Raw genomic sequence first — 55,225 nt, forward strand, 5'->3', positions numbered from 1 at the left:
AAAGATCTCATAGGCGCGCTGCCTGATCTTCTCGGTCCGATCGTCGTCCATCGCCGTTCCTCCTTGCGTGTCGTAAGAACGCAGGACAGGGCGGAACGATCCGCGTGGTTCCCGAAGTGATCGCCGGTACTACCGGGCACCGCGCGGGTTCGCCCGTCGGGTCAGGGCCCGTATATTGCCACCGGCTTCCCGAACATGCCGGGCTCCGGCTTTACACCCAGCCCCGGTCGCTGCGGCACGGCGATGTGACCTTGCTTGATGACCACTGGGTGCCTCTGGTCGAAATGGCCCTTGATGTATTCCTGGGCGATCCAGGCGCCTTCCATGCGGCGCGGCTCGGCGGTTGCCGCCAGATGCACGCAGGCCGCGGCGATAATGTCGCCGCCCCAGGCGTCGTCGCAACTGTGCGGCAGCGAGCGGATCGCGCAAAGGTCGCGCACCGTGGTCATTTTGGTGAGGCCGCCGAGCCGCGTCACCTTGAAGCCGAAGCCGTCGGCGATGCCCATGGCAATCGCCCTCAGCACCGCGTTCTGGTCCTCGGTGCTCTCGTCGAGATAGACCGGATGCGTCACGCGGCCTTTCAGCGTCGCGATCTCGTCGATCGTGTTGCAGGGCTGTTCGAAGACGAAGGGGATCGCCTGGCAGAGCCGGTCGAGATGGATCGCGGCGGCGACCGTCAGGCCGCGATTGCCGTCGACCGCGATGCGCGCCCTGTAGCCGACCGCTTCCCAGACCTTGTGGACGACGGCGACGTCTTCTTCGAGGTTGCGCCCGCCGATCTTCACCTGCAGGCGCGGATAGCCGGCCTTCACCTTGTCGGCGGCGATCCTGGCCGTCTCGTCCGGCGCCCCGACAATCAGCGAATAATAGGCCGGCACGCGATCGGTCAGCGCGCCGCCCAAAAGCGTCGAGACCGGCACACCGAGCTTTTGACCGAGCAGGTCGAGAAAGGCCATGTCGAAGGCGGCCTTGGCGTAGCCGTGGCCGTTCAGGCGTTCGTCCATGCGTTTGGCCAGCAGCCTGATCGAGGCGATCTCCTGCCCGATCAGCCCGGGGGCGATCTCGGCGATCGCGGCGCGGGCGCCCAGCGCGTGATGCGGCTGGTAGACCGGGCCGATCGGGCAAGTCTCGCCCCATCCGGCAAAGCCGTCACCGGTCACGATCTCGACAAGTGTCGAGTCCAGCGCCTCCACATCGGCGCTGGCCATACGGTAGACGCCGCCTTTGACCGGCAATTGCGCCGAATAGACGTTGATCCGGTCGATGCGCATACCCGGCTCCCCTCGAGAATGCATGGACAACAGGGCCTCAAGCGGCCCGTCTTACATCCGCGCTCTGGCGGAGGTCGGATCGTAAGGCGAATCCGGAACCACCTCCGCGGCCTTCCATTCGCCCAGGATCGCCACGTCGAGCTTCGTGCCGGACCTGGCAAAGCGTTCGGGCAGCAGCGCAAGCGCCACGTCATGGCCGAGCGCGTAGCCGTAGCCTCCCGAGGTGATGCGCCCGACCAGCTTGCCGTCGCTATAGAGCCCTTCATTGGCAAGCGTGCTTGCACCGTCTGTGTCGATCCTCAGCGTCACCGAGCGGCGCCGGTCATTGCGCTCCTTGTATTTCAGAACCGCGTCGCGCCCGATGAAGTCGCCCTTGTCGAGGCGAATGAAGCGCTCCAGCCCGCTCTCCAGCGCATTGAGCTCCGGGTTCATGTCGCGATACATGGCGCGATAGGATTTCTCGAGCCGGAGCGATTCCAGCGCATGCAGCCCGACCAGCCGCATGCCATGCTTCTCGCCTTCTCTCAGGATCGCGTCGAGCAATTGCCGCTGGTAGGGCAGGGGATGGTAGAGTTCCCAGCCCAGCTCGCCTTCATAGTTGACGCGCAGCAGCCGCACGTCGCTGGCCAGAGCCACGTTGCCGGTCTTCACGCCGAACCATGGGAAGCTTTCGTTGGAAAGATCGATCTCCGTGAGGGGCTGCAACACGGCCCGCGCCTTCGGCCCCACCACCGTGAAGCAGCCGCGATCGTTGGTGACGTTCTTTAGGGACACGCTGCCGTCGGCGGGCAGCAGCCTGGACAGATCGTCGAAGTTCCAGCGCTCGGCGCGCGGCGTCGAGATCAGATAGAACAGCTCCTCGCCAAGCCGCGCCACCATGTATTCGGCCTGCACGCCGCCATTGGCCGTCAGATGATGCGCCAGCGCCATCTTGCCGACTGAAGGCAATCGGTTGGCGATGATCCGGTCCAGCCAAGCAGCGGTGCCCGGGCCCGACACCTCGAACTTGGTCATCGGCGTCATTTCGACCAGGCCGACGGCGTTGCGCACCGCCAGCACCTCCTCGCCGACGAGGTTGCCCTTGGGCGTCCAGCGCCAGCTATACTGGTCCTTAGCCTCGACGCCGTTGCGCGCGAACCAATTGGGCATCTCCCAGCCATTGAGCACGCCCCAGACGGCGCCCAGCTCGGTCAGCCTGTCATAGGAGGGCGCGGTCTTTTGCGGCCGCGCGGCGGGCATATCCTGCCCGGGATATTTCTGCTCCGCATGCGTGCCCCAGGCCTCGCGCACCTTCTCGCGCGTCCAGGCCTTGTTGGCGTAATCGCCGAAGCGGCGCGGATCGAGATCGGAGGTGTCGAGGCTGTTGCCGCCCTCGACGATGCGCTCGGACAGGTAATAGCCGATCGTGCCGCCCCACAGGATGCCGCCCGGGACGCCTTCGGCGAGCCAGACATTGGGCAGGCCCCAGGCCGGTCCCATCAGCGGCAGCTCGTCCGCCGTCATCTGGAAAGGGCCGCGCACATTGGCCTTGATGCCCACGCGGCCCAAGGCCGGCACCAGTTGCAGCGCCTGTTCCCAGTTCCACGACACCGCTTCGAAATCCTCTTCCAGCAGGTCGGCGCCGAACCAGGATGGGACGCCGTCCTCGGCAAACAGCTTCAGGTTCGCCGTGCGCTCATAAGGTCCGAACATCAGCCCGTCGCCTTCCTCGCGCAGGTATCCTTCGAACCCTTCGTCGCGCAGGATCGGCATTTCGGGTCGGCCGGCGCGCTTGCGCTCCACCACTTCCGGCACCGCTTCGGTGATCCAGTACTGGTGCAGGATCGGGATCGCCGGGATGTCGAGCCCGAGCAGCGCGCCGGTCTGGCGCGCGTAATTGCCGGTGGCGCATATCACATGCTCGCAGGTGATGTTGCCCTTGTTGGTCTCAACCAGCCACTCGCCGCCCGGTGTTCGCTTGAAGCCGGTGACCTCGGTGTTGAGGTAGACCTTGGCGCCGAGATCCCGCGCGCCCTTGGCCATGGCATGCGTCACATCGGCCGGCGCGATATGGCCGTCGTCGGGATGGTAGAGCGCGCCGAGCATGCCCTTGTTGTCGAGCAGCGGCCAGAGTTTTCGCGCCTCATCCGGGGTCAGCAATTGCGCCCGCATGCCCTGCACCTCGGCCACACTCATATAGCTCTTGAACTCGTCGAGCCGGTTCCTGGAATTGGCGATGCGCAGCTGCCCGCATTTGTGCCAGCCCACGGGCTGCCCCGTCTCGGCCTCGAGCCCCTCGTAGATCTCGATGGTCTTGTTGATCATCCGCCCGACATTGATGTTGCGGGCATAGGAAGGGATCAGCCCCGCCGCATGCCAGGTCGAGCCGGCGGTGAGCTGCGTACGTTCCAACAGCGCCACGTCGGTCCAGCCGCGCTTGGCGAGCCCATAGAGGATACCCGCGCCGACACATCCTCCGCCAACGATCACCACCCGCGCATGTGTCTGCATCAAATCACCAGTCCGGCTGTTCAGAGCAAAAGTGCCGCTGAAAGCTACAGGCGGTGATTGGCGCTGTAACGTCTTCAAAAATTGGGGGTGGTGATAAACTGGACTTATGCATTCTGTCCGCGGCCCGGCGCGGGCCCGCGGTACTCACCTGGCTTGTCCCTCTTGCGCGGCCTCGTCCTTGAAGTCGACCTTCGTGCCCGGCTTGACCATGGCGGCGAGGTCCTCGGCGTCCCAGTTCGTCATCCGGATGCAGCCATGCGAGAAGGTGGTGCCGATCTTGCCGGGATCCGGCGTGCCGTGAATGCCGTAGCTCTCGATCGAGAGGTCGATCCACACTGATCCGACGGGATTGTTGGGCCCCTTAGCGATGGTGAACGGGCGCTTGGCCTTCACCCCCTTGAAAGCGAATTTCGGATCGTAGTGATAGGTCGGATCGTGCACCACGCGCTTGACCTCGGCCTGGCCGCTCGGCGCCGGCTTTTCCTCGCTGCCGATCGAAGCCGGATAGACCGCAATCGCCTTGCCCGACGCATCGAGGGCGCGCACCTGGCGGGACGCCTTGTCGACCTCGACGCTGCCAATCTGTGAAGGAGGATCGCCTCGGCCGACATGGGGCACCACCAGGGTCGTGCCGGCCTTGCTGAATCCCGCGCGGAGGTTGAGCATCCTCAGCACTTGTTCGCTGACATGGAACCGCTCCGCCAGCTTCTCCCGCGCGTTGCGGTAGCCGAGGCGCTTGAGACGCGCCATGCTCTCCATGCGAGCCGGAATGCGGCTGGTGAACGGGCCGCGCACATCCTTGGCCGTCACCTCGTATGTCGTCAGCACAGGGCCGGCGAAAGTTGCCGCGAGCTTATCCCAGGTCTCTCGCGTGAGATTGCCGTCAGAAGGCAGTCCGTTCGCCGCCTGGAAGGCCGCGACGGCCTTGGTGAAGTTCTGCGAAACGCGGCCGTCGATCAGGCCGGGCGAGAAGCGGGCGCGATCCAGCAACACCTGCGCCTTGAGCAGCATCGGGCTGATGCCGTTCGGTTGGCCCTCGCTGAATTGCGCCTGATTGACGGCGTCGGGCTCCAGCCTCGCTGCCAGCGCGCCGCCGCATACAAGCGCGAGCGCCACCGAGACGACGACAAGGAACCTGACCATCGACATCACTCCGCAACCACGATAAGGGCCTGCCTCTATGACGCGGCACGTCCGATCTGGTTCCTGTCGCGGGGGGGCACGAAGGTCATCATGAATATGCGCTTTCCCCCATATATATTTGAATTTTAAGCCGGAAAGCAGTTCCCAAGAACGCGCAGAAGTGGCATTATCGCATAAGGGCCTATGCATTGCCCGATTATATGGCCCCCCGTCCTGGTAACCGGCGGCTCCCCAACGCCCCCCGCCCATGCCGTCGGTTGCCTCCATTTGGGAACTAACTATCCAAGCTGCTTCTTGTCCGGAAGAAGGAGGCGGCGTTGTCCGCCGCCTCGGCCACATCAGACATGCTTCGGCTGGACACTTCCCAGGATGGGGGGAATGGCGCCATCCTCGATAAGGATGTCCTTCTTGCGCGCAAAGGCGACGAAAACGCCCCTCGCTGTTTCCGCATCCACATCCCCGGCCAGGGCGGCCCGGCAGGCACGGATGGCCGCCTTCTGCTCGGGGCTGTTGCCGCACCAGTCGACAACGAATCGATAGGCGTCCACGACGGTGTTCAAATGACGCGGAAACCCCAGTCCTACCCAGACGCGGATTGGCTTTTCGAATGATTTGGCGAGCATCGCGAACGTCCTCTATCCGCGATGACGTTAGACGGTCAGGCCGCCGCCCTTGCCGCCCTTATTGATCATCCAAGGCAAGGTGGTGCTTACGTCTTCCTGGATTCTGGCGGACTTCGCAAAACCGCAAAATGCCTCTCTGGCGGCGGCCAGCGGAAAGCCGCTGTCGAATGCGCGCTGGCAGGCGCGCAGCGCCGTTTCATAGATCGGCCCACGCCGGTTCTTGGGCCATTCATAGAGAAATTCCAGGGCGTCTTCGAGGCAGGCGATTTCCTGGATGAGGCTGTTTCCGCTCTTGACGAAAACAGGGCTGTCGAACATCCGATCGTTCATAAGATCCTCCAAGTCGAACGAACAGTGTGAGTTTTGAAAGGGGGCGGGGATCGCAGCGGCCCGCGCCTGCATGCGATATGGGTTTATGAGTTCGAGCCGTCAAGGACTTGGCGGGCGCGGTCATGTCCCATTTCGCAAGCCCAATGTCCCGCGCGCTGTTTGGTCGATCAGACCGCATCCAAGCCGCCGGCGGCGGCCTCGTCAGCGACTGGAATTGAGCTTCTGGATACGCCCCTTATCCAGCCGGAACACGCCGTCCGTACCGCCTTGCTGCTCGAAGTCGGTTTGAAGCTCATCCCACGTGCCGAGATATGCGCCGCACTCGGCGCAATGGATCGGCGTTGTGGGTAGGGCATCGGCCGGAATCTGCAGACGGATGGTGCCGCAAAACGGGCATTCCAGCTTGTGGTCCAGATATTCGCCAGCCATTTTGCGGAGCATCGCGCAATCGGCACGTCTTCGCAAGCAGGGATTTCCGACGAGCTTTGCTTCAGTGGGCTCGATCTGCGAAACCGCCAGTCGCGAAACGCCTTCATTGCCGCGGAGTCCGGCAGAGCATCCGCCGCATTCAGCCGGTCAAACGCGGCTTGAGGTGGACGTCTGAACACGCGCCTTTATGATCCGTGCTTCTCGAAGAAGCGACGGTCGGTCGCGCCCGACGGCCTTTATCAGCCTCCTGGCCTGAGCGTCCGAGATGCCGGTTTTCTCTTTAAGCAGAATGACCAGCTGCTTGTCGTCAATACGACCATGGGAACTGCCTTCACCGGGTTCAGTCATGACAAGAATCCTCCTTCCAACCGAACTGGAAAGACCGTCGAAAGTTTCATCGTCGGCCCAGCATTGCCTCACTGCTCCGCAGTGGAGCCTATCTGCCCAGTGGCCGCCGCGAGAGCTCCGTCAGCTCGCGCCTCCCCGCCATGTAGTTCGCGATGATGCGCAAGGGCCGCCGCTCGCGCTGCTCCTCGGTCTCATTGGCGCTCGCGCTGAGTTCGAGGACGCGGCCCAGAAAGCTCACCTCATCGGGGCGTGAACGCGCCTTTCGACAGTCTCGTGATCGGCATTGCCGCCTCCGGTGGCCCAAAGGAAGCCCGGCCAGCGGACATGTTGGTGACGCAACGACCGGTGGCCGGGCTCAGCCAACCCCAACGTTTGGCACGACCATCCTGCATGTTTGTAGACGGCCTGCTCTAACCCATGGGGATCCTTACCCCGCAACGATGCGCTACAGCTGCGTGTGAAGCCTGCTGGCCAGCCAGTCGGTAACCTTCTCGCTCATGGGGCGCGCCTGCCACTCCGCCAGGCTGATCTGCCTCGATCGCTTGAGGTCCTCGTTGAACAAATCGATTTGCGTCTGCGCAAAATCCCTGCCGTAGACATTGAGGGTGGCTTCGTCGTTCAGCCGCAACGAGCGCTCGTCCAGGTTGGCGGAACCGAAGCTCGCCCAGACGTCGTCGACGATCAGCAGCTTGGGATGATACATCGTCGGCTGAAACTCGTAGATGCGAACGCCCGCTTCGAGCAGCTGGCCCCAGAAGTATCGCGAGCCTTTCCGCACGATGGGCACATCGGTCAGCGAATTGGGCACGATGACGTCGACGATCACGCCTCTCTTCCTGGCGTCGAGTATCTGCTGGAGCGCGATTTCGTCGGGCACGAAATAGGCCATGCCGATGCGCAGGTGGTCCTTGGCCGCGGCGATCGCGGCCAGCATCATCAGTTCCATGTCCTCGGAGCCGTTCGGCTGCGATGAAAGGACCAACTGAGCGCCGAGCGCGCCTGCGGGTTCAGGCGGCGGGTAGAACATCTCTCCCTGCAACGTTTCGCCCACGGTCTCCAGCCAGTTCTCGGCGAAGGCCGCCTGGAACGCGGCCACCGAAGGTCCCTGGATTTGATAGTGCGTGTCGCGCCACTCGTTCGGATTGCGCGCATTGCCCAGCCAGTTGTCAGCGATACCGACCCCGCCGGTGAACGCGACCCGCCCGTCCACGATGAGCAGCTTGCGGTGCGTCCGGTTGTTCACGCGGTCAAGCGTGTACCAGTAGATGGGGCGGTAGCGCTGGAACCGCACCCCGGCGCCCGTCATGATGTGGATCAGCTTCTCGTCGAAAGGCAGGCTGCCGAGCCAGTCGACCAGCACTCGAACCTCGACGCCCTCCCGGGCTTTCGCGGCCAAGGCCGTGGCGAATGCGTAGCCGACCGACCCCGACCAATAGATGTAGGTTTCCATGTCGACGCTGGCCTGAGCCGCGCCGATCGCTTGCAGCATCGCCGGAAAGATCTCGTCGCCATTGACCAGGGTTCGCACTGCGTTCCGCTTGAACATCTGCCCTTGCGAATAGCTGCTCATGCTTCGCACGAATTGCGGGTCGGCCGCGTCGAAACGATGCGGAACGATCGTGCGGATGACACGAGGCTCGGGGGTCAGGTTTACCGCAGCCAGAGTGACCACGCCGGCCGCGATCGCAACGGCAAGATATTTGAGGATGTCGAGCCAATAGCCAGCCTTGCGTCCGGCCGCGATCGCTTTTTTGACGGCCAGTGACGCTCCAAAGCCCTGAGATCCCACCTATTTCGTTCCCCGTCTGGTTGGTGATTTCCAACAGCAAGAATGTACGACCCTGGTTCAGGTTCCCGGCCGGGTATGGGCAAGCCACGGACCGGCGCCGTGCAGTCGAGCCTTGGACGAGGTGCACTATCGACCGAGCGCTGCATCCTTTGTGAGCAATCGGCGTTGAAAAGGATCATTCAGGGTGCTTTGCATGGATACCAAGTTGGAACTTCCTGTAGCCGAAGCCTCGCAGGAGGCCGACATCCTCGTGAACAAGACGGCGCATTTCGTCGGCGAATGGATCGAGGAACACAAGGCTGAAGCTCCGCCCGCGCTGCCGGCGGAAATCGTCGCCGCTGAATTGGCGGATCAATGCATCGCTGACGCTGAAAGCGAGGGCATAGGGCCTGACCAGATCAGCGAGGAAGTCGGCGACCTCAAGGAGTATATCGCCGAGACCGTGCTGGAGGAGCGACGCGATGGCGACAGTGGCGCTCGGGACACGATTGCGCCTGTGCCGTCCGCGGTTGCAAACGGAGAGCCGAATGCCGAAATTCCGCTTTGAATTCATCGAATCCGCGGCGCAGCCGCCGATCCAGGTCGAGATGGACGACCTCGAAACCGCGAAAGCCGAGGCCAAACGGGCTGCCAAGGAAGCTATGCTCGACGGGATTGCCGCAGGTTCGGATCCGACCTCCTGGGTGACCAAGATCTATGACGAGGCCGGCTATTTGGTGACCACTATCGAATTCCGGGATCTGGTGTCCGAACCCCGGCGTCTCGCTCAGGCGAACGAGACCGGCGAGCCTGGTGTGATGCGCTCAGGTTGAGTGCTGAGCCAGCCTGCGGCACTGCTTGCATCCTATGATGACGGTTTGCTTCTGGCCGCCACGCTGGCCTAGTCGTCGCCCTTATAGGACTTGGCGGCGTCGTCGATCTTGCGCCAATCGTTTCCGTAGCGTCGCACAAGCTCCCGCGCCTGCGCCGGCGACAGATCCTGCGTTTCGACGATATGCTTCACTTCCGTCTCTTCGCCTTTCAGCGGACGCGAACGCGGACGCTTTGTGTGTTTGGCCGTCGCTGCATCTCGTCTCGCCATGAATGGTCCTCTCTCGGATTGGAATCAACCGCCGAGCCGAAGGAAGGTTTCCTGAAGCCATTCGCTAAAGCGGCTCGATCTCCGAAAACAGCCAGTCGCGAAACGCCTTCACCTTGCGCTGGCGGATCGCTTCCGGCGGGTAGACCAGATAGAAGCTCGACACCGCCTTCAACGCATGATTGAACGGCCGCACCAGCCTGCCGGTGGCGAGGTCGGCTGAAACCAGCATGGTGCGGCCGAGCACCACGCCTTCGCCCTGCACGGCAGATTCCACCGCGAACGTGGCGGAATCGAAAGTGAGGCCGCTGTTCGGGTCGATGCCTTCGACGCCGGCGCTGGCGAGCCACGCCGCCCAGTCGATGCGGTAGCCGTCGCGGATCAGCGTGTGGTGCTTGAGGTCCTGCGGGTGCTTGAGCGGATGCGGGCCTTCCAGCAGCTTCGGGCTGCAGACCGGAAACACCTCCTCGCCGGTGAGGAATTCCGAGGTCAGCCCGTGATAGTGGCCGGCGCCGTAGCGGATCGCGACATCGATGCCGTCGCCGCGGAAATTGGTCAGCCTGCCGGTGGTCGAGACGCGCACGTCGATGTCGCTATGCGCGCGGTGAAAGCGATAGAGCCTTGGCACCAGCCATTTTCCGGCAAACCCATCCGACGTGCTGACGTTGAGCGTCGAGCCCGAGTGGCGCGAGGTCGCGGTTTGCGTCGCCAGCGCGAGCTGGTCGAGCGCCTCGCGCACGGCAAGCGCATAAGGCTCGCCGACCGGGGTGAGCCGCACCGAACGCGTCGCGCGCTCGAAGAGCTGCACACCGAGCTGATCCTCCAGATGCTTCACCGCCCGGCTGATAGCGCCATGGGTGAGATTGAGCTCGTCCCCGGCCCTGGAAAAATTCAAATGCCGTGCGGCGGCCTCAAAGGCCGGCAAGGCGTTGAGCGGCGGCAGTCTGCGGGCCATGGAGAAAGCAATCTGTGAGTTATGGTAACAAATACTTGCCAAACTTTGGTTTGTCCGTCGAGCTTTTTCCAGCCAAAAATCCTCACAGAATTTGTGATCAATGCTCACTCAAGCTGCGAGGACACCATGGCTACCGTTCATCCTTTCCTCTGGTTCAATCTCGATGCCGAAGCCGCGCGGGATTTCTATCTCTCGGTTTTCAAGAACAGCCGCGCGCTCGGCGCGATCGAGTTCACCGACTTCGTCGGCGGCACCAGCAAAACCGTTCCGCACGCGATTTTCGACTTCGAGCTGGAAGGCCAGCGTTTTACAGCGCTCAACGCTGGCGGCGTGCCGCCCTTCAACGAGCGGATCTCGCTTTACATCGAGACGAAGGATCAGGCGGAGACCGATTATTTTTGGAACGCGCTCACCGCCGGCGGCGGCTCGGAACAGCCCTGCGGCTGGCTGAAGGACAAGTTCGGCGTCTATTGGCAGGTCATCCCGAGCGAGGCCCTGCGCCTGATGAACGATCCGGACCGCGAAAAAGCCGACCGGGCGCGCCAGGCGATGTATTCGATGAGGAAGATCATCCTCGCCGACCTTGAAGCGGCCCACGCCGACCGCGCCTGAATTTGAACCCATCACGAAAGTCGGAGAAGACCCATGGCTAATCTCGCGGGAAAGAAGATCATCGTCGTCGGCGGCAGCTCTGGCATCGGTTTCGGCGTCGCGGCGGCCGCGCTCGAAAACGGCGCTGAGGTGGTGATCGCCGGCCGTTCGGCCGACAAGGTGAAGGTCGCCGAAAAGCGGCTCGACGGGGCAGGGCGCGTGACGGGCATCGTGGCCGACATGGCCAACGAGGCGGACGTCTCCCGCCTGTTCGAGGAAGCTGGAGCTTTCGATCATCTGGTGGCGACGGCCGGCACGCCGCCGCCCAATGATCCGGTCGGCGAGACCGACATGGATTTCGTGCGCCAGTTCGTCGACGGCAAGCTGATCGGCGCGGTGATGCTCGCCAAGCATGCCGTGCGCACGCTGAACAAGGGTGGCTCGATGATCTTCACCTCGGGCATCAACAAGGACCGTCCGCCGGTCCCCGGCGGCTCGGTGGTTTCGGCGGTCGCCGGTTCCTTCACCTATTTCGCCCGGGCGCTCGCGCTGGAGCTCGCGCCGGTCCGCGTCAACATCGTCTCGCCCGGTTGGGTCGACACCGAAATGTGGGATGAGATCGTCGGCGCGGCCAAGACCGGCTATTTCGAGCAGATGGGCACGCGTATTCCGGCGGGCCGGATCGCCACGCCCGCCGAAATCGCACCGGCCTATCTCTACCTCATGCAGAACGCGTTCATGACCGGCGAAACCATCCACATCGACGGCGGGCAACGGCTGGTGTGATGGGAAAGGGCCGGACCTCGGTCTGAGGATCCCGCTCCGCCCATCGCTGCCACAAGCTTTCCGGGCCTTCCCCGGCAATGGCGTTTCCGGCGGAACGCTAATATACATGACGCTCGAATGAGCAGTGCCTCCGCCTCGTCGAGGAATGCCATGCGAAAGGTCATCGTCACCGCCATCTGCCTTGTCGCCGCGACAGGCGCCGACGCCCATGACTGGTACCAAAACAAGGTCGATCCGGTTACGAACTTCAAATGTTGCGGTGGCACGGATTGCCGTCCCATACCGGACGCCGAGGTGCAATCCAGGGCCGATGGCGGCTACGTTTACCTGCCCGATGGTTTCAACATCCCGCGAGAGCGCGTGCAGGAATCCCCGGATGGCCGATACCACATCTGCGAGAACAACTACGTCATAACCAACCAGCCTTATCTGCGCTGCTTTTTCGCGCCGCGGCTCAAGGTCTCGCGGCTGCTTTCGCATTAGCCTCTCAACGATCCGTGTCCGCGCAAACGGTCGCTTCTCGACTACGCGTAGGCCGATGCTCGGCCTATGCGTATCCGAAATAGTCCATGATTTCCCGCGCTTCGCCTGCGTCGAAACGGCGGGCCACGTTGGCTGGCAGCCTGGATCGCCAGCCGCCCCTATAGTCGGTGATCGGCTGGTTCACCTGGGCGAGCCGGCGAGCCGAATGCGGCGTGCGCACTGCCTTTTCCCGCCCCCACACGATGGGCTGCTGGTGATAGTTGAGAATGCCCGGGTCGAAGGTCACGCCGATGAAGCGGCATAGTCGCTCGATGGAAGGCGCAGGCGATTCGATGAAGTCCTCGTAACGCCACAGGATGCTTTCGCCCTTTTCGATACGCGCCATCGAGGCTTTGCTGTCCGCAATCCATCTCTGGAAAGCCTTGTCGAAATCGCCTTCGTAACGCTGCCCGAGCGAGGCCACGACGTCCCTGCCGTCGCGCGTGACGACGATAAAGCGCGCGCCCGGAATCGTCTCGGCGATCTGCCTCGTATAGTGGATATGGTTCGGTGTCTTTTCGACCCAGACGCTGCGGCGTGAAATGGCTGCCTGCAACAAAACCACACTCAGTTTGGTCCAACGCGCCCCATTGTCTGAGACAAACGCGCTTGTCTCGCGGCGGATGGAGAAAATTTCCGGATGCGCGGCCAGTATCCGTGCGAGCAATGTGGACCCCGTATGCCCGCATCCACAAATGAATATTGAAACCTTGGGCTTCGGAAGAAGCCGCACAACACTCCTATTCACGGTCTCGATCTCCCCCGAGGTATTTTTAACCAATCCTTTTCTTCCGGGGATTGCAATAGGAAATGCTTATATGCCGTCGATGACGAACAGATAATTGCTGCTGCCGGTGCCTTGGAGCGCGAGCCGCTCCGGATTCCAACGCCGGTCGCCGGGCCGCTTAAGTCGGCGGAATGGCCACACGTTTTGCCGCTAAGTAAGGCGGTGTCGGAGCGCCTCGACGGTCACCGTCATCGCCACCGGTCGAGCCGTCACTTTCGTGCGAAGCTGAAGGCGAAATGGCTGCCGCGATGATAGACGGCGGCATGGACGACCGGGGTTCCGGTCCCGTCGAAACAGGTTTCCGTAATGAGCAGGGCTGGCCCGAAGTCGCGCAGGTCGTTGCGCCGCACGATTTCGTCCGGCAGCGTCACCGCTGCAACCGAGGCGGCCGACATACGCGGCTGATGGCGGTGTGTTTCCAGCAGCGCGAGCAGCGAGCCGCTCCATTCGATGTCGAAAAGGCGGCCCGGCAAAAGGCTGCGCGGCACGTAGTCCAGCGAATAGATGAGGGGCAGATCGTTGTGCAACCGCAACCGTTCAAGCCGGATGACGCGCTCTCCGTCGGCCAGGCGCAATTGCTGCTGGATCAGCGGTTCGGGCGCTTCCTCCGCGATGGAAAGGACCTTGTTGACGGTGCAGTAGCCATAGTGGCGCGACATGTCGGTCACGCTTTCAAACACGGTGATTGGACGGTCGACCTGGACGGCGGAGTTCGCGGTGACGAATCGGCCGAGTCCATGGGTGACGGAGATGATGCCGTCCTGTTCGAGCAGCTTCAGCGCTTCGCGCAGGGCAGGGCGCGAGATGCGGAAGCGCTGTGTCAGCTGTGATTCCGTTGGCAGCCGGTCGCCGGGCTTGAGCCCTTCGGTCCTGATGAGGTCGGCCAGCCGGTCGCGGAGTTGGACCGCCAATGTGCGCGCATCCCGAAGCGGCTCGTCCAAGTCCATCTTCCCCATTGTGCCAACTCTCCCTTTGTTGTCGGACAATCGCGCCAAGGTCAAGCGGAGGCCTGCCGTGGCGATCGCGCGGGCACATGGGAAAGGCTTGCAAGTTGATCGGCAAAATTTCTCTTGAAATGCGCTTCTGCAGATGTCAGTTGTCTTACAACTTAACTGATCGAGGGAACGATGCTCAATTTCGACGAAGCCCGGTTTGTGCGCATCCAATCGGGGGCGGTGGCCTTGCGCGAGCGCATTGACGCCGTCGTGGCGCAATGCCTCGCCGCCGGGGCGCAGAACATCTTCTTTCTCGGCACCGGCGGTGCGGCGATCCTGATGCATCCGGCCGCGCAATTGCTGCAGCGCCGGTCCAGCTTTCCGACTTTCGTCGACATCACCGCCGAGCTGCAACTCGCCCAATCCGTTCACCTGACCGACAAGTCGATCGTCGTGTTGCCTTCGCTCTCCGGCACCACCAAGGAAAGCGTGGCGCTTCTGTCCAGGATCAAAGAAATCGGGGCGACGGTGATCACCTTGGTCGGACATGAGGAGACGCCGCTCGGCAAGGGCGGGGATCATGTCTTCGTCAACTTCGCTGAGGACGACACGTCCTGCGAGTCCTTCTATCTCCAGTCGCTCTTCATCGCGCTTGCGGTGCTGAAGCATCGCGGTGAGCTCGCCGAATCCGAACGGATACTCGCTGAATTAGCGCAGTTGCCGCGACTGCTGCTGGAAGTGAAGCGGGGCTATGAAAAGGAGGCCGCCGGTTTCGCGCGGAAACTGGCTGCTTCCGACTATCACATCATAGCCGGCGCCGGGAATGTCTGGCCGCAGGCCTGGTATTACGGCATGTGCATCCTGGAAGAGATGCAGTGGATCCGGACCCGCCCCGTGCATGCTTCCGACTTTTTCCACGGCACGCTGGAGCTGGTGGAAAAAGACGTCAGCGTGGTGCTCTTCAAGGGCGAGGACAGCGCCCGGCCGCTGGCCGATCGCGTCGAGAAATTCGCGCCTACCTATACGGACAAGTTGACGGTGCTCGACACGGCCGATTTTGAACTGCCCGGTATTTCGCCCGACGTACGCGCGCTGGTTTCGCCGATCGTGCTCGCAACCGCTCTCGAACGGGTCAGCGCTCATCTCGAGGTGATCCGCAACCACCCGCTGACCACGCGCCGCTACTACAAGCGCGTTGCCTATTGAGCTTGGCCCTCGGCATCAGCGCTTGATCGCGTAACGCAGGATATGAGCAGTTTTCGATTTGCCGCCGTCGGCGACAACTGCATCGATCGCCTCGGAGCGCCGATCGGCCGCTCCCTGGTCGGCGGCAACGCGCTCAATGTAGCCGTCCAGCTCGCGCGGCTTGGCCACGACAGCTTCTATTTCGGCGCCGTGGGCCGCGATGCCGAGGGCGAACGCACCCGCGCCGAGCTCAAAGCCAATCGGGTGGCGGTCAAGCACCTGCGCATAGGCCAGCGCAACACCGCTTGGACCGACATCAAAGTCTTGCCGTCCGGCGAGCGTTTGATTGCCGCCGAGGATTTCGGTGCCTGTGCCGGATATGCGCCGGACGAGGCGGAACTGGCGGTCCTGGAGGCAATCGATCATGTCCATATCGGCTGGCTGGATGATGGCGGCGCCTTGCGCAGGCGCCTGTCGCGGGCAGGCGTCAGCGTCTCGCAGGATATCTCGGTCAACGCCGATCCCGCCGATCTCGGTGTGGAGGGTTTGAGCATAGTTTTCTGCTCGACCGACCAACCTCGCGATGCGGCGGAAGCGATGGCCGCGGATCTCCTGTCGCGCGGCGCAGGCTGTGCCGTCATCATGCGCGGCGCCGAGGGGTCGATCGCGCTGACGGCCCGCGAGCGCGCCGAGACCGGCATCCGCCCGGTCGACGTCGTCGATACGACTGGCGCTGGCGACAGTTTCATCGCCGGCTTCCTGCATGCCTGGCTGGCCAGGAAGCCGCTGTTGCAATGTCTCGAAAGCGGCCGCGACCATGCTGCTTTGGCCTGCTGTCATCTCGGCGGCTTCCCCCAGGAGGGGGATGCCGTATTGAAGCTCAGCGCTTGAGCGAGCGCCCGAAACGTTCCTCGATGCGGGACTGCAGAAATTCGAGGCCGATCGACAGCAACCAGTAGATCATCGAGGCGGTGATCAGCATCTCGATGTGCCGGAACTCGGTCTGGCCCTGCGTGCGCGCCAGATACATGATCTCCCAGACCCCGACCACCGAGACCAGGGAGGAATCCTTCAGCATCGCGATGAACTGATTGCCCGTCGGCGGCACGATGACGCGCATCGCCTGCGGCAGGATAACCAGGAACATCGTCTGGTTGGGGCTGAGTCCAAGTGCGGTGGCGCCTTCCGTCTGGCCGCGCGGGATGCTTTCTATGCCGGCACGGAAAATTTCGGTCATATAGGCGCCGTAGCAAAGCGACAGCGCCATGATCCCGGCAGGCACGGCGCCGATCACATACCCGACCTGCGGCAGACCGAGATAGATGATGTAGATCTGCATCAGCAATGGCAGCCCGCGAAACAGTGAGGTGTAAAAGGTGGCCAGGCCGTAGATCGCGCCATTCTTGGAGAGCTTGGCTATGGCGCCGATGAAGGCGATGACTGTCGCGATGGCGATCGAAATGGCGGAAATGTAGAGCGTGGTCACCACGCCCTGCGAAATGAGGAACCCGATCTTCCTGGCGATGAAAGAGAAGGACAGGTCGAAGGAGTAGAAGAACAGCATCAGCAGGACGAACAGCTCGATCCAAACGGCCACGATCTGCTGCTTGCGCCCGAGTTGCTGCAGCGCTTTCCAGTTCGCGGCCACGATTAGGGCGATCAGCACCGCCGAGACGCTTCGCGCCGCCACGGGATTGGCCGCAAGCCATTCTATCCAGCCTGGGACAAGCTTGCCGATCCAGTCTGCCTTGATGCCGAGACCGTAGAGACCCGCGGCGAAAGCGGCGAGCGCCAGGCATGCGCCGATGCGGCGCGCAGCGTCCGGATAGTTGAGCAGCAGTCTGCCGATCACCTGTCGATCTCCCTCTGGTCAGCGGCGGCGTTCACGCCACCAATCTTGCGCCTGCAGCTTCCAATAGGTGAGTTGGGCCGCGGCAAGTCCCGCCGGTCCGCCCGCCCAGGCCAGTCCGAACGGCGCGAACAGAAGGTAGCGGTCCGACTGGCGGAGTATCGCCTCGGCGATCACCTTGCCGGCCACGGCTGTCGTGTTGATGCCGTGGCCGCCAAACGCCGTCAGATACCAGACGCCTGGCTGCAGCTCCCCGATCTGGGGCATCAGGTGGCGGGCGTAGGCCATCAGTCCCGACCATGCGAGTTCGGTCTTGAGCGTGGCGAGCTGAGGGTAGGTTCCAACCATCTCCCGGCGCAATTCCCTCGCCAGCGCCGCGGGCGAAGCGGCCCGCGTGGTGATGCGCCCACCCCAGAGCAGCCGCTTTCCATCCTCCACGACGCGGTAGTAGTCGCCGGCCCGGCGGTTGTCGCCGACGGCGTCCGTCGTCGCGATGGCGCTGGCGATGAGATCGGGAGCCTCTTCGCTCAGCATCACATAGGTGGCGATCGGCAGGATGGCCCGCTTCAGCCGGCCGATCAGCGGTCCCGTGTAGCCGCCGGTGGCAAACACCGCCTGCCGCGCGCGCACTTCGCCCCTTGCGGTGCGTATGGTCTTACGCGGGCCATCGAGTCTGGCCTCGATCGCGCTGGAGCTCTCGTGAATCCTGCCGCCCAGCCGCTCTATCTCCACCGCGACGGCGCGCAGATAGTTGAGCGGATGCATATGGAAGGCCTTGGCGTCGCGCAAGCCCTGGTAGTAGCGCTCGGAATGCAGCACAGCGCGCACCTGGTCACGCTCGAGATATTCGAGCGGATAATCGAAATCCCGTGCCAGCCTCTCCGCATGACCCTTCAGTTCGGCGCCGCCGTCGTGACGCAGCACGCCCATGATCCCGGGCCGAGGCGTCGCTGCCGTGTTGTCGAGGTCCTTGATCGTCTGCCGCACGAAATCGACGCCTTCGATCGACAGCCTATGCAGCTCTCGTGCCCCTGCCGCTCCGGCCATCGCGGCGATCTTGTCGCTGCCGGTCGCGAAGCCGGGGCTGACGAAGCCTCCGTTGCGGCCCGAGGCGCCGAAGCCGATGCTCTCGGCTTCGAGCAGCACGACCTGTTGCCCGGCGCGCGCCAACTGCAGCGCCGTCGTCAGACCGGCCAGTCCGCCGCCGACGATGACCGTGTCGCATTCGGCCGGACCCGCGAGCGGTGGTCTGACCTTTTCGTCGGCAAGCGTGCGGCGATAATAAGTGTCGGGATAGGTCATGGTGGGTTCTGATCGAAGCAGGCGGCCTTGAGGGGCCGCCCGCGACGAGCATCAATCGGCGCTATAGTTCTTGCCGTACCACTTGGTGGTCAGCGTGGCGAGCGTGCCGTCTTTTTTCATCTGGTCGATGATGCCGCCGATCTTGGTGGTCCACTCGGCGTCGCCCTTGTCCGCGATCACCACCAGCGGCTCGCGAAAGGCGTAGTCGCCCTCGATGATGCGCAGCGGATAACCGTTCTTGATGGCGTTTTGAGCTGTCTGCTCGGGCGCGATGACTGCGTCGAGCCGCACGCCGTCTCCCAGTCTCAGATCGTCGAAGGGCAGCATGGAATCGGCGAAAGTCCGGATCTCGCCAGGCTGAAGCTTGTATTCGATCGGCGGAAGGCCGGGAGCGTCGATCTCCAACTGGCGGCGGATGAAATCTTCCGACGTGGTGGCGGTCTCGACGCCGATCACCTTGCCGTTGAGATCGTCCACGGATTTCGCCTTGCTGTCCTTGTGGACCACATAGACGTAAGGGCTGTAATAATAAATGCCGGCGAAATCGATCACCTTGGCCCGGGCCTTGGTCGGCGTAACCGAGCCGACGCCGAGATCATAACGGCCTTGCCAGTGGCCGCCGGTCATGGTGGCCCAATCGGGCGTCTCGAAGCTGACTTCGACGCCCAGGCGCTTGGCGATCTCTTTCGAAACGTCGATGTCGAAGCCGACCAACTGGTTGCTCTCGTCGAGAAAGCTTTGCGGCGGCCAGCCGCTGTTGGTCGCGACCACCATGGCCTTCTTTGATGTGACGCGATCCAGGGTTTCCCCCGCCCACGCTGCCGACGCAAATGCGAGCGCGCCGGCAGCCAGCGCGAAACAAGCGATAAATCTCCTCACGAAACCTCCCTTTCGTATGTAAGATGTCTGACAACGCAACTTGTCCGCAAGGGAGAGGGTGAGTCAAGCGTCTTTATCCGCGTCTCGTCGGGTTTCGGCCCGGATATATGTTCCCGGCGTTGGCGGATCGGCCTCGCCACCGTGCTGGGCTCAATTTTGATGCCGCAGCGCCTCGACGATCACGGCAATCGCCGGCGAGAGCTGCCGCCGACTTGGGTAGTAGAGGTGGTAGCCCGGGAAGGGCAGGCTCCAGTCGTCGAGCACGAGTCTCAGCCGGCCCTCGGCCACGTGTTGGCTGACGAGGTCTTCCGGGACGTAGGCGATGCCGTAGCCGTTCAGCGCTGCGTCGACCATGGGAATGGTGGTGTTGAAGGTCAGCTGACCATCCACCCGGACCCTGAGCTCGCGGCCCTTCTTCTCGAACTCCCACGCATAGAGCCCGCCGAATGTGGTCTGCCGCAGGCTGATGCAATCATGTCCGACGAGGTCCTGCGGAACTTTCGGAACCGGGCGGCGCGAAAAATAGTGCGGCGAAGCGACGGCCACCAGCCGCCAATCCGGGCCGATGCGCACCGCGATCATGTCCTTGTCGACGCTCTCGCCGAGGCGCACGCCGGCGTCGAAGCGTTCCTCGACGATATTGCGCATGCCGTTGTCGCTGTAGAGCTCGACGCGCAGGTCCGGATAGTCGCGCAGCACCGGCTCGAGCTTCGGCCAGACGATCATGCGCAGCGCATGGTCGGACAGCGTGATGCGCACCGTGCCTGCTGGCCTGTCGCGGAAGGCCACAAGGCTCGAAAGGTCGGACTCTATGCCTTCGAAGCGCGGGACAAGCGACTGGTAGAGCCGCTCGCCCGCTTCCGTCGGCGCCACGCTTCGTGTCGTTCGCGTGAGCAGCCGCACGCCCAGCCGCGCCTCCAATTGCTTGATCGTATGGCTGAGCGTCGATTGCGACGTGCCGAGCTCGGCCGCCGCCCTGGTGAAGCTGCGCTCCCTGGCCACCATCAGGAACCACAGCAAATCCTTCAGATCCTCGCGCTGCATGGAGCACCACCCTGGCTCCGGCCGCTCGCTCAAGCTGTCGCGGTTCGTAGCCTCATCGTCAATTCATATCAAGGATGGATAAGTCCATGCAGATTGCAACGGCTAATCTGGATAGTGGAGGTGATTTATATAGCCGCCAGCGAAATGACTGGAGGGCTCGGCGGCGGGCCGCGGCACATGGACACGACCTACGACAGCCAATTGGCGAAAGCCCAAATGGTGAAAGAACCAAGCGCCTGGGGAGCAGTGGCATGCCTGTCGCTGCTTACCTTCGTGCTGGTGGCCTCGGAGTTCATGCCGGTCAGCCTGCTGACCCCCATCGCCAATGAGCTCGCCATTTCGGAGGGGCAGGCCGGCCAGGCGATTTCCGTCTCGGGTTTCTTCGCGGTCCTCACCAGCCTGTTCGGCAACGCGTTTATGTCGCAGCTGGACCGGCGCATCGTCGTGCTTTTCTACACCGCCGTCCTCGTCATCTCCGGCCTGGCGATCACCCTCGCGCCGAACTACCTGGTCTTCATGCTCGGCCGGGCCCTGATCGGGGTTTCAATCGGCGGCTTCTGGTCTTTGTCAACCGCCATCCTGGCTCGCATCGTGCCTGGCGCCGACCTGCCCAAGGCGATCGCTATGCTGCAGGGCGGGACGGCCTTCGCCTCGGTCATCGCGGCGCCGCTCGGCAGCTTCCTCGGCGGCCTGATCGGCTGGCGCGGCGCCTTCTTCATCGTCGTTCCGATCGGCCTTCTTGCGATCGTCTGGCAGCTCGCCGTCCTGCCGAAAATGCCTGCCGGCGAACAGACCTCGGTCGGCAACATGTTTGGCTTGCTCGGCAATCGCATCTTCGCCATCGGCATGGCGGCCATCACCCTCGCCTTCATGGGTCAGTTCGCGCTCTCCACCTATCTGCGCCCTTTCCTCGAAAACGTCACCGGCCTCGACGTCAACACGCTGTCGATGGTGCTTCTTGGCCTCGGCCTCGCCGGCCTGCTCGGCACGTCGGTGATCGGGTTCCTGCTCAGGTCGCATCTCGCGGCCGTGCTGATCGGCCTGCCGGCGGTTCTGGCGCTCATCGCCTTGTTGCTGGTCGCGCTCGGTCCGTTCGCCGTTGGGACCGCTGTCCTGCTGATCGCCTGGGGCTTGTTCACGACGCCGATCCCGGTCGCCTGGAACACCTGGATGACCAAAGTAATCCCCAACGATCTCGAGGCGGGCGGCGGGCTGCAGGTCGCGCTGATCCAGTTCGCCATTACCTTTGGCGCCTTCGCGGGCGGGCTGCTGTTCGATGCCGCCGGCTGGTGGAGCCCGTTCGCCCTCGGCGCGGTGCTGCTTCTGGGGTCGGCGCTGTTTGCCATCGCGGCGACTGCACGCGGAAGCAGCCATCGATGAGACGACAACCGATCGGCCGGCGAGCGCTGCTCTGCGCCGCGCTTGCAACCGTGGCCTCGCCGCGGCCGGCCAACAGCCAACAGGGCAGGCCAACCAGGACTATCGCCATCGCGGACCGATCAGGCTCGGCTGCTTCGACGAGGGCGAATAGGCGCTGCAAATGCGCGGCGAGTTCCCCTTCCCATGGAACGCATCTGAGGACGCACAGGAGATCATCATGGACATTCTTCGCGCAGGCTCGACGCCTTCCGGCAAAGGTCCGGCAAGTTGGTTCACCGGGACGGTGCGGATCGATCCGCTCTTCAATCCCTTCGACGCGGAGCGCGTGCAGGGCGCACAGGTCACCTTCGAGCCCGGCGCCCGCACCGCCTGGCACACGCATCCGCTGGGGCAGACGCTGATCGTCGTCTCCGGCCGCGGGCGCGTGCAGCGCGCGGGCGGCCCGGTCGAGGAGATCCGGCCCGGCGACGTCGTCTGGTTCGCGCCCGGCGAAAAACACTGGCACGGCGCGTCTCCCGAAACCGCCATGACCCACATTGCCCTCCAGGAGGTCAAGGACGGCAAGGTCGTGGACTGGCTGGAACATGTCAGCGACGCCGATTACGGCGCCTGACCCGATCGACAAAAGGAAGCAAGAAATGCTCGCAACCATTCTTCATAAGCCCGGCGACATCCGCTGCGAGGAAGTCGCCGATCCGAAGATCCTGCGGCCGACGGACGCCATCATCAAGCTCTCGGCAAGCTGCATCTGCGGCTCGGACTTGTGGCCTTATCGCGGACTGCAGCCAGTGAACGGCCCGCAGCATATGGGTCATGAATATTGCGGCATCGTCGTCGAGGTGGGCGCTGAGGTGCGCAATGTCCGCCCCGGACAGTTCGTCGTCGGCTCCTTCTGCCTCTCCGACAACACCTGCCCCGCATTGCCGCTTCGGCTTCCAGTCGTCCTGCGAGCAGCGCGAGTTCATGAGCGGCGCCCAGGCGCCTTACGCCCGCGTGCCGCTGGCCGACGGGACGCTGGTGACGACCTCCGAGGTTCCGCCGGCCGAGCTTGTCCCTGACCTGCTGGCCGTGTCGGACGTGCTCGGCACCGGATGGTACGCCGCCGATGCCGCCGAGGTTCGCGAGGGATCGACGGTGGTCGTCGTCGGCGATGGCGCGGTCGGCCTGATGGGCGTGCTCGCGGCCAAGGAGATGGGCGCCGAACGCATCATAGCCATGAGCCGCCACGCGAGCCGCCAGAAGCTCGCCCGTGAGTTCGGCGCGACCGACATCGTCGCCGAACGCGGCGAGGAAGGCATTGCGCGCATCAAGGAATTGACCAAGGGCGTCGGCGCGGATTCGGTGCTGGAACGCGTCGGCACGGGAGAATCCTTCGACCAGGCGCTGGCCTGCTCGCGGCCCGGCGGCACCATCGGCTATGTCGGCGTGCCGCATGGGGTGAGCTTCGACGGTCAAAAATTGTTCTTTGACCAGAGGCGCATGCTGGGCGGCCCGGCGCCGGTGCGCCGCTTCCTGCCCGACCTGATGGAGCGCGTGCTGCAAGGCCGCATCAAGCCCGGCAAGGTGTTCGACCTCAAGCTGCCGCTGGCGGAGGTCGCCGAGGGCTACCGCGCCATGGACGAGCGCCGCGCCATCAAGGTCATGCTCGAGGTTTAGGCGCCGGCGATGGTCGCGATGGACACGGCACCCGAAGGAAGCGGCACCATGGCGAGGCTGTTGCCGATCATGGCTTCTGTCTTTGCCGGCTTCCTGCTGATCGGCCTGGCGCTGCGGGTCCTGCCGCTGCATCTTCACAAGGGGTTGGGCTTCGGGCCGTTCGCCGTCGGGCTGGTGACGGGCAGCCAGTTCGTCGCCTCGCTTTTGTCGCGGATCGGCGCGGGGAAACTATGCCGATGCGCGCGGCGGCAAGCGGGCCGTCGTCATCGGCCTGGTCGCCGCCGCCTTGGCGGGGTTCATCTATCTCGGATCGCTCGCATTGCTCGACCGGCCGACGGCGTCCGCGTCCATGCTGTTCGTCGGCCGGGCCGTGTTGGGGGCGGCGGAAAGCTTCATCATCACGGGCGGCGTGGCCTGGGGTCTGGCTCTTGCCGGCGGGCAGCACTCCGGCAAGGTCATCGCCTGGGTCGGCACCGCTGCAATTGGCTTTCCTTGCCGTCGCCGCGGCGGCGCTTCCGGCCTTGGCCATCGCGCTCCTGCTTGCCTGCAGGCGATCCCCGGCAAGAAGGATTTAATGGCAAGTGCGCTACGCGCGACGGTTCTTGGGACTCGGCGGGTCCCCTGACAGGCCCGCCTCAGTGCGGGGGCACTTCGGCCCATAGTTCTTTGGCAAAGCCGCGCTTGTCGAGAACCCACGAATTACCGGTGACCACCGCCTTGCCACTCGCGCATTTGTAGGAATAGACGGCGTCGTGACCGGTCGCGAAAGCCGGCACGACGTCGTCATTGGGGTTGGTCTTGCAGAACTCGTTCGCGCCGGGGTTGTCGCGGGCCGCGTTCATTTTCGCGCAGGGCAGGTTGGCCCCCACGAAACAGGCCAGCACCTTGCCGTCCATGCAGCGATAATTGGCCTGCGTCTGCAGTTCCGATTCCGCCGGCGTGCCATTGGCATTCGGAAACAGCTCCTTGAACGCCTTGACGGTGCCGCCGTAAAGCTCGTGCGAGTAGGGACGGATCGTATCGTCGTTCTTCACCTGGCGGCAGAGTTGATAGAGGGTTTGGGCCGTAGCCACGCTGCCTGACGCGAGGACTGGGAACGCGGATGCCGAAAGCAGCCCAGAGATGAAAACGCCGATGGTCGGAAGCCGGAATGCATGCATTTTGAACTCCTCAGGAAGGCCCGCGGCTTTTGCCGGCGTCACGCATGAGAGGCCGGCAACCTCTCGCAGCTTGACCGCTGTGACGCCCGGAAGCAATCCGGGTTGCTGGGGCCGCGCGCGGGCGTCGGCAAGCTCTGGAACCAAGGGTGTCGCCAAGGGTTGAATTCGGTCGGTCGAGGTCGCACGGCGTTGCAAGCGGCACTTATGGAGGGCCTGGCCTTGAGCATTGTCCAGAGTATCAAGAAAGCTGCAGAAAAGCTGACCGGGATCGCAAGACCGGGCACGTCCGGGCTCGCGGATCTGGTAAGGCAGAGGAAAGCCAATACCTTCCGCTTCAAGGACGACGGCCTTGTGCCGAACCATCCGTCTTGGCCGCTGGTTGTTTACCGGGGCGCCGTGACATTGCCGGACGATCTCGATCCGGCAGCCGTCTTCGAGGAGCTGTTCAAGGCGAATGGGTGGGGCGACAGCTGGCGCAACGGCATCTACGACTACGTCCACTACCATTCGCGCATCCATGAGGTGTTGGGCATTGCGCGCGGCACGGCCAAGGTTCGCTTCGGCGGCGACAAGGGCCGCGCGCTCACGGTCAAGGCCGGCGACGTGGCGGTCCTGCCGGCTGGCACGGGTCACCAGCGGCTCTCGGCTTCCGACGATTTCCTCGTCGTCGGCGCCTACCCGCCCACCGGCACCTATGACGAATGCACCAAGCCGGAGCAGCATGCGGAAGCGCTACGCATGATCCCGAAGGTGAGCCGGCCGCGCAAGGACCCGGTCTATGGCGGCGACGGACCGTTGCTCAAGGCATGGGGCGAAGGCTGAATGTCAACAGCGATCGGCTGATTTCAAGCGTAGCGACGGCGCTCCGCCTACGGATAATGCGTCTTCTTCGGCGCGTAGGTTGCCGGATCGAAATCCAGTTCCTTCGGCAAGGGCTGGCTTGAGCACTGCAGGTGGACCTGGCGGGCGAGAAGCCGTCGCTGCTGCTGCTCATGCTGCTTTACCGCTGCCACCATCCCCATGCTGTAGGGGCCGAGCAGGACGCCAAAACCCCAGCCGGGGTGTTCCTTTTCGCGGCTGTCGTAGTCGGAGGCCGCGATGCGAGCCTGCTGGCATTCCGGCGAGGTCCATTTCGGATCCTGCTGCGAAAGCTTGGCTTGGTAGGCGACCGGAGAGGTCACGCATCCAACCAACGCCGCACTCATCGCGAGGACCACTGCGATTCTCATTCACAAGCCTTTCCTAATGTGCGGGCGAGAAAACACAGAAGGAGGCTTTGGGCAAGCATCCGTCGGCGAAACCAAAATCGCTTTCCGGCTGCAACCGGCCTGCCGGCCGCGCGTTGTCAAGCAGCTTACCCTCATGGAGCCCACACCAATGCCCGCCAAGCATTTCTCTCAGCCCGTCGCAATCTTCGTCGGGCTCGGCTTTCCGCGCGAGATAAACACGGTCTTCGAAGCCTATCAGTTTCTCGAGGAATGGACGGGCAGTCGCAGCCCGAGCTACGCGACGACACTCGCTCTCTGCCAGGCGGCGCTCTCCGGCGACCAGGATGCCGAGCCCGCACGCGTCGCTTTCGAGGCGTTCGTCAGGTCGCGCGGCATTCTCGCTCCGGAAGCGATGGAACTCGCCGCAGCGCGTGCCGCGCAGGAATGGGTGGCGGCTTAGTCGATCGCCGCGCCATTTCATCGCTCAAAACTTGCGGCTGAGATAGGCCGATCCGCCGAGGCCGAAGCGCCACTCGGCTTCCACGCCTTTTGTGAGGCCGATCCGGCGGCCGCTGACGATAGCGGCCGGATCGGTCTGCGAGCGTGCAAATTCGAAGGGGGGCGCGGTGAGCGAGAGCCCGTTATGCGAGGCGTCGATGCCGAGCGCCTGGCAAAGCTTGCCGGGGCCGGAGCAGAGCAGCCTGTCGTCATCCGTTCCGCGGCGGCCGCGCATCGCGGCGATGCCGGATTGCGGCTGCATCGCGCGGATCAGTACCGCGCTGCCCGGCAGGCACACCGCGTTCAGGCACCAATGCAGGCCGTAGGAACGGTACACATAGGCCGTGCCGGGCGCGCCATACATCGGCGCGTTGCGCGGCGTGCGGCCGCGAAAGCTGTGCGATGCGGGGTCGTCGGGACGATATGCCTCGGTCTCGACGATGATGCCGCCGACACCGGCGAGCCCAAGCCTCGCGCCAATCAGCGCGCGAGCGACCACGAGCGCGTCGCGGGCGAAGAAATCAGGCCCGCCGCTAAGCGGCATGGCGATTGGCGTCGATCGGACAGGCAATCGTCGGTGTCCGCTCAGCCCAGAAGGTTGCGCGCCGTACGCATGAAGATCCGCGAACCGATCGGGATCAGGTCGTCGGGGAAATCATAGTCGGGGTTGTGCAGCGAGGGCGTGCGCTCGCCGGCGCCGAGGAAGAACATCGCCGATTTGGCATTGTGGCCGAAAATGCCGAAATCCTCCGAGGCGCGCATCGGCAGCGCCTCTTCGCTGCGCGCAACACCTTCCTCGTCGAGCGCGCGGTTGAGATGCTGGACCGCCTCCGGGGCGTTGACGCTGGCGACGAAGATCTCGTGATAGTCGAAGCGCACCGAGAGACCGTGCTTGGCGGCGATCTTCGCGGCAAGCGCTTCCGCGGCGGCGACCTGCTCGGCCATGCGCTCGTCGCGGCGGGTGCGCAGCGTTGCCCACACTTCCGCATAGCCGGGTGCGATGCCGAACACGGCTTCGCCCATCGCGCAATGGGTGACGGTCACCATGCCGAAATCCTCATCGGTGAAGGTGCCGCGCCCGAGCGCGGGCAGCGCCGGCATCAGCTCGCTCACCGCCGGCATCGGCGAGATGCCGGTTTCCGGCATCGAGGAATGCGCGGTCTTGCCTTCGAGGACGATGCGCATGCCGCGCGAGGCGCAGTTGACGGTGCCGGCCTTGAGCCGCACCTCGCCGAACGGCACCCCCGGCAGATTGTGCAGCGAGAAGGCAAAGTCCGGCTGGATCTCGTCGAAGCGCGGGTCGGCGACGACGCCGGCCGCGCCATTGCCGGTTTCCTCCGCCGGCTGGAACATCAAGACGACGCGCCCGCGCGCGGGCCGTTCGCGCCCGAACTGGCGGCCGAGTGCCGCCAGGATCGCGGTGTGGCCGTCATGGCCGCACATATGCGACTTGCCCGGCACCTGAGAGCTATGCTCGACGCCCGACAGCTCTTCGATCGGCAGCGCGTCGAGCTCCGAGCGGAACAGCACCGTCGGCCCGGCCTGTCCGCTGTCATAAACCGCCGCCACGCCATGCCCGCCGAGCCCCGTCAGCACCTTGTCCGGACCGGTATCGGCGAGGAAGTCCACCACCTCTTTCGCCGTCTTTTCCTCCTCGTTGGAGATTTCCGGCTGCCGGTGCAGCTTGCGGCGCCATTCGGTGAGCTCGATGAGGTCGCGATTGGTCAGGGTCATGGATTGAGACTCCGGTTGGGCTTTTCCGGTCACACAAACACGACAGGTTTTTTCTCGTGCCGTGCCATGGAGGTCAATTCGGATAGGCCATCGGCCTCCGCAAAATCAATGCCCTATCTGACCACCTTCACCTGCGGCAGGTCGGGGCTGGGCCAGAAGGTTCCATGTCGGCGTTTTTTTGCGCGTGCGGTTCTTCCTGTCCATCCCGCAGCGCTCCGCAAAGGTCCAGAACCGTTGTCCGATGGTCCGTCTCGATACGGAGCAGCCGCCCGGTTTTCTGCCAGCTCCCCCGCGTCGGGCGGACTTAATCGGGAAATGCGACGTAAACCGCTGAAATCCTTAACACGATTTTCATCCCGCTTGCCTACCCACTAGGGACATGAACAGGCATCAGGAGCGGCTGGCGGCGGATCCCTCTTCCGAGGGGCGCAGCGAAGCCGTGGACGCAGGCATCCTGCGCGACCAGCTTGCGGATCTGAGCAAGGGCGTCTTCATCTCGATGCCCATAGGCACGGTGCTCTCGGCCTTGATCCTGGCGGTGCAGCTCTTGTCGGGCGGCGGCCTTGCCGCGGTGCTGTGGTTTATCGCGATCGCCTTGATCAACGGCGCGCGCATGGTGCTTGCCGTCACCCAATCGGGCGCGGCCGACGACAGGCCTCAGGCGGTGGGCACCCGGCTTTCCCGCTATGGCCTGCTGGCGCTTGCCTCGGGCGTCGCCTGGTCTTTCCTGGCGCTGCTGAGCGACGGATACACGACCAGCCAGGCGCCGCTCTATCTCATCGTGCTTGCCGGCATTTCGGCCGGCTCGGTCACCTACGGAACCTGCTACGCGCCGGCTTCGATCAATTTCATCCTCCTGCCGCTCCTCATCGCCGCCGGCTGCGTTCTGGCCAAGGGCGGCGTCGAAAATTACGTGCTCGCCTTCACCATCCTGCTTTTCCTCGGCGGCATGATCAGGAGCGCGCTGCTCGGGCAATCCCGCTTCCGCGAGACGAGCCGTCTCAAATACGAGGCGCGCGAATTCGCCGCCGAGATGGAGCGCAACTCCAGGCGCGACCCGCTGACGAATCTGCTCAACCGCCATGGGCTTGAGCAGGCGATCGCCGAACTCGGGCTCTCCGACGGCCCGTTTGTCGCCATGCTGATCGACCTCGACGGCTTCAAATCCGTCAACGACACCTATGGCCACACCATCGGCGACAACCTTCTGGTCAAGGTGGCGCGCCGGATAGAGGACCACGCCCCGCCGGGTGCCACGATCGCGCGCATCGGCGGCGACGAATTCGTGCTGCTTTTCTCCGCCGGCAGATCGCAGCAAGCGGCCGGCGCGCTCGCCTCCGCCATCATAGCAGCCATCGCCAATCCGGATCCGGAGTTGAATTCGGTGCGCGTCGGCGCCTCGATCGGCATCTACCAATCGGAAAAGCCGCGACTGACCGAGATGCTGCTCAAGGCGGATTTCGCCCTCTACGCGGCCAAGCGCGGCGGCCGGAACGAATATTATCTGTTCGACGCCGGGCTGGACGCTGCACTCGAACGCAAGAACCGCATCGAGCGCGACCTGCGCGGTGCCATCGAAGCCGGCGCCCTCTGCTCCTGGTTCCAGCCGCTGGTGCGGCTCGACACCAACGCGGTCGTCGGTTTCGAGGCGCTGCTGCGTTGGCATCACGATGTCCACGGCGCCATCTCGCCGCCTGAGATCGTCACCGCCGCGCGCGAAACCGGGCTGCTTTCGCTTTTGACCGAGACGGTGTTCCTCAATTGCTGCGCCATGATCGCAGAGCTCGTGAAACACGGGCGCCGCGATGTCCGCGTCGCGATGAACCTTTCGCCGCGCGAACTCGAGGCCGGCAATGTCGACGACATGATCCTCGATGGCCTGAAAGCGAGGAATGTGCCCGCCGCGATGCTCGAGATCGAGATCACCGAGGAGGCACCGGTCGACCGCGACCGGGTCGACGAAAAGGTCGGCCGCCTGGCGGATGCGGGCATATCGATCGTGCTCGACGATTTCGGCACCGGCTTCTCGACCCTGGTGTCGCTCAAGGACAGGCGCATCCGAAAGATCAAGATCGACAAGGATTTCGTGCGCGACCTGGCGAAATGCGTCGAGGACCAGGCCGTGGTCGAGGCGGTGATCGGCCTCGGCCGTACGCTGGGCATCGAGGTGATGGCCGAGGGTGTCGAGACCGACGCCGATCGCATGATCCTGCGCTCGCTGGGCTGCATGATCGGGCAGGGTTATCTGTTTTCGGCGGCGCTTCCGATGCGCGACGCGCTCGCCTTCGACGCGGCAGGCGCCGAGGTCATTTTCGAGCCGCTGCGCAATCCCCGCAGCGGCAATGCCGCGTGACTTGCCTGCGCGGGCATTCACTGTAATCCGGCCTGGAAGCGGCCGCGAAAGGGCAGGGTAGCCGGGAATAGAGCGCCGGGCGCGGCGGCAGCGCTCCAAGGTCCTGCGCAATCGCGGAACGCCCTATGCGATCGGCCTGGGCGGCCCGCATGAAACCTTTTGATTTTTAAGCCGTTGTCGCGCGATGCCCAAGGCCAAAGTCAAACCGACGCCCGCAGGCGCCACCGCTCCGCTTGCGGTCCGCCAATCACGCCCGCAGGAGCGGGCAGCGAAGCCGAAGCTGCGGCAGGAGAAACCGCCCAAGCCAAGCGAAGCCGAGCCCAAGGCGTCCGAGCAGAAAGCGCCCGCCGATGCCGCACCGGAGGCCATCGGCCATGCGGGGGCGCCGCCGCCCGAGGCCGCCGAGCCCGGTCCCGCGCTTTCGCCCGAAGAAGCCGAGCGGGCGCGCAAGAAATATCTGCTGCGGCGCTTCTGGATCAGCGGGCGCGGCTATTGGGGTTTGCATGGCGACAAGCTCGCCTGGCCGCTGACGATCGGGCTGATCATGTTGATCTGCGTCAATGTCGGCTTCCAATATGGCATCAACCGCTGGAACCGCGCGATCTTCGACGCCATCGAACAGCGCGACGCCCGCACCGTCTATTGGCTCAGCGCCATCTTCCTGCCGCTGGTCGCCGGCAGCATCAGCCTGGTGGTCACCCAGGTCTATGTACGCATGACCATGCAGCGCCGCTGGCGCTCCTGGCTGACCACGGCGGTCGTCCAGCGCTGGCTGGCCAGCGGCCGCTATTACCAGCTCAACCTCGTCAAGGGCGATCACGCCAATCCCGAGGCCCGCCTGACGGAGGATCTGCGCATCGCGACGGAATCGCCGGTCGACTTCCTCGCCGGGGTCCTCAACGCCTTCCTGGCGGCCTCGACTTTCATCGTCGTCTTGTGGACCATTGGCGGCGCGCTGAGTTTTTCCCTGGGCGGCTCAACCATCACCGTGCCCGGTTTCCTCGTCGTCACCGCGGTCATTTATGCGGTGATCACCTCGACCTCGATGTTCTTCATCGGCCGCCATTTCGTCCAGCTCTCGGAAGACAAGAACCAGGCCGAGGCCGAGTTTCGCTATGTGCTGACGCGCGTGCGCGAAAACGGCGAGAGCATCGCGCTGCTCGGCGGCGAGGAGGAAGAGAATGCCGGCATCGACCGCAGCTTCGCCGGCGTGCTCGGCCGCTGGGCTCGGCTCACCGGTCAGCACATGCGCACCACGCTGGTCTCGCAAGGCTCCAGCCTGTTCGCGCCGGTCGTGCCGGTGCTTTTATGCGCGCCGAAATTCCTCGACGGTTCCATGACACTCGGCCAGGTCATGCAGGCTGCTTCCGCCTTCGCCCTCGTGCAGGGCGCTTTCGGCTGGCTGGTCGACAATTACCCGCGCCTCGCCGATTGGAACGCGTCCGCCCGCCGCATCGCATCGCTGATGATGTCGCTCGACGGGCTGGAGCGGGCCGAAGCGAACGATAGGCTCGGCCGCATCCAGCGCGGCGATGCCAAGGGCAGCGCGATGCTGAGCCTCAACAATGTTTCCGTGACGCTCGACGACGGCACCTCGGTGGTGAAGGAAACCGAGGTGGAGATCCAGCCCGGCGAGCGCGTGCTGGTCTCGGGCGAATCCGGCACCGGCAAGTCGACGCTGGTGCGCGCCATCGCCGGGCTGTGGCCCTGGGGCAGCGGCAGCGTCGATTTCCACCCGGGCAAGCGCCTCTTCATGCTGCCGCAGCGCCCCTACATTCCGTCCGGCACGCTGCGCCGCGCCACCGCCTATCCCGCCGCCGCCGACAACTGGAAGACGAAAGAGATCGACGCCGCCCTCGACAAGGTCGGCCTCGGCTATCTGAAGGAGCGGCTGGAGGAGGAGGCGCCCTGGGACCAGACGCTGTCGGGCGGCGAAAAACAACGCCTGGCCTTCGCGCGCCTCTTGCTGCACGCGCCCGACATCGTCGTGCTCGACGAGGCGACCTCGGCGCTGGACGAGAAAAGCCAGGACAGGATGATGCAGACGGTGGTCCAGGAACTGCCCAGGGTCACCATCATCAGCGTCGCCCACCGCGCCGAGCTGGAAGCGTTCCACACGCGAAAGATCACGCTGGAGCGGCGCGAGGGCGGGGCGCGGCTGGTGAGCGATGTGGAGCTTGTGTCGCGCAGGAAGAAGCGCGGCCTGCTGCAGCGGGCGCTGTGGGGGGGTGGGGCGAGAGGAGGGTCCGCGCGGTAAGCCACGGGTCTTGCCCGTCCCTCGGTTTCCCATTTCATGGGGATGCAGCCTGAGGCGCGCCGCGCCGAATGGCGGGCGGCCTCTTACCCGGCCGCCGGGCTGCTCTGCCGGGATGGCACGCCGCCGGATGGAATATCGCGGACAGGCGCGGCGAACAGCATCTTAACGAAGGCGCGATAGGCCAGGATCTGGTATGCGAGCCGCGCCGGATCGCCGGTGACCTTGGCCATGATGATGCCGCCATCGATGATGCAGGACAGCATTTCGGCAACCACGGGCAGGTCGACCGGCTCGCGCGGCGGATGGACAGCGGCGATGGTCTCGAGATGGGCGAGGACGCGGGCGTTGACACTCTCTATCGCCTCGCGGTTGAGGTTGACGACGCGGCGGTCGAACAGCCGCTCCTGGTAGCAGATCGAGGCGATCATGCAGCCGGGATGGCCTCCCGGCAGGTCGCCCATCAAATCAGCCAGCATCTTCAGCGCGATAAGGAATGCCTGCAGCGGTTCGTCCGAGAGATTGGCGGCGCGGCCGAACAGTTCGTCGAGAATACGATGGTCTTCGGCGATGTAGCGGCGCAGCAACTCGTGGGCAAGCTCGTTCTTGTCACGGAAATGATAGAAGAACCCGCTCTTGGTAATGCCGGCTTCTGTGATCACTTCTTCGATGGAGGTCGCGCCAAAGCCCTTGGCGAGCACAGAGGCCCTCGGCCACTTCCAGAATGCGTTCACGCGTTGCCTCACCCTTGCGCATGGGAGGCCCTCCAACTGTACCCGCGGTACGGAAATGTCGCCGCGCGACAATACCATATCCCGCCGGCACATCGCCAGTTGATCGCTAAACCGTTGAAGAACATGCACGAAATCGGTTCTCTCATTCTCCGTACCGCGCGTTCACTAGTTTGCACGCATTCGATCTGGGAAAAACCGCTCCATCCCGGGCGGCTCTGCCGTCCACCAACTCTGGAGGTTTTGACCCATGGCGAAATATCGTCACGCATTGCCGCAGGTCGCCGGCGGACTTTTTCTGAGCGACGGCGGCATGGAGACCGCGCTCATCTTCCTGCAGGGGATCGAACTGCCGCATTTCGCTTCATTCGTTCTCCTCGAAAACGAGAAGGGGCGCGCCGAACTGGTGAAATATTATGAGCGTTTCCTGCCGATCGCTCGCGGCAGGGGCCTCGGCTTCCTGCTCGACACGGCCACCTGGCGCGCCAGTCTCGACTGGGGCCGGGCGATCGGTTTCGACGCCGACCGGCTGACGGCGATCAATCTTGCCTCGGTTGACCTCGTCGGCACCCTTCGCGACAAGTGGGAGACGCCAGCCACGCCGATCATCCTCAACGGCGTCATCGGCCCGCGCGGCGACGGATACAAGGCCGGCCGGATGGAGGCGGAGGAAGCGCGGGACTATCACGCTTTCCAGGTCGACATTTTCGCGCGCACGCAAGCCGACATGGTTTCGGCCATCACCATGAACACGGTCGGTGAAGGCGTGGGGATCGCCCTCGCCGCCAAGGCGGCCGGAATGCCCTGCGTCGTCTCCTTTACCGTCGAAACCGACGGCAGGCTGGCCGATGGGACGACGCTGCGCGCGGCGATCGAGGCGACCGAGGAAGCGACCGACGGCTCGCCGGCCTATTACATGGTCAACTGCGCGCATCCGACCCATTTCGAGCAGGCGCTGGCGCGCGGCGAGGCGTGGGTGAAACGCATCCACGGCGTGCGCGCCAATGCATCGGCGAAGAGCCATGCCGAGCTCGACGAGTCCGATACGCTGGACATCGGCGATATCGCGGATCTGGGCCGCCGCTACGCAGCGCTGACGCGGAGCTTCCCGTCGATGCGTATTCTCGGCGGCTGCTGCGGCACCGACCACCGGCATATAGCCGCGATCTGCGAAGCGGTGACGCCGGCGCCCGCCGCGGCCAAGTGATCCGACATCGAGCATCGGACGGAGCTCTCCTCCGCCGCGGGCCGTGATCCTCGGGCTCCCCATGAATGCCGCGCCGGTTGCAGACAAAGTGCCCGTGCTTCGGGTAGAGTTCCTGCCGGCGCGACAATCATCGAAGGGGAGCATCGCGGTGAACGAAAAAACCAGTCCCGAGCCACCCGAACCCAGGCCGATCGCCGAGATCGCCAGCTATCACGCCCACATCTATTACGGCGATGCGGCCGAGCGCCGGCAAGCCGAATGGCTGCGCGAGCGCATCGGCGAGCGTTTTCGCGTACGTCTCGGCAACTGGCGCGACGAGCCGGTCGGCCCGCATGAGCAGGCCATGTACCAGGTCTCCTTCGCGACCGAAATCTTCGCCACGCTGGTCCCCTGGCTGATGCTGAACCACGGGGGCCTGAGTATCCTCATCCACCCCAACACCACCAACCCCAAGCGCGACCACCTGATCGACCCGATCTGGATCGGCCGCGCGCTGCCGGTGAAGGGCGAGGTGCTTGGCGAGGAGGACGAGGCGGAAGAGGCGCTGGAGGTGAATACCGAGCCGACGCTGGGGGTGTAGAGGGCCGCGCTTTAACGAAGCGATGCACGCCGGACAGCAGCGCCGGAGAGCTGCGGCGAACCGGACCAGCTAGATATATGCAGAACTACTAAATTAGAATGCGCGACAAGGCGTGTCTGCACAGTTCACATTCGGGCCGCGCAACGGGCGGCATAATCCAGGCTGGAAAAGACTCTGAACACAGCCCCTGTGTTACTGGTGATGTGCTGGAAGCACACCCGCGATAAAGAAGTCGGCGAGCGGTTCTACTGCTTGCCAAACCGGCGGCCAGCACATAAGCCTGCACATCTGCGATCATCGATCCTCGGGGGAGGGGCTTGTGGCGAAACCAAAACAGCTCGCGACGAAATGCGTGGCGTTGCGCCTCGGGGCCGCGGTCCTCGCCATGCCGGTCGCCGACGCGCTTGCCGACAATGTCGTTGCGGACGACCAGATCGTGCAAGGAAGCCTCTGCGTCGGGTTCGACTGCGTCAACAACGAGTCCTTCGGGTTCAACACCATCGTTGTGAAGGAAAACAACACGCGCATCTACTTCGACGACACGAGCACGAATGCCGGATTTGCCGCTAATGACTGGGCGCTGATTGCGAACGATTCCGGCTCCGGCGGGGCCAATTACTTCGGCATCCAGGATGCAACGAACAACAAGATGGTGTTCCGCGTCGATGCGGGCGCTCCCGAGAATGCGGTCTATGTCAACAGCTTTGGCAATTTGGGCCTCGGTACGTCCAGCCCGGCTCTCGGGCTCCAGATAACCCGAAGCGACACGCCGGCGATCCGACTGGAGCAGACAAGCGCCGGCGGCTTCACGGCGCAGACCTGGGATATCGGCGGCAACGAGGCGAATTTCTTCATCCGCGACTCGACGAATGGCAGCCGGCTTCCTTTCCGCATCCGTCCGGGCGCGCCCACGAGCAGCCTCGACATCGCCGCGAACGGCAATGTTGGTCTCGGCACCGCTTCTCCCGACAGCAAGCTGCATCTCTATGGAGCGGCCACGCAGGATACGTTTGAGACCATCGGTGTGTCCTCGGCGGCCAACGCGGATGCGCTGACCTTCGGCTATGGCGGCGCGAGCTTCGGCGTCGGGACCTCGCTGATCAATGCGCATTCGGCCACCGCCTCGAGCGGCCGGCTTCTGCTTGCCACCGACGGCGTGACCCGCATGACCATCGACGCAAACGGGAATGTGGGCATCGGCACGAACACCCCGGCCGCGGGCCTCGATGTCGTGGGCACCGTTCGTTTTGCATCGCTTGCGGGTTGCACCTCCGGCATCGGCACCAATGCCGCGGGCGACCTGGCCTGCATCACCGGCGGCGCCGGAAATCCGCCCTATTATGATACGACCGCCTCTGGCACGCAGCCGAACGCCAGCGGCACCAACTCCACCGCGGCCGGCTCCGGCAGCAATGCCAACGGCACCAATGCGCTGGCCGGCGGCACCAACAACCAGTCGCAGGGAGACAACACCACCGTCATCGGCTCGAACAACAGTGTCACCGGCGACGACAGCGGCGCTTTCGGCACCGGCAACACTGTCAAGGGCAATGGCAGCTACGCGATCGGCGACCCCAATGTCGTCAATGGCGACAAATCCTTGGTCTACGGCGACGACAATGCCGTCAACGCCCCGAACGTTGCCAGCAACGGCAACGGCATCCAGGTCTTCGGCTCGAACAACACCGTCGCGAGCACCGCCAATTCGTCAGGATCGGTGGTGGTCGGATCGGGCAGCACGGTCAACGCCACCAATGCAATCGCGTTCGGCAATGGCACGACGGTGACCGGCGCCAATGCGATCGCCATGGGATCGGGCGCATCCTCGGCCGGCCTGAATGCCGTTGCGATCGGCTCCGGCGCCAGCGCCGGCTATGCAGGCTCGGCCGCCTACGGCTCGGGTGCGGTCGCAACAAGGCAAAACGAGCAGGTGTTCGGAACGGCGAGCAACACCTATTCGATGCCCGGCCTGACGTCGGCGGCGAGCTCATCGGCCCAGACCGGCGCGATTGAGATCGTCACCACGGATGCCAGCGGCCATCTCGCCTCCGTGACGCCGGGCGCGCTCGGCCTTTCCGATCCCGCGCAATTCAACAGCCTCAGCTCCCGTATCGACAGCGTCGGCAGCCGTGCCTATTCCGGCGTCGCCATGGCGATGGCGTTGGCCGGCGCGCCGACCGTGCTGCCGGACGAAAAATTCGTCACCACCTTGAACTGGGGCACGTTCGAGGGCGTCAATGCCTTTGCGCTCAGCGCCGGCGCCCGGCTCGGCTCGCAGCTCCAGCTCAATGGCGGCGTCGCCTTCGATCCCAACCAGCATATGGCCGGCGGACGGCTGGGCCTGAGGATGAGCTGGTAGGAAGCGGTCCCGCCGGCGCGCCATGATGATTCCGATGCGAACAGTCACAATTCTCCTGGCGGCGATGCTTGCCGTATGCGCCGCCGGACCTGGCCTTGCCCAGACGCAGACCCAGGCGCCGGCGCCGGGCAAGAAGAAGGTGGCGGCGCCGACAGCGCCGGCGGCGCCGGCCGCGCCCGCCTGGCCGGCAAACGCCGCGCAGGCGATCTATCTCGCCCGCAGCACCATGATGGCTCTCCAGCAGGCGGTGGAAACAGGCAACTTCACGGTGCTGCGGGACATGGGCTCGCCAGGCTTTCGCGCCCAGAACACCGCCGCCGATCTCGCGATCAGGTTCCAGGCGCTGCGCCACTCGGGCGCCGACCTGACCGCGGTTGCCGTGGTCGCCCCGCAGCTGTCCACGCCGCCCTTTCTCGATCCGCAGAAGCAGCTGCACCTTGTCGGCCTTTTTCCCACGCAACCGCTGGAGATCGACTTCGACCTGTCCTTCGAAAACGTCGACAACCGCTGGCGCATCTCCGCAATCGGCGTGACGACCGCCCCGGCGCCGAAAGGGCAGGAGGGTGGGGATAAGGTGGCGAAGTAGAGCGCGGGCAAGGGCGGTCGTGATCTAGAGCGGTAACCCGAGCGGGCTTGACTCCCAGGGATAATCGCGGATCAATCCCGCAACCTCGCTCTTGCCCCGAGGCCATGAACTCAGCCCTCCACCATGGAGGCATAAAAGCGCGAGGCGGATTATGAATCCGTCGGTTGGGGAGTGTCGGCTAACTGATTAAACCACGAGGGCCTCTGCATCCTCACATCCCAACCCCACTGCCCATAAGCATCGCCACCACCCTAGTTGACCCGATCTGGATCGCGGCGAGCGCTGAGGGCATTGGGAGACGCTGGACGAAAGATTGAAGATGCTAGATCAAAGTCCGTCAAATTCGAGCTGAATGCGAGGCAAAAGATCGCTTGGAAGTCTGCAGGCCGAAATTATATATTCACTTAAGGAAAGAACAAACTGACGGGCGCGCTTGTTGTTACCTAACATGTGCTTAAGCATTCTTTCTGGCATGTCAATTTTTCCGCAAGAAATTTGCCGTGTTTGAGGCTTATTGAGAATCGGTCTATCTATATTGACAATTCGCGGCGGCCTAAACGAGCAACCCACCCCTCAACCCTCGTCCTCCACCACAAACGACAGCGCGATCAGGTCGTCGACGTCGATGCCGCCATGGCCGTTGTCCAGCACGTCCGCGACCTTTTGGAAGGCCAGCATGTCATCCGTGCTGAGGTTGGCTGCTCTCAGCCTGTCCTGCAAGCCCGCCACCCTGGTTTCCAACGTCGTGGACGTTTCGATCATCGTTGTCTCCGTTGCTGTCCAACGCCGCGTTCCACACGCCCAGCATCAGGCATGAAAACACCACCGGCCCTATGAAAAGGCTGATCGCTATGCCCACGGCCGCGGCAATGCTCATCCGCTCTGATTTCGCGGCAATCTTGGCGAGGCCTCATCGGCCGGAATGAGATCGAGGATGGAAAGATCGCGCTGGTGCAGCGCGCCGTTGTCGTTTGCGGCCATCGCGAGCCGCTCCCGGGAAGGAAGCCGCGCCTCGGCAAAGGGCCCACAGGAGCTCATCCGCACAGATCACGCCCCCGCAAACGCCGCCTTGGCGTGGCGTTCGAAAAGCGCCAGCTTGGCCGAGTAGCCAAGCCGGAGCTTGGCCTTGCAGGCGTCGCAGTGGAAAGTGCTTACCGCCTTGAACCACGAGCCGTTCCTGATGATCGGCCGGCGGCAGTTGGGGCATTCATAGCGAAGACTGACGTCCCGCAACTCATCGGAAATAGACACTGTTCACCTCTGGCCCCAGCCCTTGTTCTTTTCATCGGATGCCCGTCATCTGCGCGCAGGTGACGGGCGATCCAGCCGACTGACGATGAAGGGACTGATTTTTCGTCAGCGCAGTGCTAATGAGATCGCAGCGCATATGTTTCACGCGACGGACCAATGCGCCGGGAAATGGGACCTCAGTCCGTATCAGCGGAACCTAATGTTCCTCGGGCGCTTATGGCCAAATGAGCAGGCGCGGTCTCGATTTCTTCGACCGATGGATGGCGGAGCATCTGCCGAACGTGCTGACGGACGATCCGGTCGCGGTGAGCGATCTGGCCGTCGAGATGGTGAAGGCGGCGGGGCGCGAAGGCATCCCTGCAAGCGAGATTGACGAAGAGGTCGACAGCGTTTTCGAGGTGATCTTCGAGGCGCTGCAGCATCGCGAAGGCAATTTGGGGGAGAGCGACCAGGCTGTCTTCGAATTGCTTTCAGGGCGCCTGGCAAGGGAAACCGGCATCACCCAGGATCAGGCCGGCGAGCTGATCGAGACCATCGGGACCGACTGGGATGCGCTCCTTCGGGAGGCTCATTTTCTGAAAGAGCAGGGCGAATGAGCGAGCGTGGCGCGGAGTTCTTCGGCCGATGGATCACCGATAATGTGATGCGCGGCAATGTGGGCGCGGACATCCTCTCGGTGGCCGAGCTGACCACCAAGCTGTTCGCCGACGCCAGGGCGGCAGGTATCTCCGAGGAGGAGATCGAAGAGGAAGTCGGAAGCGCCTACGAGGCGATCCGGGCCGCGATAGTCGGCCCCAAGGACACCGGCAAACCGTAATGATCGGGCCGCTATCCATTCGAGCTGAGCCGCTGGGCCTGGATCCACGCCTACCATAGGAACATTAGCGCGCCCTAAGGGTTCTCTCACCAAGTACCGCACACCAGGTGGGATCATGGCTGAGTTGGCATTTGCTTTCGTGTATCATTCAGGGCTGACCGGCCACGACATGCTAGGCGCTGTCGTGGCTTTGACGGCGGGGCTGCTTCTCTACAACGTTGTGCGCGAAGACCGCCCAAACCGATAGCAGCCCAAACCGATAGAGGATCGATCCGTGAGTGGCCCGGCTCGAAAGCGGGGGGTGCCCACGAGCCGAGCCTGGCCGGCGGGGGCACGGACTAGATACAGGGCGCCGGCCGATATTGGTATATCAGCCTATGCTAAATTAATCGCCATCCGAACGAAGGACGCTTTGGTTCCCCTGGCAGACAGCCGCCGGTTCCATCACCCCCCAGCCAACCGCGGCAGCAGAAAAATCTCGGCGTCCTTCGGCAGCTCCTTGCTCCACGTATCCCGATAGATCGTTCCGTCGATCGCCACCGCTATCCCGCGGTCGATCCAGGGCTCGATGCCGGGATACTGTTCCGCCAGCTTGCGGAACAGCTCCCTGATGTCCTTGGCCTCGATGTCGTGCTTGGCCTTGCCTCCGGCGACGGCGCTGAGCGAGCCCCAAAGGGTGACTTCGACCATTACCGCCTCAAGGTGCGTCGGTATTGAGGTGAGGCCGGCCTGCGAAGGACGGCTTCCTGCGCTTCCGGCCTTCGCCGGCCGAAGCACTCGTGAGCCGCCGCGCAGCCGAGCCTACGGCCGGCGTAGGCCGGTGCTCACGTACTTGAAGTACGCTCCGCTCCGGTTCTCGGAAGCCATCATTCTCGGCTCGGCCTGACCTGAATCTCAACACACCTTGCCCTAGCTTGGATACCTCTCAACCCTCCCGTTCCGCCTCCAGCGCCGCGAGAATGCGCGGCGGCGACATCGGGATGTGGGTCATGCGCACGCCGACGGCATTCGACACCGCGTTGGCGATCGCCGCCAGCGGCGGCACGATCGAGGTTTCGCCCACGCCGCGCACGCCATAGGGGTGGTTGGGGTTGGGGATTTCCAGGATCTGCGTGTCGATCATCGGCAGGTCGGAGCAGACCGGGATGCGATAGTCGAGGAAGCCCGCATTCTGCAGCCGCCCGTCCTTGCCGTAGATATATTCCTCGTTGAGCGCCCAGCCGATGCCTTGCGCGGCACCGCCTTGGTACTGGCCCTCGACATAGGTCGGGTGCACCGCCTTGCCGGCATCCTGCACCACCGTATAGCGGATCACGCGGGTCGAGCCGGTCTCGGGGTCAACCTCGACGTCGCAGATATGGGTGGCGAAGGACACACCCGCGCCGTCGGCCACGAGCTCGCTATGGCCGGCGATCGGCCCGCCGGTCTTGCCGGAGGCGGTCGCGATTTCCTTGAGCGACAGCGGCGAGAGGTTGCCGTATTTCTCGCCCTTGGCGATCGCATGGCCCTTTTCCCAGACCACGTCCTCCACCGGGATGTCCCAGGTCTGCGCCGCGCGCTCGCGCAGGATCTTGATTGCGTTGCGCGCGGCCGAGATCGTCGCCATCGAGGAGGAGAAGGTGCCGCGGCTGCCGTCGGTCATGTCGTTGTAACCGAGGGAAGAGGTGTCGGCGACCACGGCCTTGACCTGGGAATAGTCGATGCCGAGCTCCTCCGCCGCCACCAGCGACAGCGACGCGCGGGAGCCGCCCACATCCACCGTGCCCACGGCCAGCGACACCGTACCGTCCATGCCGATGTTCAGGTCCGTGCAGGTCTGGCCGCCGAAATTGAACCAGAAGCCGCAGGCCATGCCGCGTCCCTGGTTGGCTTTCAGCGGCGCCTTCATATGAGGATGGTTCTTCACCGCCTCCAGCGTCGGCCCGATGCCGATCGGCCCATAGACCGGGCCGTAGGACGAGCGCGTGCCTTCCTGCGCGGCGTTCTTGATGCGGAAGTCCACCGCGTCCATGCCGAGCTCCTTGGCGAGCTCGTCCACCACGCTTTCCACGGCGAAGGCCGCCATCGGCGCGGAGGGCGCGCGATAGGCCGCGGTCTTCGGCCGGTTGACCAGCACTTCATAGCCGACGGTCTTGACGTTTTCGAGCTTGTAGCAGGCGAACGCCGTCATCGCGCCGATCTCGGCCCAGGAGCCGGCATAGGGGCCGCAGCTGTAGCGCAGCGTCGCTTCCGCCGCGGTGATGGTGCCGTCCTTCTTGGCGCCGATCTTGACGTCGATCGAAGTCGCGCTGGTCGGGCCCGAGGCGCGGAAAACCTCGTCTCGGGTCATCACCAGTTTTACGGGGCGGCCGGCCTTTCTGGACAAGGCAAGCGCCACCGGCTCGGCCCAGACATGGGTCTTGCCGCCGAAACCGCCGCCGATCTCCGACGAGGTGACGCGCAGCTTCGAGGCTTCGAGCCCCAGCAGCTGGGCGCAATGCTGGCGGTAGACGAAATGGCCCTGCGTGCAGACCCAGAGGTCCGCCGTGCCGTCCGGGTTGACGCTCGCCACGCAGGCATGCGGCTCGATATAGCCCTGATGCGTCTGCTCGGTCTTGAAGGAGCGCTCGACGATGAAATCGGCCTGCGCGAAACCGGCATGCACGTCGCCATGGCCGAACTGCGTGCGCTTGGTGATGTTGGAGGGCTTTGCGGGCTTCTCCTCGAGGCCCTCGGTGAAGACCTTGTCGTTGATCAGCGGCGCGTGGTGCTGCGCCGCCTCGTCGACATCGGTCACATGCGGCAGCACCTCATAGTCGACCTCGATCAGCTTCAGCGCCTCCCGGGCGGTGCGGGCGTCGATCGCCGCCACCGCGGCCACCGCATGGCCGTCATAGAGCGCCTTCTTGCGCGCCATCGAATTGTCGAGGATGTCGTACATGGCGGCGTCGCCGTCGGTGAGGTCGGGCAGGTCCTTTGCCGTGATCACCGCCTTCACGCCGGCGAGCTTTTCCGCCTTCGAGGTGTCGATCTTCTTGATCACCGCATGCGCATGGGGGCTGCGCAGAATTCGGCCGACCAGCTGTCCGGCCATGTTGAAGTCGGCGCCATAGCGGGCGCGTCCGGTCACCTTGTCGATGCCGTCGGGGCGGATCGGGCGCGTGCCGACGGAAGCGAACTTGCGTCCTGAAAAGCGCGGATCGAAATTCATGGATTACGCTCCCTTCATCACGTTGGCCGCGTCCTGGACGGCACGCACGATCTTGTCATAGCCGGTGCAGCGGCAGAGATTGCCGGCCAGCCCGAAGCGGATTTCCTCCTCGGTGGGCGAGGGGTTCTTAGCCAGAAGGTCCTTCGCCGCAATCAGGAAACCTGGCGTGCAGATGCCGCATTGCAAGGCCGCGTGCTCCAGGAATTTCTGCTGCAGCGGGTGCAGCTGGTCGCCATGCGCCATGCCTTCGATGGTCTCGACCTTGCGGCCCTCGGCTTCCGCGCCCAGCACCAGGCAAGAGCAGACCAGCCTGCCGTCGACGATGACGCTGCAGGCGCCGCAGTCGCCGGTGCCGCAGCCTTCCTTGGCGCCGGTTAGGCCCAGCCGGTCGCGCAGCACTTCCAGCAGCGTCTCGTCGGGCTGGCACAGATATTCGACGGCATCGCCGTTGATTGTGGTTGATACAGCTACACCGGCCATTATTTGCCTCCCGCACGCTTGTAGGCGATTGCCGCGACGCGCCTTGCCAGCACGCCCGCCACTTTCCGTCTGAATTCGATGGTGCCGCGCTTGTCGTCGATCGGCCGGCAGGCGCCGGAGCAGATCTTCGCCAGCCGCTCCAGCGTCCCTTCGTCGAGCTTGGAGCCGACCAGCACTTGCCCCGCTTCCTCGACGAGAAGCACCGTGGGTGCCGCGGCGCCCAGCGCCACGCGCGCGGTCTTGATCGCGCCCTTGTCATCCAGCGTCAGGTTCACGCCGGCGCTCACCACAGCGATGTCCATCTCGGTGCGCGGAATGAAGCGCAGATAGGCGTCGCCCGCATGCTCAGGCCGCTTGTCGAGCAGGATCGCCTCGACGATCTCACCCTTGGCCAGCGAAGTGCGGCCCGGTCCGGTCGGCACGCTCTCCACGGCAATGGTGCGCTTGCCCGAAGGCCCGGCGACCACAGCCTTGGCGCCGGCCGCCACCAGCGCCGGCACGCTGTCGGCGGCGGGCGAGGCGTTGCAGAGATTGCCGGTGATTGTGCAGCGGCCCTGCACCTGCTTGGAGCCGATCAGGTTCGCGGCCTCGACCACGCCCGGCCATGCCTGCCTGAGCGCCTTGTTCTCGCCCAGCACCGCGCAGGGCACGGCGGCGCCGATGCGAAAACCGTCGGCCGTTTCGGTGATGTCGGCCAGGCCGCCTATGCGCTTGATGTCGACGATCAGCTCGGGCTCGATGAAGCCGCCCTTCATCCTGACCAGTAGGTCGCTGCCTCCGGCCAGGATCGCGGCCGGTCCTACCGCCTTGGCGAGCTCGCCAACGGCATCTTCGATTGAAAGCGGACGTATGTAACGCATCGTCTCCCCTTGGTGATCGCTTTGTCAGCGACCGTTATAAAGCGTCTGGTTATAATGGCCATCCCGTTCGTGCATATGCGGGTTAGGCCAGAGCCCTGTTCCAGATGCGCCCAGCGGGCGGGCCAGGGCGCCGCGGCCTTTCCCTTCTCGCCTTCACTGTACGGGGAAACGGTGTCCGAAGGGCGGATGAGGAGCGGCGCCAGCGTTGGTCATTGCCTGTCTCCGCCGCAAACCGCAAAACTGTTATTCGTCTCAAGCGATTGCCGTTCCCGATATCCATACCGGCTCGAACGAGACGTTGCGCAACCGGGCCTTGCGCACCCGCTCGACGAACACGTCATCGACGAAGACCGGGGAAGCCCGCATCGGCAGCTTGAACACTTCCGCCGTCCTGATCTTCTCCGCGTCGAAGGCGTAGCGCTCGATGGCAAGAATGTCGCCGTCGTCGAACCGGACGATCCGCGACCGCTTCTCATCCAGCGCGTCGATCACATTGGTCACGTTGAGCAGCCAGACCTCCTCGCCGCGCAGCGCGACGAGCTCGCCATAGGGACGCAACGCCGCCGCCAGCGCGTCGACGGCCGGTCGGCGCAAAAGCGGCGCGTATGCGCCGAGCCAGGGGAAATCGGAATAGAGCCGCTCGCCTTCCTCGACGCGTCGCATCACCGGCGGCTCCCGGCCGTTGACCGATCGCCCATCGAGGCTGAAGAAGGTCTCATAGACATCGTCGTCGACCGGCAGCACCCATTCCTGCCCCTCCGACACAGCGAATTGATGGATGGTCGTCATCGCAAGATGCTCCGCCGTCGTCTGAGGATCGCGGCTCCAGGCGGTTCGCCGAAAGCGCGCGGGGAGCATGCACCGGCCCGGCGCGGCGTTCAAGGAAGCTCAGGCCTGATTGCGGAGCAGGTCGGTTTCAGGCCCCGCGCGGACCAATCCACGGCCAGGCATCGGCAATATTGTTATCACAGCCAGTGGCCTGTAAGAGCGGGCATGACCTCCATCTCCCGTCTCGCCGCGCTCGTCCTGCTGGCCTTCATCATCTTCGCAACGCTGTCGCCCATCGAGCTGCGGCCACACCTGAGCGATGCCAACATGGAACGCGCTTTGGCTTATATCCTGCTGGGGCTGGCCCTGGCGCTCGGGTTTCCGTCCCGCGTGACCCAGACGGTGCTGTTCATTTGCGCGGTAGCAGGCGTTCTCGAGGTTCTGCAGCTGTTCGACCCTGGCCGGCATGCGCGGGTTGCAGATGCCTTGCTCAAGGCGGCGGCGGGCGTCGTAGGGATTGGCCTGGCGCGCTTCGTCATCACGTTGGTGAGCCGCGCCGCCGAGCGACGCTAGAGCGGTTCACCGTTTCAGGGAAACGGCGAACCGCTCTATCCCTTTGTTTTTACGCAATTCCGGACGGAAAAACCGCTCACACTTTTCCTGGAATTGCTCCAGTGCGCCGGCTCGCGCCAGAGTGGTGTTGCGACCTAAGGCACGTCGTATTCAGAGGGCTCGCCGCGAGGATTTCGGCATAAGCTGCGTTCAAACGATGGACGATCCCCGAAGTAGATGGCCAAAAAATTCGCATTTCTTTTGGTGCGCGATTTCACGCTGTCGCCGCTGTCACTGTTCATCGACACGCTCAGGCTGGCCGGCGACGAGGGCGATCGCAGCCGCAGGATCGAGTTCGACTGGGAGATCGTCGGCGAGCGCGGCCTGCCGATCCGCGCCAGCTGCGGCGTCGAATTGCTGCCGACCCGGGCGATGGGCAACCCCGAGGATTTCGACAATGTCGTGGTTGTCGGCGGCCTGCTCGACACCAACCGCAAGCTGAGTTCGGAACAGGAAGCGTTTCTGCTGCGCGCCGCACAGAAGGGCGTACCGCTGACCGCGCTCTGCACCGGCAGCTTCGTGCTCGCGCGCTACGGCCTGCTCGACGGCTACAGCGCCGCGGTCAGCTGGTTCCACATCAAGGATTTCCGCGCCGAGTTCCCCGATGTGAATGCCCATGCCGACAGCCTCTATTCCGTCGACCGCGGCCGCGCCACCTGCGCCGGCGGCACGGGCGCGGCCGACCTCGCCGGCTATTTCGTCTCGCAATTCATCGGCCAGAAGGCGGCGGAGAAGGCGGCCAAGATCCTGGTGCTCGACCGCATCCGCTCCAGCCGCGACGTGCAGCCGGTCGGCGATCTTTTCCCCGCGGCCGCCAGCCGCGCAGTGAAGCGGGCGCTGCTCCTGATGGAAAGCAATCTCCAGGAGACGCTTTCGGTTGCCGAAATCGCCGCCCGGCAGAACTGCTCGCGCCGCCAGCTCGAGCGGCTGTTCGGCGCCGAGCTCGGCATCGGCCCGATGGCCGCCTATCTGGCGTTGAGGGTGCATTACGCCAAATCGCTGCTCGAAAGCAGCGATCTCGCCATCGGCGAGATCGCCTATCGCTGCGGCTTTCCCAATGCCGGCCATTTCAGCCGCGTCTTCCGCCAGCAGACCGGCATCACGCCGACCAGGCTGCGGCACCCGAATCGGGCAGCGGCGAATGAAGTTGCCAGGTAGCGATGCCTGTGCACGCCTCGGCAAGCCGGCAAATCTGCCGGTGTCCAGCCCAACGACGGCCGGTCCCTACGTTACCGCGATGACCTTCCCCGTCGCACCGAGGCGACATAGGACTTTCGCTTGCCGCACTTGTATGCCGCCTCGATGCGCATAGCTTATTCGCACCTCGATCGGCGCCGCCAGACCGACTTTGCGTTGGCGCATCGGACCGGCGCTGACCGCGTATACGCGCACAGCGCCAAGCGGCGTTGCTGCCGACATGATCGCCGCGCGGCACGCGCTCACGACTTTGGCCGGCGTGCCTGGCTTCGCTTTCAGCGATACCGGGGGCGCAAAAGGATAGCCCCCCGTAAATCGCCGAAACTCCCCGCCACCTGTGCCGGAGGGCTTGAGGATGGACGGCAGGCCGATCGCGGTCCTTGCGTTTTTGGCAGAGAAAACGGCGGGGTCGTCGGGGGGCGCGGCGTCCTCGGCGCCGGACGTTGCTGTGCCGATACCTGTCGAAACGCCCGCGCTTGCGCTGTCTGGAGCGTCACCAGCCGAAACGCCCGCGCCGACTGATCCCCTGTCGGCCTTCGCGGACGCGCCAATGCTAGCGCCACCTGCGCTGACGCCAACGCCGACGCCGCCTGCGCGGGCTGATGCCCCAACCTTTGCGCCGCCCGAACGGCCGACACTTGCCCCCATCCCCGCGGAAACGCCTCGTGGTCCTGCGCTCACCCCAGCGCCAACGCCAAGGCCACCGACCTTGCCGCCGCCACCGATATCAAGGGCCACCGCTGGTCCGGTGGCGGCTGCGATCATCAAGGCGACCGCCACGTATTTGCCCATTTCCGGAACCCTCCTGCGGCATGCGTTCGTGCCAAGCCGGCGATTGTCATCGAGGCGGAGTCGGAAGCAACGCGTCGGGGAGTGTAATCGTCGTCGCCACGAGAACCCTTTTCGGTGATCTTGGACTCTTCGCTTTGTTTTTCTCTTGCAAGCCTGTTTGACGGATGGATTGGCCATCCCGGTTGGCAAGCGCAGCTGCGGTGGAACGCGCCTTGGCTGCGCGTTCCACCCGCACTGTGCGGCTCCCACTTTGCGCTTTGACAAGATCGATCGCCTTTCGCGCAGCGGTAAGGAAAACGGACATGTCGGTCAGCTTTTGACGCTCTTGCTCCAACGCAGCGCTCAGGTCGGCAGATGCCTGCCTCGCCGCGTCTCCTTCCCGACGGGCCCCGTCGAGATCACTTGCGGCAGAAATCGCGCGCGCACGTTCCAGATACAATGCTTCGTTCGCATGCCTTGCGGCAGCAACCGCCAACTGGAGGTTCTTTAAGGCGGTGGCCCGCTCGGCCGCAGCCAAATCTGCGCGTTTCTCATTGGCGTCGCCGGCCTGGCGGGCCATGGCGAGTTCGTGCTCGACTTGTTCGACTTTATCCCGCTCTTCGGCCAGCGATTGATTTGCCTCGACCAGGGATATTCCCACAGCGTTGCGCGCTTCGTTCGAAGAAATCAATTGTGCCTGCAGGCCTTTGATGACGCGCTGCGCCGCTTCTAGATCGAGTTTGAGAGCCTCGTTGCTTTGGTTCGCCTCATTTAGGGCTTCTGCTCGCTCCGCGGAGGTGCCGGCCAATGCCCTTGCCTGCGCGCTTGCTGCACGCTCGGCGTGCTGGCTCAGGTCCAGCTGCGCTTTTGTCGATGCCAGTTCATCTCGCGCCGCAGCGATCTGTTGCTGCATTTCGGCGCCATTGTCTGCCGGAGATATCGCCGCCAAGAGGAGGATGCATCCGGGAATGGCGCTCCACCTCCAGTGGCGCATGCTGAAGCGAACCCATGCCGGACGCGGCACGTCCTCGAACTCGTCGTAAGACCCATGTGTGAATGTCACTGGCAACGGTCCTCCGTCTACCGGTCATTCCTCGCGATGCTCAAGAAGCACGCCATAGCGGCTTTGCGTGCGCGCATTAAGATTTGTCCGTCGCGGCAGTTAGCTCCATGTTGAAGTCAACCAATAACCCTGACTAATTTGTACCTTTTCAGAATTTCTCCGGCATCTTATAAAAGATAGGCCTTCAGGCGTAGGAAGCATCATCCAAATGGACTAGATATAATGCCCGGTCGTCTCGGAGCAGAGCTTGCCGGCGGTCGGTTGATCAATGTCGGACGGTCTAAGCGAGATCATGCTTCGCGTTCATCGGCTGCGCCCGCTTCACCACTGGGAACGCAAGCTTCAGTTCAACCAGAAAGGTTATCCGCCGCGCACCCGCGCAGGCGGGCCTCTACGCGGCGGCCATCGGCCATCACCGGGCCGATCAATGCCAGGGGCCGAGCGGTTTTCAGCCGTGGATTCTGCCAGCATAACGGCATCACCCCGACCATCTGAGGCATCCGAACCGGATGGCCGGGCGGCGGCGAAGTAGGATGAGTCGACTGCGCCGGCGCCGGAGGATGCCTAGGCCGAGAAGCTGAACAGGCGGAATAGGCCCGAGCTTGAGCAATAGCGCTCCCGCATGTGGTCGAACCCGCTTCGATGGCCGAGCTCCCGCCAGGCAGACACCGTTTCAGGATGATCCATGCCGTGCACATGGGTGGTGAGCAGCAGCCATTCGAGGCCGTTGAACGCCGAAAAGTCCTTGCGCTGCCGGTCCCAGCGCTTCATCCAGCCCGCCTGGCTCTCCGACGTCCTGCAGGTGTTTTCGTAAATCAGGAGTGTGCCCGCCTGGCCTAGCAGGCGCCGCAGATGGCGCATGGTCTCGAGCTTCCGCTCGAACGGCAGATGGTGAAGCGACAGACCGATCCAGGCAAGATCGACTGGCTCCTCGCATGCCGTCAGCCAATCGGCGAAGTCGCCATGCCGCAATTCGGTCGGGCAGGGCAGGTCGGCGATATTGGCCGAGGCCTCGTTGAGAGCCGGCTGCGACAGGTCGATGCCGATATAGCGGCCGATCGGCAGGCCTGTTAGGGCGGCGGCGCTGAAGGAGGCGTCGCCGCAGGCGATGTCCAGGAAGGTGAAGCCCGGCCGCTGATTCTGGAGAAGCCGGCGCAGTGCAGCGTACGCTTCGCGGTGGTTGAGATAATTGTTGTCGATAACCTTGCGGTAGATGCCCCACATGTCCTGGAACAGCCGGGCGGAGGAATTCGCGGCAACTTCGGTTCTGGTGGTTGCGGTCATTGCATCGCTCCTCTCGATTCAGATGCGATCAGTCTGAAATCCGGGCCGCTAAAAGTAGCCAAGGGCGTCTCTAAAACTTCCGAAAACTTCCAAAATGCTCCTCATTGCATTAGCGTTCGATGATGGAAGAGCAACGCTACATGTTCGGCCCCTTCCTGCTCGATGCGGGAGCGGGCGTGCTTTACCGGCGTGGCGTGCCCATTTCGATCGGCTACCGCGCGATGCTTATTCTGGAACGCCTGTTGCGATCCGCGGGAAGCGTGGTCGGCAAGGACGAGCTGATCGACGCCGCCTGGAAAGACCAGGCGGTCGAGGAGGGCAACCTTTCGGTGCAGATCGCCGCCCTGCGCAAGGTGCTGGGCGAGGGGCCCGACGGGTCGCATTCCATAGTCTCGGTGGCGCGTGTCGGCTATCGGCTGGTCGGTGATGTGCGGCCGCAGGCAGGCGGGACGCGAAACGGCGCCGTCGAACCCGAGGAAGGGCCGTCGATCGCGGTGACCCGCTTTCGAGCGATCGGCGATGACCCCGACAAGGCCTACTTTGCCGACGGGCTGTCGGAAGACATCACCACCGGCCTGTCGCGGCTCCGCGGCCTGCATGTACGCGACCGCAGCGCCTCCTTCGCCTATGACCCGCAGCACATAGAGCTCGACCGTCTGCGCCGTGAGCTGAAGGTGCGCTACGTGCTGCAGGGCAGCGTACGCCAGTCCGGCCGCGCCCTGCGCATCACCGCGAGTTTGAGCGATGCCAGTGCCGGCACGCAAGTATGGGCCGAGCGCTTCGATATCGAGACCGGCGACTTCTTGGCACTGCAGGATCAGATCGCCCACAAGGTGATGGCCTCGATCGAGCCCCAGCTCTATGAAGCCGAACGGTTGCGCCTGCACAGCCGTCCGGCCGAAAGCCTCGACGCGTGGGGCTTCGTCATGAAGGCGATGCCGCATGTGTGGACATGGGGATCGCAGAAAGACCTTGACATCGCCGAGGGCCTGCTGGTCAGGGCGCTCGACATCGATCCCGACTATGCGCGCGCCAACAGCCTGCTTGCCTGGACCATCGGTGCGCGTGCGGCGCTCGGCCTGACGTCGAAGCCTCGCGAACTGCTGGCTGCTGCGCTGGCACGGGCGCAAGCCGCGATCGTGCGCGACCAGGACGATCCGTGGGGGCATCTGTCGGCCGGCTATGTCCACATGGTGTCGCGCAACTTCCGCCCGGCGGTCGACGAGCTGTTGGAAGCGATCGAGCGCAATCCAGGTCTCTCGCTGGCGCACTGCATTCTCGGCTCGACATACGGCTATGGCGACATGGCCGAGGATGGCCTGCACCATCTGGGGATCGCCGCGCGCCTCAGCCCGCGCGATTTCATCCAGGCGGCGATCTGTTCCACCATGGGTATCTGCCACTTCACCGCCGGGCGGTTCGAAGTGGCGGCCGACCTGGAGCGCCGGGCGATACAGCTGCGGCCGGCCTTCGGAACGGCTTGGCGCACCTATGCCGCGACCGCGGCGCTCGCCGGTGATACCGCCACGGCCACCATGGCCCTGGAAGAGGCTCGGCGGCTGCAGCCGAACCTATCGGTCGCCTGGATTGAAGAGCATCATCCGATCGTCAAGCCGGAGAAGCGCGCGCTCTACATCAGCGGCCTTCGCATTGCCGGGCTGTCATAGCGCTTGGGCGGCCGTGGTCGCCTCTGATGCTTCGCCTGGCCGATTGCGCTGATACGGAGACGGAACATAGCATCGTGAGAAGCGACGGTGCCGTCGCTGTCTCTGCGCTCAAATTTCGCCTTCGGAGAGCCATGCCGCATTATCCCGACGCCATGCCCGCATCGAAAACCCTATTCGAGCGCGCCAGGAAGGTGATGCCGGGCGGCAACACCCGCACCACGGTCTTTGTCGATCCGTTCCCGATCTACGCCGCGCGCGGCGAGGGGTGCAGGGTCTGGGACGTCGACGGCAATGCCTATTACGACTGCATCAACAACTTCACCTCGATGATCCATGGCTACGCGCATCCCGATGTCACGGCGGCCGTGGTCGAACAACTGCCCACCGGCACCGCTTTCGGCGCCCCGACGCTGAGCGAGATCGAGCTTGCCGAGCTGCTGGTCGAACGGCTGCCCTCGGTCGACCAGATCCGCTTCACCAACTCCGGCACGGAAGGGGTGATGATGGCGATCAAGGCCGCGCGCGCCTTCACCTTGCGGCCGAAGATCGTCAAGATCGAGGGCGCCTATCACGGCTCCTATGATTTCGCCGAAGTGAGCCTCGACTCCTCACCAGCCAATTGGGGCGACCTGCCGAAGTCGACGCCCTATGCCAAGGGCACGCCGCGCGGCGTGCTGGACGACGTGATCGCCGTGCCCTTCAACGACACCGAGGCGCTGCGCGCCGTCTTCGCCGCCGAGGGCGGCAGCATCGCGGCCGTGCTGATCGACCCGATGCCCAACCGTGCCGGCCTCATTCCGGCGCGCCGGGACTATCTTCAGGCCATGGTCGAGATCGCCCATGCGGCGGGCGCGTTGGTCATCTTCGATGAAGTCATCTCGTTTCGGCTGGGATGGTCGGGCGCGCAAGGGCTGTGGGGCATCGAGCCGGACCTGACGGCGCTCGGCAAGATCATCGGCGGCGGCTTTCCCGTGGGCGCCGTAGGCGGGCGCGCCGATGTCATGGCGGTTTTCGATCCGACCGGAGGCAAGCCCGCGCTGCCGCATGGCGGCACCTTCACCGCCAATCCGGTCACCATGCGCGCCGGCCTTGCCTCGATGCGGGCGCTGACCAAGGAGAGCTTTGCCCATCTCGATCGGCTCGGCGCATTCCTGCGCGAGGGCGTCGCCACCTCATTCGAGCGGCATGGGCTTGCCGGCCAATGTGTCGGCCTCGGCTCGCTGTTCAAGGTTCATTTCACGTCGCATCCCGTCACGGATTACCGCTCCATCTATCCGGGTCCGGCCGAGCACCGGCAATTCGACCTCTTCCACAAGGGCCTGCTTGGCCGCGGCGTGCTTTCCGCCAGCTACGGCTTGTTCGCGCTTTCGACGCCGATGACGGAAGAAGACGCCGGCGCCATTCTTCAAGCGATCGACGGAACCTTGGCCGACGTCGCCGCGCAGTCGCGAAAGCAGGGGGACAAGAGATGACAGTTGCTCCTCATGTCGTGGTGATTGGCGCGGGCACGCTGGGCATGTGTACGGCGCTCAACCTCGTCGAGCAGGGCGCGCGCGTCACAGTGCTTGAAGCGCAGTCGATTGCCTCGGGGTCGAGTGGCAGGTCGGTCGGCGTCGTCGGATCGCAATTCACCGATCCGTTCGAGATCATGCTTCGCGTTCATTCGTTCCGCCGGTTCCGTCAATGGGAGGCTGAGGGGCTTGGCTTCAACCACATCGGCTATCTTCGGCTGGCGCGCACACGTGAACAGATGGAGCTGTTTGCGAAATCGGTCGAGATGCAAGCCGAGGCGGGCTTGAGATCGCGCCTGATCCGCGCCGACGAACTCAGGGACCTCGTTCCTCACATCAATCCCGACGGGCTCGAAGGCGGCCTGTTCGGGCCCGATAACGGCTTCCTAGATCCGCATGAAATGTGCAATTTCCTGGCGGGCATTGTCCGGACGAAGGGCGGCGAGATCCGCCAGTACCGCAAGCTGCTCGGCATGCGGCGGCGCCCGGGTGGCTATACGTTGGAAACCAATGGTAACCCAATAGATTGCGATGTCGTGGTCAACGCCGGCGGCGCTTGGGCGCCGCGGGTTGCCGAACTCTTCGGCCAGCGTTTGCACATCTGGCCCGAGCGCCATGAGGCCGTCGTCATCCATCTGGACGAGCCGCTCGGCTACACGATGCCGATGGTGATGGATCTCGTGAACGGCGAGGGGAGTGGCCTGAACTTCCGCCACGAAAAGCCAAGCGAGTTGATCGCCGAGATCCACAAGGTGAACTCGATCGCGCCGGAAGACCCCGACAATTACAACGACCAGTGCGAGGAACAGTCGAAGGTTGATCTGGCCGAGCTGCTTTTGGAGCGTGTGCCCGACCTGCCGGGTGCGCGGCTCGGGCGCGGCTGGGCGGGACTTTACCCGGTGACGGCCGACCATCGGCCCTTCGTCGGGCCGATCGATGCCTTGGAGCCCACGCTGATCACCGCGGCCGGTGCCGGCGGCTACGGCATCCAGCTCGCGCCGGTGATCGGCCAGATCGCGGCCGACTGGGTTCTTCACGGCGCGCCGGTTTCGGTGCCCGGTTCGCAGAGCCTGGCGCCATCGGCAGAGCGCAACGTCCTCGGTCACTGAGGATGCGTCAAGCCGGCCCGGACGGTTAAGATTTGCGCGCCTCCGTTAACCATCGATTAACTATCCGGTCGCCTTTAATACGGTTCTGGAGGATACTGATTTTGGCCGCGGGCGATGAGCGCGCGACCATTCAGAAAAGAAGCGGCGGATACCGTCGCCATTTGCCGGGGAGGCGCCCAGCATCTTGAGATGAGGAGCGCCGGAATGAACATCGAGGAAGCGGTCACCGCGGCGACGGCAGGATCGGGCGCGCTTCTCTCCTGTCTTGGCCAGCCGGTCGTTGCCTATCACGTCACGGCCATCATGCGCGAAACCGACAGAAGCCATGCGCGGCAGATGCAGCTTGTCTTGCTGCGTCGAAGCATCGAGGCTCTTGTCGACGACGGCCTCGAAGACGTCGAAGCCGAACGCTTCGCCTCGCAGTTGCACGGTCGCGTCGGTTCGGCTTGGGATCTTCTGCATATGGCCGGCGAGAAGTCGCATTGATCTTTGGACGACGGCCCTCCATCGCCGGTCATATGTAACGCTTTCGAGTTGAGGTAGACTGCCGCTCACGTCCGGGCTGGCATTCATCGAACGGAGGCATGCGATGCAGGCGATACC

At 64.1% G+C, this 55,225-nt stretch carries 58 protein-coding genes and 2 pseudogenes (2 of these 60 running past the window's edge); 28 read left to right on the top strand and 32 right to left on the bottom strand.

Features of this window, described 5'->3' with window-relative positions:
- From ACVMIM_RS16875 to ACVMIM_RS16915, 9 genes are all read right to left on the bottom strand, one after another.
- A protein-coding gene (locus ACVMIM_RS16875; RefSeq protein WP_278050065.1) for a DUF2934 domain-containing protein crosses the window boundary here: on the bottom strand, window positions 1-51 show its beginning. It extends 273 nt beyond the left edge of the window; only the first 51 of its 324 coding nucleotides appear in the window; the start codon lies at window positions 49-51; its stop codon lies off the left edge, out of view.
- 110 nt (window positions 52-161) lie between these two features.
- On the bottom strand, window positions 162-1,271 hold the full coding sequence (locus ACVMIM_RS16880) for a mandelate racemase/muconate lactonizing enzyme family protein (RefSeq protein ID WP_476113346.1): 1,110 nt from the start codon (window positions 1,269-1,271) through the stop codon (window positions 162-164).
- Between the two features lie 51 nt (window positions 1,272-1,322).
- Window positions 1,323-3,761 (bottom strand): GcvT family protein, encoded by a 2,439-nt coding sequence (locus tag ACVMIM_RS16885; protein ID WP_476113348.1) that lies wholly within the window; start codon window positions 3,759-3,761, stop codon window positions 1,323-1,325.
- 144 nt (window positions 3,762-3,905) lie between these two features.
- Window positions 3,906-4,904, bottom strand: a complete 999-nt coding sequence (locus tag ACVMIM_RS16890) for a L,D-transpeptidase family protein (RefSeq protein ID WP_476113349.1) — start codon at window positions 4,902-4,904, stop codon at window positions 3,906-3,908.
- 338 nt (window positions 4,905-5,242) lie between these two features.
- A complete protein-coding gene (locus ACVMIM_RS16895; protein WP_476113350.1) occupies window positions 5,243-5,527 on the bottom strand; it encodes a DUF982 domain-containing protein in 285 nt (94 codons plus the stop codon).
- 27 nt (window positions 5,528-5,554) lie between these two features.
- Entirely contained in the window at window positions 5,555-5,857 is a 303-nt protein-coding gene (locus ACVMIM_RS16900) for a DUF982 domain-containing protein (RefSeq protein ID WP_278050070.1), read from the bottom strand.
- A gap of 201 nt (window positions 5,858-6,058) precedes the next feature.
- Window positions 6,059-6,286, bottom strand: a complete 228-nt coding sequence (locus ACVMIM_RS16905) for a hypothetical protein (protein ID WP_476113351.1) — start codon at window positions 6,284-6,286, stop codon at window positions 6,059-6,061.
- Between the two features lie 147 nt (window positions 6,287-6,433).
- On the bottom strand, window positions 6,434-6,634 hold the full coding sequence (locus ACVMIM_RS16910; RefSeq protein WP_278050072.1) for a hypothetical protein: 201 nt from the start codon (window positions 6,632-6,634) through the stop codon (window positions 6,434-6,436).
- 445 nt (window positions 6,635-7,079) lie between these two features.
- Window positions 7,080-8,423, bottom strand: coding sequence for a phospholipase D-like domain-containing protein (locus ACVMIM_RS16915; protein ID WP_476113353.1), 1,344 nt, complete (start codon window positions 8,421-8,423; stop codon window positions 7,080-7,082).
- Between the two features lie 205 nt (window positions 8,424-8,628).
- On the opposite strand from ACVMIM_RS16915, the gene ACVMIM_RS16920 reads away from it, so the two are divergent.
- Window positions 8,629-8,970: a hypothetical protein gene (locus ACVMIM_RS16920; protein WP_476113355.1), complete on the top strand. Its 342-nt coding sequence runs from the start codon at window positions 8,629-8,631 to the stop codon at window positions 8,968-8,970.
- Window positions 8,951-9,235, top strand: coding sequence for a DUF6894 family protein (locus ACVMIM_RS16925; protein WP_476113357.1), 285 nt, complete (start codon window positions 8,951-8,953; stop codon window positions 9,233-9,235). The genes ACVMIM_RS16920 and ACVMIM_RS16925 overlap by 20 nt, the downstream gene beginning before the upstream one ends.
- Before the next feature lie 68 nt (window positions 9,236-9,303).
- Here ACVMIM_RS16925 and ACVMIM_RS16930 read toward each other — a convergent pair whose 3' ends face one another.
- Window positions 9,304-9,426, bottom strand: coding sequence for a hypothetical protein (locus tag ACVMIM_RS16930; protein WP_476113358.1), 123 nt, complete (start codon window positions 9,424-9,426; stop codon window positions 9,304-9,306).
- A gap of 142 nt (window positions 9,427-9,568) precedes the next feature.
- Window positions 9,569-10,456 carry a transcriptional regulator GcvA gene (locus ACVMIM_RS16935; protein WP_476113360.1) on the bottom strand — a complete coding sequence of 296 codons (888 nt, stop codon included), beginning with the start codon at window positions 10,454-10,456 and terminating at the stop codon, window positions 9,569-9,571.
- Window positions 10,457-10,582: 126 nt separating this feature from the next.
- Here ACVMIM_RS16935 and ACVMIM_RS16940 point away from each other — a divergent pair, with 126 nt between their 5' ends.
- The 3 genes from ACVMIM_RS16940 (at window position 10,583) to ACVMIM_RS16950 (ending at window position 12,316) form a co-directional block, all read left to right on the top strand.
- The gene (locus tag ACVMIM_RS16940; protein ID WP_476113362.1) at window positions 10,583-11,068 is read left to right on the top strand and encodes a VOC family protein; all 486 of its coding nucleotides are present in this window, start codon (window positions 10,583-10,585) and stop codon (window positions 11,066-11,068) included.
- 33 nt (window positions 11,069-11,101) lie between these two features.
- Entirely contained in the window at window positions 11,102-11,833 is a 732-nt protein-coding gene (locus ACVMIM_RS16945) for an SDR family oxidoreductase (protein WP_476113364.1), read from the top strand.
- 150 nt (window positions 11,834-11,983) lie between these two features.
- Entirely contained in the window at window positions 11,984-12,316 is a 333-nt protein-coding gene (locus ACVMIM_RS16950) for a hypothetical protein (protein ID WP_476113366.1), read from the top strand.
- A gap of 64 nt (window positions 12,317-12,380) precedes the next feature.
- Here the strand turns inward: ACVMIM_RS16950 and ACVMIM_RS16955 are convergent, their stop codons facing one another.
- Window positions 12,381-13,136: a sulfotransferase family protein gene (locus ACVMIM_RS16955; RefSeq protein ID WP_476113367.1), complete on the bottom strand. Its 756-nt coding sequence runs from the start codon at window positions 13,134-13,136 to the stop codon at window positions 12,381-12,383.
- Between the two features lie 215 nt (window positions 13,137-13,351).
- On the bottom strand, window positions 13,352-14,083 hold the full coding sequence (locus ACVMIM_RS16960; RefSeq protein ID WP_476117262.1) for a GntR family transcriptional regulator: 732 nt from the start codon (window positions 14,081-14,083) through the stop codon (window positions 13,352-13,354).
- Window positions 14,084-14,269: 186 nt separating this feature from the next.
- Here ACVMIM_RS16960 and ACVMIM_RS16965 point away from each other — a divergent pair, with 186 nt between their 5' ends.
- Both ACVMIM_RS16965 and ACVMIM_RS16970 read left to right on the top strand, forming a co-directional pair.
- Entirely contained in the window at window positions 14,270-15,283 is a 1,014-nt protein-coding gene (locus ACVMIM_RS16965; protein WP_476113369.1) for an SIS domain-containing protein, read from the top strand.
- 42 nt (window positions 15,284-15,325) lie between these two features.
- Entirely contained in the window at window positions 15,326-16,153 is an 828-nt protein-coding gene (locus ACVMIM_RS16970) for a PfkB family carbohydrate kinase (protein WP_476113371.1), read from the top strand.
- Here ACVMIM_RS16970 and ACVMIM_RS16975 read toward each other — a convergent pair.
- The 4 genes from ACVMIM_RS16975 to ACVMIM_RS16990 form a co-directional block, all read right to left on the bottom strand.
- On the bottom strand, window positions 16,143-17,114 hold the full coding sequence (locus ACVMIM_RS16975) for an amino acid ABC transporter permease (protein WP_476113372.1): 972 nt from the start codon (window positions 17,112-17,114) through the stop codon (window positions 16,143-16,145). The two genes, ACVMIM_RS16970 and ACVMIM_RS16975, sit on opposite strands and share 11 nt — an antisense overlap.
- A gap of 18 nt (window positions 17,115-17,132) precedes the next feature.
- Complete coding sequence (locus ACVMIM_RS16980) at window positions 17,133-18,413, bottom strand: NAD(P)/FAD-dependent oxidoreductase (RefSeq protein ID WP_476113374.1); 1,281 nt, start codon at window positions 18,411-18,413, stop codon at window positions 17,133-17,135.
- A 51-nt stretch (window positions 18,414-18,464) separates the two neighbouring features.
- Window positions 18,465-19,292 carry a transporter substrate-binding domain-containing protein gene (locus ACVMIM_RS16985; protein ID WP_476113375.1) on the bottom strand — a complete coding sequence of 276 codons (828 nt, stop codon included), beginning with the start codon at window positions 19,290-19,292 and terminating at the stop codon, window positions 18,465-18,467.
- Between the two features lie 150 nt (window positions 19,293-19,442).
- A complete protein-coding gene (locus ACVMIM_RS16990) occupies window positions 19,443-20,336 on the bottom strand; it encodes a LysR family transcriptional regulator (RefSeq protein WP_476113376.1) in 894 nt (297 codons plus the stop codon).
- A gap of 177 nt (window positions 20,337-20,513) precedes the next feature.
- Between ACVMIM_RS16990 and ACVMIM_RS16995 the strand changes: the two genes are divergently transcribed.
- The 4 genes and pseudogenes from ACVMIM_RS16995 (at window position 20,514) to ACVMIM_RS17010 (ending at window position 23,997) form a co-directional block, all read left to right on the top strand.
- Window positions 20,514-21,716, top strand: coding sequence for an MFS transporter (locus ACVMIM_RS16995; RefSeq protein WP_476117264.1), 1,203 nt, complete (start codon window positions 20,514-20,516; stop codon window positions 21,714-21,716).
- Between the two features lie 217 nt (window positions 21,717-21,933).
- On the top strand, window positions 21,934-22,329 hold the full coding sequence (locus ACVMIM_RS17000) for a (R)-mandelonitrile lyase (protein WP_476113378.1): 396 nt from the start codon (window positions 21,934-21,936) through the stop codon (window positions 22,327-22,329).
- A gap of 25 nt (window positions 22,330-22,354) precedes the next feature.
- A pseudogene (locus ACVMIM_RS17005) lies at window positions 22,355-23,372 on the top strand (zinc-dependent alcohol dehydrogenase family protein).
- A gap of 349 nt (window positions 23,373-23,721) precedes the next feature.
- A complete protein-coding gene (locus tag ACVMIM_RS17010) occupies window positions 23,722-23,997 on the top strand; it encodes a hypothetical protein (protein WP_476113379.1) in 276 nt (91 codons plus the stop codon).
- A 10-nt stretch (window positions 23,998-24,007) separates the two neighbouring features.
- Here ACVMIM_RS17010 and ACVMIM_RS17015 read toward each other — a convergent pair whose 3' ends face one another.
- Window positions 24,008-24,676: a hypothetical protein gene (locus ACVMIM_RS17015; protein WP_476113381.1), complete on the bottom strand. Its 669-nt coding sequence runs from the start codon at window positions 24,674-24,676 to the stop codon at window positions 24,008-24,010.
- Window positions 24,677-24,751: 75 nt separating this feature from the next.
- On the opposite strand from ACVMIM_RS17015, the gene ACVMIM_RS17020 reads away from it, so the two are divergent.
- Window positions 24,752-25,354 (top strand): cupin, encoded by a 603-nt coding sequence (locus ACVMIM_RS17020; protein ID WP_476113382.1) that lies wholly within the window; start codon window positions 24,752-24,754, stop codon window positions 25,352-25,354.
- A gap of 47 nt (window positions 25,355-25,401) precedes the next feature.
- On the opposite strand, the gene ACVMIM_RS17025 is transcribed toward ACVMIM_RS17020, so the two are convergent.
- Complete coding sequence (locus ACVMIM_RS17025; RefSeq protein WP_476113384.1) at window positions 25,402-25,749, bottom strand: hypothetical protein; 348 nt, start codon at window positions 25,747-25,749, stop codon at window positions 25,402-25,404.
- Between the two features lie 160 nt (window positions 25,750-25,909).
- Here ACVMIM_RS17025 and ACVMIM_RS17030 point away from each other — a divergent pair, with 160 nt between their 5' ends.
- Window positions 25,910-26,200: a DUF982 domain-containing protein gene (locus tag ACVMIM_RS17030; RefSeq protein ID WP_041002759.1), complete on the top strand. Its 291-nt coding sequence runs from the start codon at window positions 25,910-25,912 to the stop codon at window positions 26,198-26,200.
- A 24-nt stretch (window positions 26,201-26,224) separates the two neighbouring features.
- Here ACVMIM_RS17030 and ACVMIM_RS17035 read toward each other — a convergent pair whose 3' ends face one another.
- Together ACVMIM_RS17035 and ACVMIM_RS17040 are read right to left on the bottom strand one after the other, a co-directional pair.
- The gene (locus tag ACVMIM_RS17035; protein ID WP_476117266.1) at window positions 26,225-26,782 is read right to left on the bottom strand and encodes a DNA-3-methyladenine glycosylase; all 558 of its coding nucleotides are present in this window, start codon (window positions 26,780-26,782) and stop codon (window positions 26,225-26,227) included.
- A gap of 41 nt (window positions 26,783-26,823) precedes the next feature.
- On the bottom strand, window positions 26,824-27,972 hold the full coding sequence (locus ACVMIM_RS17040; RefSeq protein WP_476113386.1) for an amidohydrolase: 1,149 nt from the start codon (window positions 27,970-27,972) through the stop codon (window positions 26,824-26,826).
- 379 nt (window positions 27,973-28,351) lie between these two features.
- Between ACVMIM_RS17040 and ACVMIM_RS17045 the strand changes: the two genes are divergently transcribed.
- Window positions 28,352-30,325: a putative bifunctional diguanylate cyclase/phosphodiesterase gene (locus tag ACVMIM_RS17045; protein WP_476113388.1), complete on the top strand. Its 1,974-nt coding sequence runs from the start codon at window positions 28,352-28,354 to the stop codon at window positions 30,323-30,325.
- Between the two features lie 184 nt (window positions 30,326-30,509).
- A complete protein-coding gene (locus ACVMIM_RS17050) occupies window positions 30,510-32,582 on the top strand; it encodes an ABC transporter ATP-binding protein/permease (RefSeq protein ID WP_476113389.1) in 2,073 nt (690 codons plus the stop codon).
- An 83-nt stretch (window positions 32,583-32,665) separates the two neighbouring features.
- On the opposite strand, the pseudogene ACVMIM_RS17055 reads toward ACVMIM_RS17050, so the two are convergent.
- Window positions 32,666-33,335: pseudogene (locus tag ACVMIM_RS17055) on the bottom strand (TetR/AcrR family transcriptional regulator).
- A 225-nt stretch (window positions 33,336-33,560) separates the two neighbouring features.
- Here ACVMIM_RS17055 and ACVMIM_RS17060 point away from each other — a divergent pair.
- From ACVMIM_RS17060 to ACVMIM_RS17075, 4 genes are all read left to right on the top strand, one after another.
- Window positions 33,561-34,517 carry a homocysteine S-methyltransferase family protein gene (locus tag ACVMIM_RS17060; RefSeq protein ID WP_476113390.1) on the top strand — a complete coding sequence of 319 codons (957 nt, stop codon included), beginning with the start codon at window positions 33,561-33,563 and terminating at the stop codon, window positions 34,515-34,517.
- A gap of 148 nt (window positions 34,518-34,665) precedes the next feature.
- Window positions 34,666-35,097, top strand: a complete 432-nt coding sequence (locus ACVMIM_RS17065; protein ID WP_476113391.1) for a DOPA 4,5-dioxygenase family protein — start codon at window positions 34,666-34,668, stop codon at window positions 35,095-35,097.
- 319 nt (window positions 35,098-35,416) lie between these two features.
- Window positions 35,417-37,456: a hypothetical protein gene (locus ACVMIM_RS17070; RefSeq protein ID WP_476113393.1), complete on the top strand. Its 2,040-nt coding sequence runs from the start codon at window positions 35,417-35,419 to the stop codon at window positions 37,454-37,456.
- Between the two features lie 34 nt (window positions 37,457-37,490).
- Window positions 37,491-38,042, top strand: a complete 552-nt coding sequence (locus tag ACVMIM_RS17075) for a hypothetical protein (RefSeq protein ID WP_476113394.1) — start codon at window positions 37,491-37,493, stop codon at window positions 38,040-38,042.
- Between the two features lie 573 nt (window positions 38,043-38,615).
- On the opposite strand, the gene ACVMIM_RS17080 is transcribed toward ACVMIM_RS17075, so the two are convergent.
- Both ACVMIM_RS17080 and ACVMIM_RS17085 read right to left on the bottom strand, forming a co-directional pair.
- Window positions 38,616-38,804, bottom strand: a complete 189-nt coding sequence (locus tag ACVMIM_RS17080; protein ID WP_476113396.1) for a hypothetical protein — start codon at window positions 38,802-38,804, stop codon at window positions 38,616-38,618.
- Between the two features lie 285 nt (window positions 38,805-39,089).
- The gene (locus tag ACVMIM_RS17085; RefSeq protein WP_476113398.1) at window positions 39,090-39,293 is read right to left on the bottom strand and encodes a hypothetical protein; all 204 of its coding nucleotides are present in this window, start codon (window positions 39,291-39,293) and stop codon (window positions 39,090-39,092) included.
- A gap of 260 nt (window positions 39,294-39,553) precedes the next feature.
- Between ACVMIM_RS17085 and ACVMIM_RS17090 the strand changes: the two genes are divergently transcribed.
- Window positions 39,554-39,889 carry a hypothetical protein gene (locus tag ACVMIM_RS17090; RefSeq protein ID WP_476113399.1) on the top strand — a complete coding sequence of 112 codons (336 nt, stop codon included), beginning with the start codon at window positions 39,554-39,556 and terminating at the stop codon, window positions 39,887-39,889.
- Window positions 39,886-40,110 carry a DUF768 domain-containing protein gene (locus tag ACVMIM_RS17095; protein WP_041001563.1) on the top strand — a complete coding sequence of 75 codons (225 nt, stop codon included), beginning with the start codon at window positions 39,886-39,888 and terminating at the stop codon, window positions 40,108-40,110. The genes ACVMIM_RS17090 and ACVMIM_RS17095 overlap by 4 nt, the downstream gene beginning before the upstream one ends.
- 444 nt (window positions 40,111-40,554) lie before the next feature.
- Here ACVMIM_RS17095 and ACVMIM_RS17100 read toward each other — a convergent pair whose 3' ends face one another.
- The 5 genes from ACVMIM_RS17100 to ACVMIM_RS17120 all read right to left on the bottom strand — a co-directional run bounded on the left by ACVMIM_RS17100 (window position 40,555) and on the right by ACVMIM_RS17120 (window position 45,429).
- Window positions 40,555-40,800 (bottom strand): MoaD/ThiS family protein, encoded by a 246-nt coding sequence (locus ACVMIM_RS17100; protein ID WP_041001561.1) that lies wholly within the window; start codon window positions 40,798-40,800, stop codon window positions 40,555-40,557.
- 235 nt (window positions 40,801-41,035) lie between these two features.
- A complete protein-coding gene (locus ACVMIM_RS17105) occupies window positions 41,036-43,300 on the bottom strand; it encodes a xanthine dehydrogenase family protein molybdopterin-binding subunit (protein WP_476113402.1) in 2,265 nt (754 codons plus the stop codon).
- Window positions 43,301-43,303: 3 nt separating this feature from the next.
- Entirely contained in the window at window positions 43,304-43,780 is a 477-nt protein-coding gene (locus ACVMIM_RS17110; protein WP_040980422.1) for a (2Fe-2S)-binding protein, read from the bottom strand.
- Window positions 43,780-44,640, bottom strand: coding sequence for an FAD binding domain-containing protein (locus ACVMIM_RS17115; RefSeq protein ID WP_476113403.1), 861 nt, complete (start codon window positions 44,638-44,640; stop codon window positions 43,780-43,782). The genes ACVMIM_RS17110 and ACVMIM_RS17115 overlap by 1 nt, the downstream gene beginning before the upstream one ends.
- A 252-nt stretch (window positions 44,641-44,892) precedes the next feature.
- Window positions 44,893-45,429, bottom strand: a complete 537-nt coding sequence (locus ACVMIM_RS17120; protein WP_476113404.1) for an imm11 family protein — start codon at window positions 45,427-45,429, stop codon at window positions 44,893-44,895.
- Window positions 45,430-45,633: 204 nt separating this feature from the next.
- Here ACVMIM_RS17120 and ACVMIM_RS17125 point away from each other — a divergent pair, with 204 nt between their 5' ends.
- Window positions 45,634-45,981 carry a VanZ family protein gene (locus tag ACVMIM_RS17125; protein ID WP_476113406.1) on the top strand — a complete coding sequence of 116 codons (348 nt, stop codon included), beginning with the start codon at window positions 45,634-45,636 and terminating at the stop codon, window positions 45,979-45,981.
- A 216-nt stretch (window positions 45,982-46,197) separates the two neighbouring features.
- Window positions 46,198-47,178, top strand: coding sequence for a GlxA family transcriptional regulator (locus ACVMIM_RS17130; protein ID WP_476113408.1), 981 nt, complete (start codon window positions 46,198-46,200; stop codon window positions 47,176-47,178).
- 66 nt (window positions 47,179-47,244) lie between these two features.
- Here the strand turns inward: ACVMIM_RS17130 and ACVMIM_RS17135 are convergent, their stop codons facing one another.
- From ACVMIM_RS17135 to ACVMIM_RS17145, 3 genes are all read right to left on the bottom strand, one after another.
- A complete protein-coding gene (locus tag ACVMIM_RS17135) occupies window positions 47,245-48,009 on the bottom strand; it encodes a hypothetical protein (RefSeq protein ID WP_476113410.1) in 765 nt (254 codons plus the stop codon).
- A gap of 46 nt (window positions 48,010-48,055) precedes the next feature.
- On the bottom strand, window positions 48,056-49,057 hold the full coding sequence (locus ACVMIM_RS17140) for a hypothetical protein (protein ID WP_476113411.1): 1,002 nt from the start codon (window positions 49,055-49,057) through the stop codon (window positions 48,056-48,058).
- 558 nt (window positions 49,058-49,615) lie between these two features.
- Entirely contained in the window at window positions 49,616-50,335 is a 720-nt protein-coding gene (locus ACVMIM_RS17145; RefSeq protein WP_476113413.1) for a class I SAM-dependent methyltransferase, read from the bottom strand.
- Between the two features lie 122 nt (window positions 50,336-50,457).
- Here ACVMIM_RS17145 and ACVMIM_RS17150 point away from each other — a divergent pair, with 122 nt between their 5' ends.
- The 5 genes from ACVMIM_RS17150 to ACVMIM_RS17170 all read left to right on the top strand — a co-directional run.
- Entirely contained in the window at window positions 50,458-52,002 is a 1,545-nt protein-coding gene (locus ACVMIM_RS17150; protein ID WP_476113415.1) for a winged helix-turn-helix domain-containing tetratricopeptide repeat protein, read from the top strand.
- Between the two features lie 131 nt (window positions 52,003-52,133).
- The gene (locus ACVMIM_RS17155; protein WP_476113416.1) at window positions 52,134-53,474 is read left to right on the top strand and encodes an aspartate aminotransferase family protein; all 1,341 of its coding nucleotides are present in this window, start codon (window positions 52,134-52,136) and stop codon (window positions 53,472-53,474) included.
- Window positions 53,471-54,622 (top strand): NAD(P)/FAD-dependent oxidoreductase, encoded by a 1,152-nt coding sequence (locus tag ACVMIM_RS17160; RefSeq protein ID WP_476113417.1) that lies wholly within the window; start codon window positions 53,471-53,473, stop codon window positions 54,620-54,622. The genes ACVMIM_RS17155 and ACVMIM_RS17160 overlap by 4 nt, the downstream gene beginning before the upstream one ends.
- Window positions 54,623-54,826: 204 nt before the next feature.
- A complete protein-coding gene (locus tag ACVMIM_RS17165) occupies window positions 54,827-55,108 on the top strand; it encodes a hypothetical protein (RefSeq protein ID WP_476113418.1) in 282 nt (93 codons plus the stop codon).
- Between the two features lie 103 nt (window positions 55,109-55,211).
- A protein-coding gene (locus ACVMIM_RS17170; protein WP_476113420.1) for a DMT family transporter crosses the window boundary here: on the top strand, window positions 55,212-55,225 show its beginning. The gene runs 943 nt beyond the window's last position; 14 of the gene's 957 nt are visible here — the first part of the coding sequence; its start codon is at window positions 55,212-55,214; its stop codon lies beyond the right edge, outside the window.

It is taken from the genome of Mesorhizobium sp. USDA 4413 (genome assembly GCF_056280365.1).

Excerpts from the sequence above, each read along its gene's own strand:
- ACVMIM_RS16880 (WP_476113346.1), bottom strand. The coding sequence starts at position 1,271 with ATGCGCATCGACCGGATCAACGTCTATTCGGCGCAATTGCCGGTCAAA.
- ACVMIM_RS16885 (WP_476113348.1), bottom strand. The coding sequence starts at position 3,761 with ATGCAGACACATGCGCGGGTGGTGATCGTTGGCGGAGGATGTGTCGGC.
- ACVMIM_RS16890 (WP_476113349.1), bottom strand. The coding sequence starts at position 4,904 with ATGGTCAGGTTCCTTGTCGTCGTCTCGGTGGCGCTCGCGCTTGTATGC.
- ACVMIM_RS16895 (WP_476113350.1), bottom strand. The coding sequence starts at position 5,527 with ATGCTCGCCAAATCATTCGAAAAGCCAATCCGCGTCTGGGTAGGACTG.
- ACVMIM_RS16900 (WP_278050070.1), bottom strand. The coding sequence starts at position 5,857 with ATGAACGATCGGATGTTCGACAGCCCTGTTTTCGTCAAGAGCGGAAAC.
- ACVMIM_RS16905 (WP_476113351.1), bottom strand. The coding sequence starts at position 6,286 with ATGGCTGGCGAATATCTGGACCACAAGCTGGAATGCCCGTTTTGCGGC.
- ACVMIM_RS16910 (WP_278050072.1), bottom strand. The coding sequence starts at position 6,634 with ATGACTGAACCCGGTGAAGGCAGTTCCCATGGTCGTATTGACGACAAG.
- ACVMIM_RS16925 (WP_476113357.1), top strand. The coding sequence starts at position 8,951 with ATGCCGAAATTCCGCTTTGAATTCATCGAATCCGCGGCGCAGCCGCCG.
- ACVMIM_RS16935 (WP_476113360.1), bottom strand. The coding sequence starts at position 10,456 with ATGGCCCGCAGACTGCCGCCGCTCAACGCCTTGCCGGCCTTTGAGGCC.
- ACVMIM_RS16940 (WP_476113362.1), top strand. The coding sequence starts at position 10,583 with ATGGCTACCGTTCATCCTTTCCTCTGGTTCAATCTCGATGCCGAAGCC.
- ACVMIM_RS16945 (WP_476113364.1), top strand. The coding sequence starts at position 11,102 with ATGGCTAATCTCGCGGGAAAGAAGATCATCGTCGTCGGCGGCAGCTCT.
- ACVMIM_RS16950 (WP_476113366.1), top strand. The coding sequence starts at position 11,984 with ATGCGAAAGGTCATCGTCACCGCCATCTGCCTTGTCGCCGCGACAGGC.
- ACVMIM_RS16965 (WP_476113369.1), top strand. The coding sequence starts at position 14,270 with ATGCTCAATTTCGACGAAGCCCGGTTTGTGCGCATCCAATCGGGGGCG.
- ACVMIM_RS16970 (WP_476113371.1), top strand. The coding sequence starts at position 15,326 with ATGAGCAGTTTTCGATTTGCCGCCGTCGGCGACAACTGCATCGATCGC.
- ACVMIM_RS16980 (WP_476113374.1), bottom strand. The coding sequence starts at position 18,413 with ATGACCTATCCCGACACTTATTATCGCCGCACGCTTGCCGACGAAAAG.
- ACVMIM_RS16990 (WP_476113376.1), bottom strand. The coding sequence starts at position 20,336 with ATGCAGCGCGAGGATCTGAAGGATTTGCTGTGGTTCCTGATGGTGGCC.
- ACVMIM_RS16995 (WP_476117264.1), top strand. The coding sequence starts at position 20,514 with ATGGACACGACCTACGACAGCCAATTGGCGAAAGCCCAAATGGTGAAA.
- ACVMIM_RS17000 (WP_476113378.1), top strand. The coding sequence starts at position 21,934 with ATGGACATTCTTCGCGCAGGCTCGACGCCTTCCGGCAAAGGTCCGGCA.
- ACVMIM_RS17010 (WP_476113379.1), top strand. The coding sequence starts at position 23,722 with ATGCTGTTCGTCGGCCGGGCCGTGTTGGGGGCGGCGGAAAGCTTCATC.
- ACVMIM_RS17030 (WP_041002759.1), top strand. The coding sequence starts at position 25,910 with ATGCCCGCCAAGCATTTCTCTCAGCCCGTCGCAATCTTCGTCGGGCTC.
- ACVMIM_RS17035 (WP_476117266.1), bottom strand. The coding sequence starts at position 26,782 with ATGCCGCTTAGCGGCGGGCCTGATTTCTTCGCCCGCGACGCGCTCGTG.
- ACVMIM_RS17040 (WP_476113386.1), bottom strand. The coding sequence starts at position 27,972 with ATGACCCTGACCAATCGCGACCTCATCGAGCTCACCGAATGGCGCCGC.
- ACVMIM_RS17045 (WP_476113388.1), top strand. The coding sequence starts at position 28,352 with ATGAACAGGCATCAGGAGCGGCTGGCGGCGGATCCCTCTTCCGAGGGG.
- ACVMIM_RS17050 (WP_476113389.1), top strand. The coding sequence starts at position 30,510 with ATGCCCAAGGCCAAAGTCAAACCGACGCCCGCAGGCGCCACCGCTCCG.
- ACVMIM_RS17060 (WP_476113390.1), top strand. The coding sequence starts at position 33,561 with ATGGCGAAATATCGTCACGCATTGCCGCAGGTCGCCGGCGGACTTTTT.
- ACVMIM_RS17075 (WP_476113394.1), top strand. The coding sequence starts at position 37,491 with ATGCGAACAGTCACAATTCTCCTGGCGGCGATGCTTGCCGTATGCGCC.
- ACVMIM_RS17080 (WP_476113396.1), bottom strand. The coding sequence starts at position 38,804 with ATGATCGAAACGTCCACGACGTTGGAAACCAGGGTGGCGGGCTTGCAG.
- ACVMIM_RS17090 (WP_476113399.1), top strand. The coding sequence starts at position 39,554 with ATGGCGGAGCATCTGCCGAACGTGCTGACGGACGATCCGGTCGCGGTG.
- ACVMIM_RS17095 (WP_041001563.1), top strand. The coding sequence starts at position 39,886 with ATGAGCGAGCGTGGCGCGGAGTTCTTCGGCCGATGGATCACCGATAAT.
- ACVMIM_RS17100 (WP_041001561.1), bottom strand. The coding sequence starts at position 40,800 with ATGGTCGAAGTCACCCTTTGGGGCTCGCTCAGCGCCGTCGCCGGAGGC.
- ACVMIM_RS17105 (WP_476113402.1), bottom strand. The coding sequence starts at position 43,300 with ATGAATTTCGATCCGCGCTTTTCAGGACGCAAGTTCGCTTCCGTCGGC.
- ACVMIM_RS17110 (WP_040980422.1), bottom strand. The coding sequence starts at position 43,780 with ATGGCCGGTGTAGCTGTATCAACCACAATCAACGGCGATGCCGTCGAA.
- ACVMIM_RS17115 (WP_476113403.1), bottom strand. The coding sequence starts at position 44,640 with ATGCGTTACATACGTCCGCTTTCAATCGAAGATGCCGTTGGCGAGCTC.
- ACVMIM_RS17120 (WP_476113404.1), bottom strand. The coding sequence starts at position 45,429 with ATGACGACCATCCATCAATTCGCTGTGTCGGAGGGGCAGGAATGGGTG.
- ACVMIM_RS17125 (WP_476113406.1), top strand. The coding sequence starts at position 45,634 with ATGACCTCCATCTCCCGTCTCGCCGCGCTCGTCCTGCTGGCCTTCATC.
- ACVMIM_RS17130 (WP_476113408.1), top strand. The coding sequence starts at position 46,198 with ATGGCCAAAAAATTCGCATTTCTTTTGGTGCGCGATTTCACGCTGTCG.
- ACVMIM_RS17135 (WP_476113410.1), bottom strand. The coding sequence starts at position 48,009 with ATGGGCAAATACGTGGCGGTCGCCTTGATGATCGCAGCCGCCACCGGA.
- ACVMIM_RS17145 (WP_476113413.1), bottom strand. The coding sequence starts at position 50,335 with ATGACCGCAACCACCAGAACCGAAGTTGCCGCGAATTCCTCCGCCCGG.
- ACVMIM_RS17150 (WP_476113415.1), top strand. The coding sequence starts at position 50,458 with ATGGAAGAGCAACGCTACATGTTCGGCCCCTTCCTGCTCGATGCGGGA.
- ACVMIM_RS17155 (WP_476113416.1), top strand. The coding sequence starts at position 52,134 with ATGCCGCATTATCCCGACGCCATGCCCGCATCGAAAACCCTATTCGAG.
- ACVMIM_RS17160 (WP_476113417.1), top strand. The coding sequence starts at position 53,471 with ATGACAGTTGCTCCTCATGTCGTGGTGATTGGCGCGGGCACGCTGGGC.
- ACVMIM_RS17165 (WP_476113418.1), top strand. The coding sequence starts at position 54,827 with ATGAACATCGAGGAAGCGGTCACCGCGGCGACGGCAGGATCGGGCGCG.